The organism is Streptomyces sp. NPDC005722 (genome assembly GCF_040630935.1).
Classification (GTDB): Bacteria; Actinomycetota; Actinomycetes; order Streptomycetales; family Streptomycetaceae; genus Actinacidiphila.
This window is the reverse complement of sequence record NZ_JBEXYN010000028.1, coordinates 55,666-111,839: the sequence shown is the minus strand read 5'-3', so window position 1 is coordinate 111,839 and position 56,174 is coordinate 55,666. Positions and strand designations below refer to the sequence as shown.

The window sequence follows — 56,174 nt, the reverse complement described above, 5'->3', positions numbered from 1 at the left end:
GACGCCGCGCATGCGGCGCACTTCGAGAGCTGGGCGGAGAAGGGGCCCCCTGACGACGAGCTGGCCCCCTTCCCGCGGAAGTGGTGCGACGCGCTGGCCGCGGGCCGCAGCGTCGCCGACATCCTCAACCCGAGGGTCCTGTACCCCTTCGGACCGCAGTGGGGCACGAAGGACGAGGACGCGAAGGAGTTGCTGGTACTGGGGGTGGACGTCTACTGCCCGGACGCCAAGGCGCGGGTGGTCGAGGAGCTGCGGCAGGGCGGCGCGTCCTGACCCGACGGGCGGCGGCGCGGTTGCCTCTCCCCCGTCCACGACCAGGGTGCCCGTACGGGAACGCGCCCCCGTCCTTCCGCGCGGGAAGGACGGGGGCGCGTTCCCGGGCCCGCTCCGGGGCGTCTCATTCGCCGGCTGGGTCCTCGGTCTCCCAGCGCAGCAGGTCGCCGGGCTGGCACTCCAGGACCTCGCAGAGCGCGGCCAGCGTCGCGAAGCGCACCGCCTTGGCGCGGCCGTTCTTGAGCACCGCCAGGTTGGCGGGCGTGATCCCGACGCGGTCCGCGAGTTCGCCGACGGACATCTTCCGCCTGGCCAGCATCACGTCGATGTCGACGGAGATCGGCATCAGATCACCTCGTCCAGCTCGGCCTGCATCTGCTTCGCTTCGACGTCGCGCGCGACGGCCTGCGCGAGCAGCATCCGCAGGACGAGCACGAGCAGCGCGACCCCGAGGATGGCCACGCCGATCCCGCCCATGATGACGGTGACGCCCGGGTCCTCCCGCTGACCCGGCGCGTTGATGGCCGTGACGGTGAACCAGACGAGGGCCGCCGCCACGATCGAGCCGATCACGACGTCCACGTACCGGAAGGCCGCGTGGGAGAAGACGGTTCCGCGGCGCACCATCGTCACCAGCCGCCATACACAGACCCCGGCGACCTGGACGGACACCATGCCCAGGATCGTGACCAGGCGCAGCGGGGTCAGCGGGAGCGTCCCGTCCTCCGGATCGGTGGCCAGCGCGAACACCATCCCCACCTGTATGAACACGGTGCCGGCGAGCACCACCACGAGCACGGCGCGCAGCGCCCCCACTGTCAGCTTTCCCACAACCCATCCTTCCATCGACTTCCGATGGAAATCTATCGAGTTTCGATAGATGAGGCAAGGTGCGGGACGGACGGGCGACGGCTTCGGCGCGCAAGCACGGAGAGGTGGTCCGGGCGACGCGGACCGTGCCGGCGGGCGGGTGCTCCACGGCACGAAGGACTCCCGGCCCACCGGCAGGCCCGCAGTCGCAGGGCTTCCGCCCGGCCTGCCCCGGCCGCACACTGTGGCGGTGAACTCGTACGAAGCCACCCCCGCAGGGCACGGGCCTCTTCCGCGCAGGCCGGTCCTCCCCGACCTCGCCGCGGCGCGGGAGCGGGGTCCGGACGACCTGCTGGAAGCGAGGTGGCAGGGGCTGATCCTGAGCCGGCGGTGGATGCGCGAACGTCACGAGTCGCTCAGGCCGGGACGTCCCTACCCGGGCATCGTCCCCCTCCTGCACGCCGCGTACGCGGAACCGGGACTGCGGCGGCTCTTCCCCTTCACGAGCCACTTCGTCCTGTGCCTCAGCAGTTCCACCACGCACCCGTACGACGTGCGGGTGCCGTCCGTGGAACCGTTGCGCGACGGCCGGTTCCGCGTCCGTCAGCCCCGCAGTTCCACGGTGATCGGCCACACCGGCACCCCCGAGGAGGCCGTCGCCCTCGTCGCCGCCCGCCTTCCGCCCGGGCCCGGCCCCCGGCCGTAGCCCGGGCAGGGACGGACCCCTCCCGGGCCCTTCCCGGACCCGGGCGCCCGGGTGGCCGGATGGCCGGATGGCCGGATGGCCGGCCCGGCCTCAGGGAACGAGCACGATCCGGCCCGGCAGGTTGCCCTCGACCAGCCGTGCGTGGGCCTCCACCGCCGCGTGCAGGGGGTAGGTCCGTGCCACACGGGTCCGCAGCACCCCCTCGTCGGCGAGCCGGGACAGCTCGGCGAGCAGGGCACCGTCGGCCCGCACGCCCATGGCGTCGACGCGTATGCCGCGCTCGGGCCGGGGTTCCTGGCCGGGCCACAGACCGGCGTAGGCGCCTCCGTCGCGAACGGCGGCGAGCGCGTCCGGTCCCAGCCGGGCGGCGTCGAGCACGCCGTCGAAACCGGCTGCCCGGGCGGCTTGTCCCCGGGCCAGGAAGTGGTCGGCGCCGCGGGAGAGGAGGAACTCCTCGTGCACGGCGGAGTCGAGTCCGGTGACCTCCAGCCCCTGCCGGTGGGCGAGTTCCACCGTGTGGGCGCCGACGCCGCCTGCCGCCCCGGTGACCAGCAGACTCCCGCCCGGCACCAGGGAGAGCAGGTGCAGCGCCTGGGCGGCGGTCGTCGCGTTCAGGGGAAGGGTCGCGGCGTGGACGTCGTCGAGGGTCGCGGGGGCCGGTGCGAGGGTGCCGGCGTCCAGGACGACGTAGTCGGCGTGGGTGCCGAGCGGCTTGTGATGCCCCGTGGCCAGGGCGATGACACGGTCGCCGGCCGACCAGGACGTCCCGGGCCCGACGGCGTCCACGGTTCCGGCGACGTCGAAGCCGAGGCCGATGCGCTCCCGGCCGCCGAAGACGCCCGACCGCATGGCCGCGTCCACGGGATTGAGCGCCGCCGCCCCGACCTTGATCCGGACCTGGCCCGGCCCCGGGACGGGCACCGGGTGTTCGGTGATCTCCACCGCGTCGGGGCCGCCGAAGCGGGTGACGGTCGCGGCACGCATGAGCATGGTGTTCTCCTGCCTGAGGGGGTGTGGTGACACGTCGAGCGCCGCCGGACGATGCACGGCGGGCGGGTCTCCGGGCGTGCGCACGCCTGTGACCCGGCTTCTTACGTTTGGTGCGCAACCACATGATGAGTCAGCATGAACGGCGTCACAAAAGGCACAGGCGTGTGCGCAACCGGAAGGACATGGGCGTCATGGACGACGGCACGACGGACGAGCGGCATGCCGTACTGGCGGGTCCCTGCGCCCGCTGGCCCATGGAGAAGGGCGAGGGCATCCGGCACATCGTGGACCGGGCCGGCGACAAGTGGACCGTGCTGGTGATCGGCACACTGGAGCACGGGCCCATGCGCTACACCGACCTGCAGCGCTCCGTCCCGGGCATCTCCCAGCGCATGCTCACGCACACCCTGCGCCAGTTGCAGCGCGACGGCCTCGTCACCCGCACCGCCTACCCCGAGGTGCCGCCGCGGGTGGAGTACGCGCTGACCGACCTCGGCACCACCCTGCTCGACGCCGTCACCGTGCTGATCGACTGGGCCGGCACCCACCACGACGAGATCCGCGCCCACCGTTCCCGCTTCGACGAGGCGGCCACGGCCACGCCCTGACTCCCCCCGCACGACCGCGCGTTGACGGACCCGCACGTCGACGATCACCCGACGGCCGCGCGCGGCCACCGGGTCCGAGCTCTTCGCGAACCCGGACACCGGGGACATGCACGCCGTGCCGGCTCTGCCCTAGGGTTGCGCCCGTGCCAAGAACCACCTCCCCCTCCCCCGCGACCGCGCCCTCGGACGCCCGGAGGACCGGGGCATGAGCCACGAAGTGCCGGCGGACCTGCTGGAGATCGCCGACGCGCTGCTGCCCGGCGCCCCGCTGGACCGGGCGCTGTTGGCCGCCGACGGCAACATCCATCACGTCGTGCTCCTCCCCGGGGTCGCGGCTGTGCGGATCGCCAGGCGCCCGTCGGCGGCGGAGGCCCTGCCACGCCGGACGGAACTGCTGCGCGCGGTCGCGGCGGCCGGACTGCCGTTCGCCGTACCCGAACCGCTCACGCCGGTCAGCGACTTCGACGGCCGTACCGCGGTCGCCGTGTCCTGGCTCGACGGCGCCGCACTGCCCGAAGGCGAAGGGGACCCGGAACAGATCGGCGAACTCCTGCGCGCCCTGCGGGAGACACCCCTCACTCCGGCGCTCCGGCAGGCCCTGGCTGGCTTCCCGGAACAGCCCCCCGCACGCGGCTGGGCCCACGTCCTGGCCGACGACGTCCTCCCCCGGCTGCCGGCACGCTTGCGCGACGAGGGCCGGCGCCGCCTGGACGCCGCGCTCGCCCTGGGTCCCGTCCCTGACGCGCTCGTCCACGGCGACCTCGGCGGTTCCAACGTCCTCTGGGGACCGGACGGCAAGCTGACCGGCGTCCTGGACTGGGACCTCGCGCTGCCCTTCGACCCGGCCGTCGACGCCGCCTGCATGGCCTGGCACGGCTGGGACACCGTCCGCGAAGCCGTCGACCACGAGACCTACCGGCGCGCACGCGTCTGGGACCGGACCTTCGGCATCGGGCACCTGATCGCTGTCCTGCCCGGGAGAACCCTCTCGAACGTGGACGGTTACCTCGACCACATCGTGCCCTGGCTCGAACACGACGCCCGTGAGGACGGGAGCGGGGCGGCGGGCGCCGCAGGCCTAACGCGGCCAGGGCCGTGAGGACCGAGGGCCGCGGGTGTCAGCCGGCCCTGTCCGGGCCGGAGCCGTAGCGGCGTTCACGGACGGCGCCCACGACCCGGGCGACCCGGGCGTCGAAGGCGTCGAGTTCCTCCGCCTCCGCCGCGTCGGGGACGAACACCCGACGGTCGCACGGGACGCCTGCCCGCCAGATCCGTTCGACGGCCCGGGTCCCGGTGACGTCGGTCAACGGGTCGCCGGACACGAGGAGGAGGTCCGCGCGCCGGCCGGGCGCGACGAGCCCGCGGTCGGCGAGGGCGAACACCCGCGCCGGAGCGGCGGTCGCGGCGTCCAGCGCCTGGGCGGGCGTGAGGCCGCAGCGCGTGAGCAGTTCCAGCTCCCTGTGCAGGCTCGCCCCGAACACGGTTCCCGGGTTCGGGGCGTCGGTGCCGGCCAGGATCGTCACGCCCGCGCCGGCCAGCCGGCCGACGTTCTCCTCCGCCCGGCCGTAGGGCGGCGACCGCCGTCCGCGCCGCCCCGATGGGCCGGAGGTCAGCCGCCGCAGCTGCGCGTCACCGAGTTTCGCGGCCAGTCGCGGGTCCGCGGCGACGGCGGCCCCGCCCGGTTCGCCGAGGACGTTCTCGAGGGTCGCCAGCGTCGGGCCGACCGCGATCCCGGCCTCGGCGATCCGCCCGGCCAGGGCAGCGTCCAGTTCCCCGTCCACGGGCACATGGGCGATGACGTCGACGCCCGCCGACACGACGTCCCGCACCCCGGCCACCGAATGGGCGTGCGCGACGACCACGAGTCCCCGGCGATGTGCCGCTGCGGTCAGCGCGGTGATCGTGTCCAGGTCCAAGGACGGCGTCGCCCACGGGCCCGCCGCACCCGGGGGGGCGAAGACCTTCAGGTGGTCCGAGCCCTCGGCGACCCGGTCCGCGACGAACCGCTCGGCCTGCCCCGGGCCGGTCACGGTCGGGAACGGGTCGTACATCATCGAGGGATGGCCGCCCGGCGCGGTGGCACCGACGCCCGCGGAACGCACGTCGGCCACGTCCGGCCGGGCGGCGGCCCGCCGCTTGGCCGCCGCCATCACCTCGGCCTGGCTGAACATGTCCAGTGCGGTGGTCACACCGAAGGTGAGCCCCTGCGCCAGAGCGCCGGGCACCAGGTGGATGTGCGCGTCGATCAGCCCCGGCAGGAGGGTGCCGCCCTCGGCGTCGACCACCTCGTCGCCGTCCTGTGCGGTGGGAGCGGTGGCGCAGTCCGTGAGGACGCCGTCGGCGAACCGGACCGACGTCCAGTCCCGCAGCCGGGTGCCGTCGAAGACCCTCGCGTTGACGATCGCCGTTGCTCTGGGCACGTGGCCCCTCCCGGACGGATGTGCTCGATGCTGACCGGGCGGGACGGTAGAGCGTCACGCGAGGCGAGGTCAACCGGCCGCGGCGGCCGGCGCGGGGCGATCGTGGGTTCGCCGCCTGCGGACGGAATCAATCGCGGGCCCCGGGCGCTGGGGAGTGGGTGAAGAAGATCGGATTCCTCTCCTTCGGCCACTGGTCGGACAGCGAGCATTCCCGGGCCAGGTCGGCCGCGGACGTCCTGCGGCAGTCGATCGACCTCGCGGTCGCCGCCGAGGAGATCGGCGTGGACGGCGCGTACTTCCGGGTGCACCACTTCGCCCGGCAGGCGGCCAGCCCGTTCCCGCTGCTCGCGGCGATAGGCGCGCGGACCTCGAAGATCGAGATCGGCACCGGCGTGATCGACATGCGCTACGAGAACCCGCTGTACATGGCCGAGGACGCGGGTGCCGCCGACCTCATATCGGGCGGACGGCTGCAACTGGGCGTCAGCCGCGGTTCACCGGAGCAAGTGATCGACGGCTGGCGCCTGTTCGGCTACGAACCCGCTCCCGGCGAGTCGGCCGCCGACATGGCCCGCCGGCACACCGAGGCGTTCCTCACGGTCCTCGGAGGCGAGGGATTCGCCGAGCCGAACCCGCGGCCCATGTTCCCCAACCCGCCGGGGCTCCTGCGGGTCGAACCGCACTCCGAGGGGCTGCGCGACCGGATCTGGTGGGGCTCCGCGTCGAACGCGACCGCCATCTGGGCCGCCGAGCTGGGGATGAACCTGCAGAGTTCGACGCTCAAGGACGACGAGACGGGCGAGCCGCTCCACGTCCAGCAGCGCAAGCAGATCGAGGCGTACCGCGAGGCCTACAGGAAGGCGGGCCACGCCCGGGAACCCCGGGTGTCGGTCAGCCGCAGCATCTTCGCCCTGACCGACGACCTCGACCGGGCCTACTTCGGCCGCGACCGCAACTCCCGGGACCAGATCGGCATGATCGACGACACGACCCGGGCCGTCTTCGGGCGCTCCTACGCCGCGGAGCCGGAGGAACTGGTGAGGCTGCTGCGGGACGACGAGGCGATCCAGGCCGCGGACACCCTCCTGCTGACGATCCCGAACCAGCTCGGGGTGGACTACAACACGCATGTGCTGGAGAGCATCCTCACGCATGTGGCGCCGGAACTCGGCTGGCGCTGACCACCGGCCGACGGGCGGGGGGCCGACGGGCCTCCCGCCCGGGCCTCCACGGTCCTGCCTGGGCGCCGGTTGGACGGGCCGTCACTCACGCACGGCCGCCTCCCGGGGCAAGCCGTGCCTGACGGCGGGAGGCGCGTCCGGCCTGCGCGGGGCACGGATGACCAGGACGGCGAGCAGGACGGCGACGGCGGTCACGGCGGCCGCCACGGTCATGGCCGCGTTGTAGCCGGAGGTCAGGGCCTGGGGCAGGGCCTCGTGGCTGAGCGAGGAGGTCACGGTCGCAGCGGCGCCGGAGATGACGGCCAGCCCGAGCGCACCCCCCGCCTGCTGGGAGGTGGTGATCAGACCCGAGGTGACGCCCGCCCAGCGCGCCGGGACCCCGGCGGTGGCGGCGGCGTACATCGGGGCGAAGCTCATGCCGTAGCCGAGCGGCATGACCAGCAGCCCCGGCAGCACGTGCACGAGGTAGCCGCCGTGCACGGGAAGCCGGCTGACCCACAGCATCCCGGTGGCGACCAGGGCCGGGCCGAGGATCAGGAACGGCCGGAAGCCGAAGCGGCGGACCAGGCCGGCCATCCTGGTGGAGGTCAGGCCCAGGACGACGGGGAAGGGCAGGAAGGCGAGCCCGGTGCGGACCGCGCTGTAGTGCTCGACGTCCTGGAGGTAGAGGGTGAGCAGGAAGAACATGCCGAGGTTGCCGGCGAAGACCGCGGCCATCATGCCGTTCGCGCCCGAGACGTTGCGGATCTTGAATATCCCGAGGTCCACCAGCGGCTCCCCGGCGCGCCCCTCGTTGACGGCGAAGGCGGCGAGCAGGATCGCGCAGGCGGCGAACCCGGTCAGGGTGCGCCCGTCGGTCCAGCCCCATGCGGGCGCCTGGCTGAAGGCGAGGACCCCCGCCATCAGGCCGGCGGTGGCCAGCACCGCGCCGGGCGCGTCCGGCAGGCCGCGCCGCCCGGCGCGTTCGGGCCGGTGCTCGGGGACGAGACGGGGCACGAGCGCGAGGACGGTCAGGCCGACGGGGACGTTGATGAAGAAGTTCCAGCGCCATCCGGCGTACTGGGTCAGCACGCCGCCCAGGAGCAGTCCGACCGCGGCCCCACCGGTGGCGACCATGGACCAGTAGCCCAGGGCGCGGGCGCGCCGGTGCCCGTCCGGGAAGAGCACCAGGACGGTGGACAGGGCCGCCGGGGACATGACGGCGGCGGCCAGGCCCTGCAGGCCGCGCAGCACGATGAGCAGCGGCACCGAGGAGTTCACCCCGATCAGGAACGAGACCAGGGTGAAGGCCGCCATGCCGGCGATCAGGGTGCGGCGGCGGCCGAGCAGGTCGGCGATCCGGCCGCCCAGCAGCAGGAAGCCGCCGAACGCGAGGACGTAGGCGGTGACCACCCACTGGATGGTGCTGTCGCCGAAGTCCAGTTCGCGTTTGATCACGGGCAGCGCGACGTTGATGATCGCGGTGTCGAGCACCACCATGAACTGCGCCGTCGCCACCAGGGCGAACACCGGCCAGGGACCGACAGCCCCGGGCATTCTTGCCGTGCGCATGACAGATTCCTCACGGTAGGGCTTCCGGCGGGGGCGCGCGGAAGCGAAGAGGGAGGTGGGGAGAGCAAGTCGGACGGTCCGCGTCTTCGCGCCGTCCGTCCGCCGGCGGTTCCGGGTGGCCGTACCCGCGTGAGGGGCGGCCCTGCCGTCAGCTCAAGCGGTGACCGAGGAGTTCACCCTCGGACTCCAGGCGACCGGCCGCGGCGTCGTCGCCGGCCTGCACGGCGCGCCAATAGGCGACCCGGTTGTCGATGTAGCGCTTGCGGGCCGCGAGGCGCCGCATCTCCGCCTCCAGCGCCTCGCCGTGCCCGGCCAGCATCTCGATCTTCATGGCGACCGTCTCGGAGGAGTGTCCGCGCGCCGCCATCAGCGCGCGCATCTCCTCGATCCCCAGACCCGCGGCCCGGAGGTGGGCCAGCGACTCGATGCGCGTCAGGTCGCCGCGGGTGTAGGCGCGGTGGCCGCTGGAGGCGTCACGCGCGACGGGATCGATCAGCCCGATCTTCTCGTAGTACCGCAGCGTCCAGCCGCTCAGCCCGGTGATCCGGGAGACCTCCTGGACGCTCAGGACCGCCTCCGCCGCCTGCTCCGCGGTGCGCTCGCCCCGGACCGCCCGTGCTTCGTTCATGCATCGAGTATCGAGAACTTGGAGCGCTCCAAGTCAAGCGCCGGCTGCCGCCGGCCGCCGAACGCCTGCGGGGCACCGCGGAGCGTACGGACCCACTGGCGGCACGGCGGCCGCGTGCCCGTCCTCGGAACGCCGGGCAGGCGTCTGCCCCGCCCGCGGGAATCGCCGGCGGGGCAGGTGGCGCCTGGGGCGCGCCCGGTGGGGTCACTCCGTACGCAGGCCGTCCGGCCGCATCATCCGCCACAGCGGCGGCAGACTCGCCACGGTCACCAGGAGCACGACGGTCGCACCGATGCCGGTCATCGCACCCACCGCCGCCCAGTCGACGTCCACCGGGCGCCTCACCATCCGCAACAGGACCGCGCCCAGCGCCAGGCCCGTGCCGCAGGCCAGAGCGAGGCCGAGGACGACCGGGACCGCGGTCTGCCACAGGATCGACACGCTCAGGGTGCGGCGACGCGCGCCGAAGGCGACCAGGGCCGCCAGGAGCTTCCTGCGTTCCCTGAGTTGTTCCAGCTGGGAGACGAAGAGGCTGGCGCCGATGAGCAGCAGGACCGCGCCGGAGCCGACCAGCAGGCCCTTCTTCACGGCGGCGAAGCGGTCGTCCACGTGGACGGCCACCAGGGTCATCGGCACGAGCAGCGCGTGCGCCTGGGCGGCGGCGTTGCGGACGTGCTCGAAGGCGTCGGGATCGGCCGGGTCCACGGTGACGAAGGTCTGGTAGCGCAGGGCGCCCGCCGCCAGGTGCGGGAGCGCGGAGGGGGTGGCGAGGACGCCGCCTCTCGGGGAGCCGCTGGGATCCGGGCGGGGATCCACGAGGGCCGCGTCCGCCGGCACGGTCCAGCGGACGGGGTCGGTCCTGTCGGCCTCGTCGTAGGACGGGGCGACGAAGAACCGCTGTCCCGGCTTGCCCGTGGGACCGGCGTAGTCCATCCCCTTCCGTGGTCTGATCAGGAACACGTCGCCGTCCTCACAGGTGCGGAGCCGGGCGACCTCCTGCAGGGAAGCGCAGTCCGCGACGGTGAGCGAGGCGGTCGTACCCGGTTGGTGGGCCTTGTCGCCGAGCTCCGTCGAGGCGAGGGTGAGGGCACGCCGTACCCCGTCCGCGGCGGCGATCCTCTCGGTGATCCCGGGAATCCGGGAGGCCTCCACCTGGGAGGGGACCAGCACCAGTATCTGGGCGCGGTCGAGGTCGGCGCCCGTGGACCTGCGGTAGTCGCCCTGTACGCCGGTGAACAGGGACTGCAGGGCGATCGCCCCCGCCACCGCGACGGCGATGCCGTTGACCGGGCGGACCGCGATGCCGCTGGTGAGCTGGAGCCGCCGGACGGCGAGCTGCCAGGCGACGGAGCCGCCGCCGAGCCGGCTCACGGTGGATTCGACCAGCCAGGGCAGCAGGGCGGTGACGCCGATCAGGAGCAGTACGACACCCCCGATGACCTGCTGCTGGTTGAAGGGCTCGTCCTCGGAGTGGCCCATCAGGGGGGTGAGGAGGGCGAGACCGGCCAGTGAGGGCAGGACTCGCCACCACAGCCGACGCTGCGGAGGTCCGGCGGTGCGGACCACACCGAGCGGTTCGATGACCACGCCGCGCATGGCGAGGAGGGTCACCGCGACCGAGGCGGCCGGCACGGCCAGGACGACCAGCAGTCCCAGGGACGGGCTCAGGTGGACGTCCGACGGGAACAGCCCGGTGTCGAACACGCCGACGCGATCGGCGAACCGGCGTCCGGCGAAGAAGAGGGCGAGCCCGACGGCGAGCCCGAGCACGGTGCCGCCGAGCGCCTCACCGGCCGCGATCCTGCGGGTCGTCGCCGCGTCGGCGCCCACCAGGCGCAGTGCGGCCAGCCGCCGGTCGCGGCGTTCACCGCCGAAGCGGACCGCGGCGGCGATGAAGACGGCCACCGGCACCAGCAGCACGACGAGGATGATCATCGTCAACAGCAGGAGTACGGGGTCCCAGGGCTGTTCCTGCGGGGCGTTGCCGAAGCCCTTGATCTGCTGGACGAAGTCGTCGCCCGGCTTCATGGTGTCGTCACCCGCGTAGTAGACGAGGTCACGCGGGCCGAGCAGGCCCTCGTCCCCGACGGTGCCGACCCGTTCGTAGGGAAGCCGGGGTGCCAGAAGCTCGCCGTCGGCGGAGTCGAGCAGCGCGGCCAGCGCAGGGGAGAGCACCATCTCGCCGGGGCCGGGGAGGTGGCTCACTCCGGGCGGCAGCGGGGCGTGGGCGCCTTGGGGGCGCACCAGCCTGCCCCAGACGCCCTTGTCCCGGAAGACGCTCTCGGCCTCCCCGATGAGCAGGGTGTCGTCGCCGGCCTTCTCGGCCGTGACGTAGGTGCTGCGCGCGTCCCCCCGGTGCTCGCGGGCGTCGAGGGCGTTCGGGACGGCGGTGGCGAACAGCAGCAGGGCGACGCCGAGGCCGACGCCCACGGAGGTCAGCAGGGTGCGCATCCACCCCTCCCGGCCGCCGGTGACGGAGAACCTCGCGCCCGTCAGGAGGTCCTGCGTCCAGGTGGTGCCACGGCTCATGCGGCACGCTCCGCGGTGCGGGACCGGCCGTCGCGTACGACGACCTCACGGTCGGCGTAGGCGGCGACGCGTGCGTCGTGGGTGACCAGGACGACGGCGGCGCGGGTGGAGCGGGCGGCGTCGGTGAGGAGTTCCATGACGCGTTCGCCGTTGACGGAGTCGAGGGCCCCGGTGGGTTCGTCGGCGAAGAGCACCTTCGGCCCGGTGACGAGCGACCGGGCGACGGCAACCCGTTGCCCCTGGCCTCCGGACACCTCCCCAGGCCGCTTGTGGCCGAGGTCGGCGACCTCGAGGCGTTCCATCCACGAGCGCGCGGTGTCCTCGGCGTCCTTGCGCCTGACCCCGTTGAGGCGCAGGGGCAGGGCGACGTTCTCGACGCAGGTCAGTTCGGGCACGAGCTGCCCGAACTGGAAGACGAAGCCGAAGTCGCCGCGGCGCAGGGCGCTTCGCGCGGCGTCGCTCATCGCGGACAACTCGCGTCCGGCGTAGGTGATGGTTCCCGAGTCCGGAGTGACGATGCCGGCGAGGCAGTGCAGAAGGGTCGACTTGCCGGACCCGGAGGGGCCCATGAGCGCGACGATCTCGCCGGAACGTATGGCGAACCCCGCGCCGTCCAGCGCGGTTGTGGCGCCGTACGACTTGCGCAGGGCGACGGCGGCGAGCAGGGAATCCGCGGCGGTCATCCGCGTACCTCCTTGAGGAGGTTCCCGAGCGCGAGCCGGCACAGACCGGCCTCGCACGGGAACAGGGCGTGTCCGCAGAGGAATCGGCCGGCGAGGACGCCGTACGGCATGCGGTGGGTCAGGGCCCGCATCAGGCTCGGGTGCCGGGCCGTGGGCAGGTCCCCAGGGCCCCGGGCGCTGTGTGGGGCGAGGACATGCGAGCACTATACACATCACGTATACACGCGATGCATACGTCAGCGGACGCCTCACGCACCACCACCGCCACCCCGCCCCTCGCGACGTTCCGCCCACCGAGCCGGGAGGACGGACCGCGACCCGGCCGGACGTCACACCGATTGACCCTTTCGAGATCCGGCCGCACCCATCACGGGAGCGAAATGCATTCACCGGAAGGCCTATTCAGGATATGCGCGACGGCGAATTGAATATGAGCGCCAATTTGACTTCCTGTCGAGAATGTTTATTGTTAAACAAGTGCTTCCGGAACCCGCCGGGAGCCTGTTCGAGCAATCCGAGGAATGACACCGTGAAGAACATCATGGGTATGTTCACCGCCGCGCTCGCCGTGGCTGCGACCGGCGCGACCCTCTCCGCGTCCCCCGCGGCCGCGGCCGACAACTGCCGGGCGGGATACCTCTGCCTGTACAGCCAGACGAATTTCCCGTACGGGGCCGGCGCCGGCTACATCGTCGGCAACGGCGTCTCGAACAGCGACCTGCGCTACGCGCATTACCCCGAGAACAACGACGTCGTCAACGACAGCATCTCGTCGGTCATCAACAACACGGGTCACACGATTCGGCTGTACGAGAACACGGGCTACCAGGGGCGCTACATCAATGTGGCGCCGGGCGGCCGGATCGCGGACATGAAAAAGAAGGCCCTCGTCGTCTTCCACGGCGACGGTTCGATTTTCGCCAATCCCGGCGAATTCAACGACGTCACGTCTTCCTTCAAGGCCCTGTAGGCGCCATCGACGGCTGACGGCCCGGCCCTGCCGCCCCCACCGGGCGGCAGGACCCGCGGTTCGCTCGGCGAGCGTCCGGCGGCGCCTGGCGTCGAAGGCGCGCGGTCCGTACGTCGACCGCGAGCTCAGGGAGCGGCTCGCGGCCTGGCTCGCGGGACGCTGAGGCCGGGGCCCCGGTCGTCCCGGCGACGCCCCGGCCCCGACCCGGCCGCTACTTGGCCGTGCCCAGCGCGGTGTCCGTGGGCTTCGGGAGCAGGAACCCGTCGACGTAGAGGTCGACGTGCTCGTTGTAGAACGCGACCAGGCCCGCGATGCGGTTGGCGTGGATGGTCGGGAAGTCGTACCCCCAGGCGATGTCCTCGTGCGAGCCCGTGTCGCCGTCGAACGACCAGTAGCCGCTCGTCGTCCCCTTGTACGGGCAGCGCGTCACGGTGTCCGAGCGCCGCAGCCGCGCCCAGTCGACGTACATGCGCTCGATGTAGTAGCGGGTCGGGAGGCCGGTCTCGAACAGCTTCACGCAGTTGGGCGCCTCCGCCAGCACGACCCCGTCCACCTCGACCCGGACGCCGCTCGACGAACGCAGCGCGTCCACCCGCGAGTAGGGGCTCCTGGGGTGCACGAAGACCGGCTCGTCCTCCTCGAACCAGAAGTCCACCGCGTCCCATTCGAAGCGCACGGTGCGGTGGAGGGCTTCCGGGGCGTCCTCCTCCCACACCCACGCCGCGCCCTCGCGGACCTCCGGTCCGATCCGCAGGGCGTGCCGCCGCGCGGAGCCCGCGCCGTGGTGCTCGCTGTGGTGCTCGTCGACGAGCACGCCGTCGACCAGGTCCCCGACCGGGATGCTGAACTGCGGGTAGGCCCGCCACTCCCAGACGTACAGGGCACGGCGGGTGTCGAAGACGACACGTCCCCCGACCAGCCCCCGGACCCTGCGCGGCACCGGCTCGACGTGCCCGACCGGGACGATCAGGCTCGGGTGCAGGACGCTCTCGTTCGCCATGGTGGTGACCTCGGTCCACTCGTTCCTCTTGCGGCCGCCGCGCACGGCGTGTTCCGTACGGCGAACGGCCGCGGGCATCTCCCGAGGGGAGACCGACCGCAGGGGGCAACCGTGACACGCCCCGGGCCTCGGGGGCTGACGGCGACGCGTGCGGGCCGGAGGCGGACGCCGGTGCCGGGCGGCCCCCGGCGTCCACGGCACCACCCCGGGCGAGGCGCGCGGGGGCACGCGTCCCCCGCGGCGGCCGGCCGCGTCAGCCGCCCCAGGCCTCGGTGAACCTCAGGGGGTCGTGGAAGTACTCCCTGGACCACACGATCCTGCCGTCCTCGACGCGGAGCATCGCCATCAGGTCGAGCGCCTCCAGCACCTGGCCCTGAGCGTCGAGGATGTTGTCGGTCCTGTGCATCAGGACGACGTCCCCGTCGGCACGGACGCGGTGGACGTCGATGCCGAAGCCCTCGGCGCCGAGGACGTCCCGGGCGCGGCGCAGGTCGTCCAGCAGCGCGTCCAGGCTGTCCACCGGGTGGTCGTTGGAGGTGACCGACCGCCAGCTGACGTCGGGGTGGACGAACCGCTCGCAGGCGGCGACGGCATCCTCGTAGGTGGGGCCGAAGGCGGCGCAGAAGTCACGCGCCACGTCCATCGGCGATGCGGTGCTCAATGCCTTACATCCTGTTCGTATCGGGCCGGGCGGCTGCCCAGGGCCCTCACTCCCATCCGGCGGAATCGGCTGCCCCCGGAACGGCGGTCGGCGCCCACGGCACATCGCGCCGGGCAAGCGCGTGCCGAAGGTGCTCCCAACTCGGCCTCACAGCCCGGAACCTGATGCTTCCCCTGGCTCGGTAGGGCGGGCGCGAAGTTGACGCAAGGACCATACGCCATAATCGACCGGTCACCTATTCCGGTCGGCGCTCTGCTCGCATGATGAGACGCCACCCCGCCCACGGCGGACGAGGGGTTCCGGCCGCACCCCTCCGCATCTGCTTGACGAATCAAGCACACCCTGGGCTCGATCGTACCGGGTCCGGGCACCGGGCCGTCCCGGTCGCCGGAATCGCGGAGGGGGCGCGCGCCGCCGCGTCGCTGTGACCGCCTGACGATCGAACATCTCCCTAGGAAACGGGACATGGCAGACGAATCAAGAGTCGCACAACGCCCGGTGGCCATCACGGGCGCCGGGACGGGCCTCGGCCGGCAGGATCACGCCGACCCTCTGCGACATCACGGACGGGGCGGCGGTGGCGCGTTGGGCGAGCCGGGGCACCTCAGCCGTGGGCACCGCGGGTCTGGACGTGCTCGTGCCTGAGGAGCATGGAAGCCGGTGGGAAGACCATCGAGCAGGCGCTGGCGGAGCTGACGGAGCTGATCGACACGGCGCCGCCCCCGGCCCCGGATCCCGGTGGGCGAGGAGGCCAGGGAGATCCTCCGCATGGTGCGGGACTCCCCCGCGGCGGAACTCGACGCCCTGCGCCGGGAGCTGATCGGCCTGACCGAGGGCTGAACCGCGCCCCGCAGCGGAGCGCGGCTCGCCCAGGTGCGGGCGGCACCGGAACAGGCCCGGCGCGCCCCTGGGGGTGCGCCGGGCCTGCCGCGTGCCCGTTACGGGTGTTCGTCGGCGTTCCCGCCGTCCTCCTCCTGCTACGCGCCTACCACCAGATGACGGCGTATCCGTCGCCGCCGTCGAGGGCCGGCTGCAGGGCGACCAGGGCACCGTTGCCACCCGTGCCCGCACCTGCCGGACTGGGTTCGACGATGCCGTTCACCGCGGGCCGGCCACCCTGGCCCACCACGCCGCTGCTCACGGGAGGCTGGCCCGCCGCGCCCGGACGGGTCGTGCCGCTCGCCGAACAGGTACCCGTTCCACCGGGACTGGGAGTGGCCGTGAGCGAGCCGGCGTGTCCGCCGGTGCCACCGGTGGCGGTCGCGAGGGGCCCGCCGGGGCCGGACAGCGTGGTGGTCGTACCGCCGACGCCGTCCGTGGCGATCGTCGAGGAACCGGGACCTCCTTGGCCGATCGTCACGGTGTACGGCGTGCCGGGCGTCACCGGAACGGCGCACCAGGCGAAGCCGCCGGCACCCCCGCCTCCGCCGAGGACGAGGGGGACGCCGATTCCACCGCCGCCGCCCCCGGCGCCCCACACCTGGACGAAGACCTTGGTGACGTCGGCGGGCGGGGTGAACGTCCCGTTGGCGGTGAAGTCCACCAGGTCGTGGGGTGCGGCGCCGGCCCCGGGCGGACCCTGCGGTCCGGGGTCACCCTGCGGTCCCTGCGGTCCGGGGTCACCCTGCGGGCCCGTACCACCGGGGTCACCCTGCGGACCCTGCGGCCCGGGAGGACCCTGCGGACCCGTACCACCGGGGTCACCCTGCGGACCCTGCGGCCCGGGAGGACCCTGCGGACCCGTACCACCGGCAGGGCCTGCAGGACCGGCGGGACCCTGCGGCCCGGGGGGCCCGGGAGGACCGGGGCGGCCGGGATAGCCGGGATAACCGGGCCAGCCGTGGTGACCGTTGTGTCCGTAGCCGGGGCGGCTCGGGCAGTACCCGGGGAAGTAGGGGAAGAGGAAGCACGGGTCGGCGAGACCGCTCCGGGCATCGGGCTTCACGGCGCCCGCCTGACCGGCGTCGGCACCTTCCGCATGGGCGGCACCTGTCACAGCACTGGACGCAAGGGCCACGCCGGCGGCCATCGTCCACATCCGCAGAAGACCTCGGCGCCGCCGTTCGGACGCCTCAGAAACGGCTATTCGGGACAACACGTCACCTCCAGGAAGGGGCTCGCGGGCGCGCGGCCGAAGCCGTCACCAGGAGAGGGAACCGTCAGGGACAGCGGCGAGCCCACAGCAAGAATCGCCCTGGGTAATCAGGTGTGCACATTCAGTAGCCAAGTGGGTGACGGGGCGTCGCATTCCCCGCGCGGAGCGCCCGCCGGGCAGCCGGCGGCAACGGGCGGCCCCCGACCCGCGCCAGGGGTCCTGGCCCACAACGAGGCCCTGAGAGGCCGCCGTTGCCGCACCCCCTCCCCCGCACCACATATTCGTTCACAGAACCTAGGGCCCCTAGGTTAGAGTGAAGCCTCCTAGGAAACAGGAGGGCGCATGGCACGAGCCGGACTGACGGCGGAACGGGTGACGGTCGCGGGCGCCGAACTGGCGGACGAGGTCGGCCTCGACCACGTGACCATGTCCCAGGTCGCCCGGCGGCTCGGCGTCAAGGACGCCAGCCTCTACACCCACGTCCGCAACCTCGAGGACCTGCGGGGCCGCATCGCGCTCCTGGCCGCCGACGAGAAGACCATCCTCATCGCCGAGGCCACCGCGGGCCGCGCCGGCAAGGAGGCGCTCGTCGCGTACGCGAACGCCTGGCGCACGTACGCCCACCGGCACCCCGGCCGCTACACCGCGACGCAGACCCCCCTGCGGATCGACCCCGAACTGGCCGCCGCGGCCCCCGGACCACGACGCGCCGTCGAGCTGACCTACGGCATGCTCCACGCCTACGGACTCGCCGAACCCGACCTCACCGACGCCGTACGGCTCCTGCGCAGCACCTTCCACGGCTTCGTCGCCCTGGAAGCCGCGGGCGGCTTCGCCCACCGGCGCTCGCCGGAACACTCCTGGCTCCGCGCGCTCGACGCCCTGCACACCCTCCTGGAGCACTGGCCCCGGGACCGAGACGGAGAAGCAGCCCCATGACGACGACCGACCCCACCACCGGCACCCTGCGGGTGGACGGCGCCACCCTGCACTACGAGGTACGCGGCCGGGGCCCCCTCCTGCTCCTGGTCCCGGGAGGCACCGGCGGTGCCGCGACCTTCGAGGACGTCGCCGACGACCTGGCCGCCGAGCACACCGTCGCCACCTACGACCCCCGCGGCATGTCCCGCAGCACCCTCGACGACCCGGACGCCGAGCAGCACGTGGCCGAGCACGCCGACGACGCGCTCCGCCTCCTCGACCTGCTCTCGCCCCGCGAGCCCGCCCGCGTCTTCGGCGCCAGCTCCGGCGCGATCACCGCGCTCCACCTGCTCGCCGCCCACCCCGAACGCGTCGCAGGCCTCGTGGCGCACGAACCGCCGGTCGTGGAACTCCTCCCGGACGCCGACGAACACCGGGCGCTCGTCGCCCGCGTCCGCGACACCTACCGCGAGCAGGGCCTGATGCCGGCGATGGCGGCGTTCGCCGCGGGCATGAGGAAGGACGACGACGGCAGCGGCCCGGCGCCCGCGATCGAACTCCCCCCGCGCGCGGCGGCGCGGGTCCAGCGGACCGCGGTCAACCTGCCCCTCTTCGTCGGACGCGTCGTCCCGGCCTTCATGGCGTACGTCCCCGACACCGACCGCCTCAAGGCGCTGTCGGACCGGATCGTCCTGGCCGCGGGCGAGGACTCGCGCGGCGAACTCCCGCACCGCGCCGTCGCCTCCCTGGCCGAGCGCCTCGGCACCGGGCTGCGCCTCTTCCCGGGCGGTCACGTCGGCCTGACCACGCATCCCGCCGAGTTCACCGCGCGCCTCCGGGACGTGCTCGGCGGCCGGTAGGCGCGGTCCCGACCCGATCGGGTGCGGTGGGGCTGCGGGGCGGCCGGGGCGCCTGTTCGATGGGCGGCAGCAGTTCCCGGCCCGCTCCGGCGCCCCGGCCCCGGCGCCCGGCGGGGCCGTTCGTACGGGCCGACGGCCGGGCAGGTGGTGCACCGTGGCACGCAAGGACGCTCCCGCCGGCCTCGACGCGGTCGCCGACGAGTTGTACCGGCTGCCCCCCGCCCGTTTCACCGCCGCCCGCGACACCCACGCGCAGGCCGCCAGGAAGGCCGGCGACCGGCCCCTCGCCGACCGGATCGCCGCCCTGCGCAGACCCACCGCCTCGGCCTGGGCCGCCAACCTGCTGGCCCGTGAACACCACGAGGAGACCGCCGCCCTCCTCGCGCTCGGCGAAGCCCTGCGCCGGGCCCACCGGAGTCTCGACGGGGAACAACTGCGCCTGCTCAACCGCCGGCAGAGGGAACTCGTACGCGCGCTGTCCCAGCAGGCCGGACGGCTCGCCGCCGATGCCGGGCACCCCCTCACCGCCCAGGCCGTGCAGGAGGTCGAGGAGACCCTGCACGCCGCGCTCGCCGACCCCGGCGCCGGCGAGGCGTTCGCCGGAGGCAGCCTCACCAAGCCGCTGTCGGCGACCTTCGACATCGCGGGCAGCGCCGCTACCGCCCCCGTGGGCGAGCCGGCCCGCCGCCCGCCGGGCAAGGAGCCGGCGAAGAGGCAGGCGAAGAAGGCCGGGAAAGCCGCCGACGACGAGGAGCACGCCCGCCGCGCGGCGGAGCGCCGGCACCGGCGCGAAGAGGCCGCACAGGCCGGACGGCAGGCCCGCCAGGCCGAACGGGAGGCCCGGCACCGGGAGGCCGACGCCGCGGCCGCCCGGGCGGACCTCGACGCCGCCGAGCGCCGCCGCGCCGAGGCGCAGCACCGCCTCGACGAACTGCTCGGGCAGGTCGAGGACGCGGAGCGGGCCCTCCGCGCGGCACGCGACGACCAGGACCACGCACGTAACCGGCACCGCGACGCCGGCAGGGCCGCCCGTGACGCCCGTCGCCGGGCCGGCGAGGCCACCGCCCACGCCGAGCGGCTGGCCGGAGCGCTCGGGAACGGGTCCTGAGGGAAACACGGGGATCTCAGCCGGTGGGCCCGGGCCGGACCGGGCGACGCGCCCCGGTATCCCGGGCCCGGATCGCGAACGGCCTGATCACCCACGGCCTGATCACGACCGGCCTGATCACGACCGGCCGCCGAACTGCCAGGGGTGGACCTCGATCCCGGCGTACGCGCCGGCCGTCAGGACGGCACGCGCGGTGTCCGGATCCGCAGCCCGGACGAGCGCGGCGGTGCCCAGCCATGTGCTGCCGTCGTCGGACAACAGGGGTCCGTACGCGATGAGTTCGTCCCGACCGTCCGGCACGACGAGGTCGGCGCCGCGCCCCTCACCGAGACCGAGCACCAGGTAGCGGCTGCCGCCGGTGCGGCCGCCGGGGAAGTCCCACATGGTGCGCCCCAGGAGGTTGCGCCACCGCCTCAGCAGCACGTCCCGGTAGACGCCGGCCTGGTGACCGGGCTCGTCGAAGGCGAAGGCGCGGGCCGCCGCCGGGTCCGGCAGGTCGACGATGTGCACGCTGCCGGTGGGCTCCCCGTCCTCGGCGGTGAGGGTCGGGCCGCGGGCGATCATCTCGCGCTCGAAGCCGTCCATGTAGAACCAGTGCGCTTCGAGCAGCTCCTGACGCAACGTCAGAGAGTCGGCCCGGTCGCGGTGGTAGCAGAAGAACTCCATGCGGCCACCCTCCACCACGGCGCGGGGCCGCGGCGCGGCATTTACCTCCGCTACCTCCGCCCGCGGGGCGGACACCGGCTCATCCGCGGCCGGTGCCGCCGTGGCCGGGCGCCGGGGACAGCGCGGCGTCCAGGAGGATCTCGGCGGCCGCCCTCGCCACGTCCGCCGCTTCGGGGTCGGCGTCCATGCGCGCCGAGACGGCGCATCCGTCGTAGAGGAGGTGCAGACGGCGCGCCAGGGTCTCCGGATCCGGGACGCCGGCCTGGCGGGCGAGGTCGGTGAACAGGGCGCGCACCCATGCCCGGTAGTCGCGGGAGGCCCGTTCCGTGCCGCTGCCGACCTCGGCCTCGGCACTCGCCGCGATGAAGGCGCAGCCGCGGTGGCCCGGGCCCCTGAACGACTCCGACTGCGCGTCGAAGACACCGAGGAGCCGGTCGCGCGGGGTCTCGCAGCGTTCGAGGAAGGCGAGGATGCGCGCGGTGGTGGCGGCGTGCCGCGACTGCAAGTAAGCGTGGACGAGTTCGTCCTTGCTGCCGAAGGTGTTGTAGAGGGAGGCCTTGGCCACTCCGGCCCGCTCGATGACGCGGTCGATGCCGACCGTCCGCACGCCCTCCGCGTAGAACAGTTCGTCGGCGGCGGTCAGCAGGCGCTCGCGCGCCGAGGGCCTGGCCCGGATGTGCGCTCGCCGTCCGCTTGCGCTGTCGGCAGCCATCGCGACCTCCTCCTCACCGGTCACCGGTACTCCTCCGTTCCCCGGCATCACCTTAGGCAATGCCGGTTCGTGGCCGGCTGCCGCGCCGTTCGGTGAGCAGTCCGGTCAGGGCCAGCAGGGCCAGGACGATGACGGCCGCGCCGTACTCCCGGGCGGTGGCCAGCAGGCCCCCGGCGTGGACGACGAGGTAGCCCGCGATCACCGACGGGACGCCCATGCCCAGGTAGGACACGACGTACAGCAGCGACAGCACCCCGGAACGCTCGTGGGCGGCGGTCAGCGGCATGACCGTGCGGATGCCGCCCTGGAAGCCGCCGCCGAAGCCGATCCCGGCGAGGGCGGAGCCCGCGAAGAACAGGGCGGACGAGCCGTTCTGCACGGAGACCAGGGTCAGGGCGACACCTGCGACGAGGGCGCCGATGCCGGTGAACATGACGCCGCGCGCGGGTGCCGCACGCAGTACGAGGGTCGCGGCGGCGGCCACTCCGGCCAGGACGAACAGGGCCAGCCCGCCGTACACGGCCGACGTGGAGTGGGTGAGGGTCCGTACGAGCGACGGGCCCAGGGAGGCGTAGAAGCCCGTGAGGGCCCAGACCGCGAAGAGGACCGGGGCGGCGTTGAGGACCGCGCGCCGCACCGTCCTGGGGAGCCTGACGTCCGGGACCAGCGTGGCCAGGGCGCCCGGACCGGGCGTGAGGGTCTCGCGCATCAGGACGACGCCGATTGCCTGCACGGCCATCACGACGAGGAGGGCCAGGTACACCAGGTGCGTCGGCGCGGGCAGGTACTGGACGAGGAAGGCCGACACCAGCGAGCCGGTGGCGGTGCCGAGACCCGGGGCGAGGGAGTTGGCGACGGTCCCGCGGCGGCGGTCGATGTCCATCATCCCGGCACCGATCGCGCCCAGCGCGGCCCCTGTCGAGAGTCCCTGGACGACCCGGCCGACCATGAGTTCCGGCACGCCGTGGGCGGTGGCGAACACGACCATCGCCGCCGCCTGCGCGGTGAGGGCCGCCAGCAGGACGGGCCGGCGTCCGAGGTGGTCGGACAACCGGCCCAGGGTGAGCAGCGAGACCAGGACGGCGATCGCGTACACCCCGAACACCAGGGTCGTCGTCACGGGGCCGAACCCCCACTCCGCCTGGTACACGGCGTACAGCGGGGTGGGGGCGCTGGAGCCCGCGAGGAACGACACCACGATCGAGGCGAGCAGGTAGAACGCCGCCCGCGGCGGCAGCACCCCCTTGCGGGAGCTCCTCGGCGCCGGTACGGCGGGGGCCGCCCCCGGGCCGCCGGGACGGCCACCGGCCCGAAGGGCCCGGACGGTGTCGCGGTCCTGCGCGGTGCATTGCTCGGACATACCGCCGTCCCCTCGATCGAGTAGACAGGTCTGTTCAATCTCGCTGCACAGACCTGTCCAACAACGTCGGGAGGCGTTTCCTTCCCCGGGTATGCCCTGTGACGGGCGGCGCCGCGGCGACCCTGCGCCGCGGCCGTGCCGCAGCCGTGCTCAGGAGCCGGCGGGCCCCTGACCGTTCACGGCGAGCGCCCGCTCCAGGAGAGCGGGGTCGCCCAGGGACATCGGGTGGGCCAGGCCGTAGAAGACGGCGCCGGCCGCCTCCGCGATGGTGGCGTCCGTCAGCGAGGCCTGCGCGAGCTGCATCATGCCCCAGCGCTGCTTCTGCACCTCCTCGGGCACCTCGGCCCCCTCGATCGCGTCACGCAGGGCGGCGTCCGAGCCGGCCGACACGGCCCACACGGCGTCGACCGCCACTTCCTGCAGGGCGAAGAACCCGGTGGCAGGCGCGGCGAGGTCGACCGGCCCGCCCAGGTACTCGGACAGGCAGGAGGCGTGGAAGGCGGCGGACGTCATGCCCTGGGCGTAGGTGGCGTTCAGGGACGCCACCGAGTCGCCGACGCTCACCAGACGGGACGGGTAGCGCGACAGGCCCGTGAAGTCACGGCGCCGGCTGTCCGACTGGTGGAAGTTCAGGACGGCCCGGGTGACGGCACCGCCGGTCACCTCTCCGAACGGGTACGGCAGTTTCTGGCACAGCGCGCGGAACTCCTCTATCGTCCGGGGAGCGCGGCCGTCCGCGTGGGTCGTCAGCCCCACGAGCCACTGGCCGCCCTCGACGGGCTTGACCAGCGCGACGGCCAGGCCGTCGGGCCCGGGCGGCAGGGTGAAGCGCGCGCCCGTGAAGAAGGGCTCCTCCGCGTGCCGGCCGGTCCGCTCGAAGAGCGCGGTCGCGTAGTGGACGCCGGTCTGCATGCGCTGCAGCGGGGGCTTGTCGAAGCCCGCCCGCTCGACCCATTCCGGCGCCTTGCTGGACCGCCCCATCGCGTCCACCACGAACTCGGCGGGCAGCGTGCCGGCGACGCCGTCGACGGTGTGGCGCACGCCGGTCACCCCGCCGTCGTCGTCGAACTCGAGGCCCGTCGCCTGCGCCGTCAGGGTCTCCACGTTGGGCAGGGCCAGGACCCGGCTGCGGATGCGCGACTCCAGGAACGGGCGGGTGCAGAAGAGGAACTCGGTGTCGCCGACGCGCAGTTGCTCCTGGCCGTCGACGTACATGGTCGTGCGGTCGGGCCGGAGGAGGACGCCGCCCAAGTCCCGCGCCTCCTGCGTGAAGCCCGGCAGCCAGCGCTCCACCTGCGCGAGCCCGCCGGGCTGCAGGCCGTGCACCTGGGCGTCGTGGGCGACGCCGGCGCGGGAGCGCCCGTCCACGTTCGTCGTGTCGCGCTCGACGATCACGACGGTCCGGGCGTGGTCCGCGAGGACGCGGGCGGCCAGCAGTCCGGCGACGCTGCCACCGAGCACGCACACCGTGTCGAACAGCACGGGGGGTCGCTCGGGCAGGTCCGTACGGACGATCGTGTCGAACACGCTGATGGGTGAGACAGCCACAAGTTCTCCTTGCCCCCGATGGCGACGTGCGCCATCCCCGGGCTTCTCTCCGTGGCCGGCCACAGGCTCGGCCACTGCGGTGTGCAAGAGCATTGGTGCGGATCGGCTACCGCGGCCGGGCGGGGCCGGCGCCGTTCGGGGAGGATGCGGCCCCCGAGGCGTTCGCCGGTCTCCGCCGTCCCGGCCCGGTACGCCGGTAGGACTCCTCGCCGTACTCCCGGGTGTCCGCGGGCAGGACCGCAACGGGGCCGGTCGGTAACGCCCTCGCGGCGTGGGGAGGGACGGCGTCGGTCGACATGGTTCGAGCTCTCCTTCCCACCCCGGCACGCACGGGGGTCGCCGCGCCCGGACGCGACCGACGCGCGACGGAGCACAGGAGGGATTTACTTGACGCGGCAAGCATAGGCCCAACCCGTCGGCTCTCCCGCCGCGTTGAGGGGGTGCGACACACCCCCTCTCGACGCGGCGGCACACCGCCGGCGTCTGCTATGCCGCACACCCGGCGCCGCCACGGAGGAGGAGCCGGGCCGGCCCGCACCCGCCGGCGAAGTCGTGGGCTGCGCCCCCCGACGCCACGGAGGCCGACGAGGTCCGCCGCGCTCCGCCGGGAACCACCTGGTCACGTGCCGAAGGTCACCACGAACGGCGCCGCGCCACCGCGCCGAGGAGGGGACGGCCCGCGCCCGCCACGGTGGCAGCGTCAGACGACCCATGCGGCCGTCCGCGACCAGGGGCATTTGACGCATGCGGCCGCCGGGGAGCGACTGAGAGAGTGGCCTGGGCCGCCGGAAGCCGCACTGATCTGCGCTTTCCTCCGTCCTGATCACCCTGCGCACTCCGTGTCACCCGGCGGCACCCCGCCCGTGCCACCGAAGGCGGTCCGCACACCGAGGGCCGCCGGCGGGTGCGCGGGGCCTGCCCGATACGGGCCGCCTGGCATCGCGGGGGGATGCCGGGCGGCCATACAAGGAAGAGACAATGGCTCCACTCGTCGATGAACCCATGGCCGATACGCGTGACATGTACATGGCTCACACCGCGATGCGCCGGGAGTTCAGACTGCTTCCCGAGCTCATCCGGTCCGTCACGCCCGGCGACACCCGGCGCGCCGAGGTCGTCGGCGCGCACGCGGAGCTGGTGTGCCGGATCCTGCACACGCACCACGAGGGCGAGGACGAGCTGCTCTGGCCCAAGCTGGTCGAGCGGGCGGGCCTCGACGCGGAGGCCATCGTGCCGATGATGGAGCAGCAGCACCACGCCATCGAGGAACTGCACGCCGAGGTCACCGGACTGCTCAGGGGCTGGGTCCCGACCGCCCAGGGCGGCGAGCAGCTCGCCGAGGCGTTCGAGCGGCTGCTGACGGTGCTCATCCAGCACATGGCGCTGGAGGAGAAGGAGATCCTGCCGCTGGCCGCGAAGCACGTCACCGCGGCGGAGTGGCACCAGCTGGGCGAGCACGGCATGCAGAACACGCCGAAGAAGGACCTGCCCCTCGCCTTCGGGATGGCCATGTACGAGGGTGACCCCGAGGTCGTCAAGGCGGTCCTGGCGACGGCCCCGCTGCCGGTCCGGGTCATCGTCCCCATCCTCGGGCGCCGCCGGTACGCGTCCCACGCCCGGCAGGTCCACGGAACGGTCAGGCCGCCCCGCATCGGCTCCTGAGGCGTCCGGCCGGCACGCGGGCCCGGGCGCGGCCGCGTCCTCGCCGTAGGGAGCGGGAGCCCGGGACCGGCACCCGGCCGCACCGCCCGGCGGGCCGGCGGGCCCCCGGGTTCACCGGGCCTTCCGCCCACGGGGCACGCGGGCCTGCGGAGTTCCCGAAGAGGCGTGCGGCCGCCTGCGGGCTTCCTGCACGTCCCGGGCAGCCGCACGCGTTCGACTTCCCCACCCGCCGGCCGGGCCCGGCGCCCGGAGCCCGCACGGCCGCGCCCCGGCAAGGGGACGTCGGCGCAACCCTTTTCGGGTGGGGGGTCCGACCCGGCCGAGGTGGCACGACCACCGGTCCGCGCACGGCGGCGCGGCACGGCACCCTGTTCATCCCGTCTTGTATGTATTGACCAACAAATGTGAAGAATGTATCAATCACGCCGTTTCGTGTTTGCGGGTGTCCCCCGCAATGTCTGCGGGTGTCCCGTATTCCCGGCCGTCAGGGCCGTCGACGGCCGCTGCCCGGCCTACCGTGGCCGCGATGGGGTTCCCCGTGCGGACCGCGCCTGATGCGGAAGCGCCGCCGGGCCCCGGGGAACCGGGCAACTCCGCACAGTTCGCGAGGACATCGTGATCGAAGCATTCTGCACAGACATCCAACCGCCCGCCGAGCGCGCCGAGTACTGGAGGGACGCCGTCCAGCGGGCGTTCACCCGGCTGGACATCCGCACCGCGGAGACGTCAGGGCTCCACGGGGCGATACGCCGGACCTGCCTCGCCGGCGTCCAGGCCGGCTTCCTCGAGGCGAGCCGCCAGCAGATGGCGCGCACCGCGCCGCTCATCGCCGCCGACGGCGACGGCTCGCTCATGGTGAGCCTGCAGCACAGCGGCGGCAGCGTCGCGGTCCAGGACGGCCGGGAGACGCTGCTGTCCGCCGGCGAACTCGTCATCCTCGACAGCCGGCGGCCCTACGTCCTGGACTTCACCGGCCCGGTCCGGCAGCACCTGGCCACGGTCCCGCGGCAGATGCTGGACCTGCCCGACTCCCTCCTGCGCCTGGCCACCGGCCGGGCCTATTCCCCCGGCCACGGGATCGGCGGGGTCCTCGCCTCCTACGTCGACGGGCTGGTGACCACGACGGAACACTGCATCTGCGCGCAGGACGCGAGCCGCTTCCTGCGTCAGGGCATCGTCGACGTGCTGACCGCCCTGGTCGCGCTGGAGGGGACCACCGGGGAGCAGTCCGCCGCGGAGCGGGCCCTGCTCCAGCACGTCCGCGCGTACATCCGCGCCCACCTGGACGACCCCACCCTCTCCCCGGCGTCGGTGGCGGCCGCGCACCACATCTCCGTCCGCTACCTGTACCAGCTCTTCCAGGACGAGCCCCTGACCGTCGGCCGGTGGATCCGGCGCCTCCGGCTGGAGGCCTGCCGCAGGGACCTCGACCGGCCGGAGTTCGCCGGGCGGACCGTGGCGGCGATCGCGCACCGCTGGGGCTTCGCCAGCCACGCCCACTTCAGCCGCACCTTCCGGGCGGTCTACGGCCTCTCCCCCGCGGAGTGGCGGCAGGCCGGTGGCCTGCAGGCCACGCCCCTGCAGGCCACCGCCCACGTCCCCCGGCAGACCTGACAGGTCATCAATCCTGCGTCAGCTGCCCCGTGTCCTCACGCCGGGCCTCACCGGCGGGCCGGGGCAGCGCGGCCGCGGCCGGCTCCTCCACCCGGGTCAGCGCGACCATCGCGAGGTCGTCGGCCGGAAGCGCGCCGGCGTGCTCGACGAGGTCCCGGAGGATCTCCCCGAGCGCGTCCGGCAGGCGATCGTGGTGGGCCAGGCCGTGCCGCACCCACCGCCACGCGGTCGCGCGGTCCAGCAGCGGGTAGCAGTGCCCGGCGGCGTCGCGGGCCTCGACGAGCCCGTCGGTGTAGAGCAACAGGGTGTCGCCCGCGGCCAGTTCGAAGCACTCCTCGACGGTGCCGCACTCCCGCAGGGCGCGCAGTCCGAGCGGGGGCGAGGGACAGCCCGCCACCAGGGCGACGTTGCCCCCACGGGCCCGTACCGGCGGCGGATGCCCGTGGTTGACCAGGCGGGCGAGCCGCTCGCCGTCGCGGACCTCCAGCAGCAGCGCGGTCACGAAGCGTTCGTCGGTGTCGCGGGCGCCGTCCTCGCTCTCGGCGAGGTGGCGCAGGAAGCTCTCCTCCAGGCGCGCCGACAGCTCCGTCAGGTTTGCGGCGCGCGGCGCCCATTCGCGGAACGCCCCGAGTACGGCGGCGACGTCCTCGAAGGTCGGCAGCCCCTTGCCGCACACGTCGCCGATGATCAGACGCGTCGTCCGGCCGTTCCGTGAAACGGCGTAGAGGTCCCCGCCGACCTGTCCCCGTCCCCCGCAGGCCCGGTAGACGGAGGCGAGCCCCAGTGCGCCGATGCGCTCGGGGAGCGGCCGCAGCAGGGTGCGGCGCACGGTCTCCGCCACGGCACGCGCCCGCGCCGCCCCGTGGCGGTGGCGGTCCTTCACACGGCCCATCACCATCGCCACCACCCCCGCCGTGACCAGGGGGGCGAGTCCGCAGGCGAGACTCGGATGCGAGTACAGCGGCAGCGTCACGCAGACCGCGCACAGCGCGAGGATCCACACCACGCCCCCCACGACGGCCAGGTTGCGCATCGGTCGTCCGTCGTCCGAATCCTCCTCGAACTGTTCGATGTCCGGCATCGGCGTCACTTCCTCGAGGTCCGTGCGCGGGGCCGGGATCCGGCGGATCCACGAGGGTCCCGGACCCGCGCGGTGGCGTCCCACTTGTGAGGGACACCTCCGACCGTAGGAGGACTCGCTCCGGGCACCTTGCCCCGTTGTGCACCGTCCCTTGCCCACCCGTGCAGTGGCCGCGCACCGCGCCTCGGGGGTGGTCCGCCGGCGGCGCCTAGCGCTTGGCCAGGCCCGTCAGGGCGTCGCGGAGCGCCGCGCGCGAGGTGATGCCGAGCTTGGGGAAGACCCGGCCCAGGTGGCCGCCCACGGTCCGGGGCGAGAGGTAGAGCCGCTCGGCGATCTGCTTGTTGGTCAGACCGGAGGCCGCGAGGTGGGCGATCTCGAGCTCCTGCGGGGTGAGGCCGACCGACTCGGGGCCGTCGGCGCGCTTGACCATCCAGCCGGTCGCCTGCAGGCTGCGCTTCGCCCGCTCCGCCCACGGGTGGGCGCCGAGTTGCTCGAAGGCCGCGAGCGCCGCACCCAGCGACGCCCTGGCGTCGGTGGTCGAACGTGCCTTGCGCAGCCGCTCCCCGTAGGCGAGGGTCACGCGTGCCAGGTCGAAGGGCCACTGCTGCACGCCGGGGTGCGACAGGGCCCGTTCGAACAGCTCGATCGCCTCCTCGTCCGCCTCGGCGGCCATCGCGGCGGACGCGTCGACGTGCAGGGCCCTGCGCGGGGAGAGCGCGGCGATCCCCGCGTGCCGGGCGGCGGCCGCGTGGGCGGTGGCCTCCGCCGGGCGCTGGGTGCGTACCGCCGCCTCCACCACGTCCCCGACCACCAGCAGCGCAACGGGGGTGTACGGGGCCAGCTCCCCGGGCGGGCTGATGGCGACCGCGTGCCGGTAGGCACGCTCGAAGTCGCCCTCCGCCTGGGCGACGAGCACCCGGATGTGCTCGGCCAGGGTCACCACGTGGTGCGCGCCACGGGACGTCCCCCAGGCGGCCATCGAGTCGGCCGTCTCCTCGGCGGTGCCGGCTTCGCCGCGCGCCGCCGCGACGACGGCCTTGTAGTAGAGGAAGTACCAGGAGACGGCCTCGAAGGCGTGCTCCCTGCACAACCGCAGCCCCTCGTCGGCGAGTTCGGTCGTGTCGTCCCACCGGCCCGAGAGGAACGCGTCCGTGCACAGCAGCGGGAGGGTGGCGATCTGCCTGCGCCCCTGGGACGGTACGCGCGAGACGGCGTCGCGCACCGCGGAGAGCCGGTCGGCGGCGATGCTCGCGGTGCCGATCCGCGTGATCCGCGACGGGGCGGTCTCCTGCGGCAGGCCCGCGATGAGCTCCTCCAGGCCGGCCAGGGCGGGCAGCGCGGTGCGTGCCGGATCGCCCTGGGTGGCGACGTTCACCGCCAGCAGGCGGGGCGCGTCGGGCCCGAGCCGGTCCAGGATCTTGTGGAGGGGCGTCCACAACTCCTCCCGGCCGCCGAGGCAGCACAGCAGCAGCAACAGGTAGAGGGCCTCCTCCAGGGCCGGGTCGCAGGTCCCGTGGGGATGGTCGCCGTTCTCGATCGCACCGAGGAGCATCTGGTGGGCGGTGTCGATGTCCCCCTCGCCGTCGAGCAGACGGTGGACGGCGACCGCCGCCGAGTACAGGGACGCGCGGTCGTCGGAACCGAAGCGGCGGGCGTCCTCCAGGAGGCGGGAGGCCATGGTCAGTTCGCCGGAGGCGTCCGCGCGCAGGTAGGCGGCCGCGGCCAGGCGGCGGCCCCGGTCGGCGGCGCCGGGGCTCAGGTGCGCGGCCTTGGTGAGCGCCCGTATCGCGGCGATGGCGTCGCCGCGCCGCAGGACGCGGTGGGCGGTGCCCTCCAGCAACGCGGCGACGTCCTCGTCCTGTTCGACACTCGCCTCCCCCAGGTGCCACGCCCGCTGCTCGGGCAGGTCGTGCAGCACCTCGGCGAGTTCGCGGTGCACACGGCGGCGCTCCGCGGAGGTGGACGCGTCCACGACCGCGGCGCGGAACAGCGGGTGCCGGAAGCTCAGGCGGTGGTGCAACTCCTCGATGAGGACGAGTCCGTCGCGCTCGGCCGCCTCCAGGTCGACCAGGTCGGCCCCCGCGCCGAGCCTCCGCGCCGCGCACTGCACGACGGCCAGGTCCCCCGTCCCCTCCAGCGCGGGCACCAGCAGCAGACGCCGGGTCGCGGCCGGCAGGTCCGCCACGCACGAACCGAAGACCTCGCGCAGACGGCGGGTGAGCGGCAGCGCGGCCGGCCGGCACTCCACCCCGGCGCGCTGCGGCCCGCTCAGGGCCGTCGGCAGTTCGACCAGGGCCAGCGGATTGCCCTCGGCGGCGGTGACGACGCACTCCACGACGGGCCCGGCGAGGTCCGGATGGCACGCGCCCGCCAGCAGCCGCGACGCGTCGTCGTCCAGCGGCAGGACCTCGTACTCGGTGCGCACTCCGGCCTCGCCGCACCCGCGGTGTCCCCGGCGGGCGGCGGCCAGGAACCTGACCCTGCTGCCCGCGAGCCGCCGGGCCACGAAGCCCAGCACGGCCGCACTGGCCCGGTCCACGGCCTGCATGTCGTCCACGACCAGCAGGACCGGCGTCGTCGCGGCGGCGCGACGCAGCAGTACCAGGGCCGCGTTGGAGACGAGGTAGCGCTCGGGCGGCGGCCCGTCGCCGAAGCCGAGGGCCACCCGCAGGGCCTCGTGGTGCGCCCGGTCCAGGGCCTGCGGGTCCGCCTCCTCCCACAGCGGGAAGAGGAGCTGGTTGAGCGCCGCGTACTCCACGTCCTTCTCGGACCGCGTGCCCGCCGCACGCAGCACCCGGGCGCCGGCTGCCAGCGCCCGGGTGGAGAGGTGGCCCAGCAGCGCCGACTTGCCCACGCCGGGATCGCCGGACAGCAGCAGCGCACCGCCTGAATCGACCGAGCCGAGCAGTTCCTCGATGCGGTCCACGTCCGCCGCGCGGCCCACCAGCCCCTGGGGCGTGCCGTCGCCGACGTCGGCCGTGTACACCGAGGATTGCATTCGAAGGTTTCTGGCTCTCTGGTTCGGGGCGCGGACGCAAGCATTCTCACACGGCACGGATGGCGCACACGGGCCGGAAAGGGTGACTTCCGCCTCACGACCGCACCGGAATTCACTTTCCGTATTCCCGGTGTACGGACAGCCGATTTTCCTCATTCAAGACGCCGCGGTGCAGGTCAGCTTCGTGGAAGCCAGTGACTGAGGGCATTGATGAGCCGTTCCAGCGCGGGCACCTTGCTGGAGCGGTCCGTCACGATCGTGCGGCCGCCGAATTGCAGGGTGTACTGGAACATGTCCATTGCACCCATGTTCATCGTGAGGTCGGGAACGTCCTCCAGCGCCGGGTCGCCGAGCAGGAGCCGCAATTCCCTGAACCGGGCAGCGTCGGCCCGGCGCAGCACGGGTTCGCCCTTGTCCCTGGTGAGAACGGCACCGTCACCCCTGACCGTCACCTGCTGGTGGACGCCCGCGAAGCCACCGCCGACGGTCATCACCACCAGTTTCTGTCCGGGTCCGTGAACGGGCACCGGCGTCACGGCGCGGGTCGGCGAGGACGGCGATGCCGGCCGGGACGAAGAGGCGGAGGCGGAGGCCGACGCGGATGCCGACGCGGTCGGTGCGCCGGGCGCCGAGGACACGGAGGAAGCGGTCGCGGTGACCGACGGACCGTCCGCGGGCGCCCCCGACGTCTCGCCGATGGTGAGGGTGCAGCCCGTGGAGCCCACCGCCCCGGCGGCCAGGACCACGCCGGCCAGCAACGCCCTGCCCAGTGTCCGCACGGCTCTCTCCCCCGTCGGCCGACCGCCTCGACTCAGGCCTGGATACCACGGAATCACGTCCTCCGACCCCGGGCCGCCGCGGTCGCCTCCCCACTGCACGGGCCCGTCGGCCCGTCACCCGGTCGACTGCTGAGGGTGCGTCAGGTGTCACCCGGGGAGATTCTTGCGGCGGGAGCGGCGGCACGGGTCCGCCGCGGACGGACCGGAACGCCCCCGCCGGACGAGGGCCTCAGACCCCTGCCAGTTCCGCGTTCGCGCGCTCCGTGACCAGGGTCAGCACGCGGCCCGCCACGGCGAGGTCCGCGGCCGGGATGCCGGCGTACAGCCGCGCGGAGATCGCCGCGGTCTCCGTGGTGGTGGTTCCGTACAGCCGCCGTCCGGCGTCCGTCAGCCGTATCCGGGACGCCTCCGACGGATCCTCCTCCAGCAGCTTCCCGTCCGTCAGCTCCTCGATGACGCCGCGCACGACCGACTCGCCGGTCTTCAGCGAGCCGGTGACGTCGCGGACGAGTGCGTCCCGGCCGGTGGCCCCGCCCGCGGCCACGACGGCCCGGAGCGCCACGTTCTGCTGGAACGTGACGCCGTGGCGGGTCAGCACCCCCTCCAGGAGGGCGCGCGCGGCGTAGTGCGCCAGGGCGATGACACGGCCGTCGGCCGTGGGTGCGGTGGTGGTCATGGCTGCTCCTCGTCGTTCTCGGTGTACGGATCAAGAGGTGCGTCGATCAGGGTCGTCAGCTCGTGGATCAACTGCCGGGTGCGCGGGCCGTCCTGGCCTCCGAGCGGCTCCAGCAACCGGTCCAGCAGACCCTGGACCACGTCGACGGCGCGTCGCGTGACGTCCCGCCCCTGTTCGGTGAGCGAGAGCTGCATGGCGCGCGGGTCACGCGGGTCCCGCGTACGGGTGACGAGCCCGGCCGTCTCCAGGGCCCGGGCGAGCTTGGAGACGTAGAGCGGTTCGAGTCCCGTGTGGTCGGCGAGCCGGCGCTGGCTGGGCCGCAGCCCGGAGCGCGACATGCCGTACAGCGAGGCCATCACCGCGTACTGGGCATGGGTCAGGCCCAGCGGCGCGACCGCCCGGTCGACGGCCACCCGCCACTTCATCGACAGGCGCCAGACCAGGAATCCCGGCGTGGCGCTCTCCGTTGCTGAACTCACGCCACATACGGTACATGGCTACTATGTACATAGCTACTAAATTCTCGAGGGCTCCCGCCCGTTGAGGCACGCGGACATCACAAGAGGGCCCCCCGGGCCGGCTCAGCCGCGCCGCGGGACGGTCCCCGGCTCCGGCGTCGTCGTCACCGGTCGCGTGCAGCCGACCTCCGGGACCTTGGCCATGCGCGTGCGGATGTGCAGCACGTCGCCGATGAACAGGTCGTAGACCAGGACCCCGATGACACCGCCGATGAGGGGGCCCACGATGGGGACCCAGAAGTAGTCGCTGAAGGCACCGGGCTGCGAACCCGGCAGGGCGAGTTCACCCCAGCCCATGGCCCAGGCGAACAGCCGCGGGCCGAAGTCGCGGGCGGGGTTGATGGCGTAGCCCGCGTTCGCGCCGTAGGACAGGCCGATCGCGGCGACGGCCAGGCCGATGACGACCGGGCCCAGGTAGACCCGCACGGCGGGGTTGCGCAGGTCGATGACGGCCATGATGAAGATGAGCATGAACGCCGCGCCGACGATCTGGTCCACGAGCGGGCCCCACAGGCTCCCTTGGAAGTACGGGGCCGGGACCGTGCCGAAGATCGAGAAGCTGGCGAGGGTGTGCCCGTCCGTCTTCGGGCCCTTCATCGCCCGGTCGAAGGCGTTGATCGCGTCGTGGTACACCACGTAGACCAGCACCGCCGCGGCGAAGGCGCCGACCAGCTGCGCGACCACGTACGGGACGACCTTGACCCACGGGAAACGGCGGCGCACCGCGAAGGCGAGCGTGACCGCGGGGTTGAGGTGGGCGCCGCTGACGCCGCCCGCGACGTACACGCCGAAGGTCACGGCCAGGCCCCAGCCGAGCACGGGCATCACCCAGTCCCCTGCGCCCACGAAGCTCGTGGTGGCTCCCGCGGTACGGCCGGAACCGGGCAGCGCCGCGACCGCCATGGCCGCCACGCCGCAGCCGAAGGAGACGAGGACGAACATCCCCAGGAACTCCGCGAGGCATTCGCCCAGCAGTCCCCCTCGGCGCCGCAGGCGCGAGGGGCTCACCAGGGGCGGGATCTCGACAGTCATGGGCCTCCCTAGGGACCGGGCGTCGGCGGACGTCTACGCGTCGGCGCCCGCGTGGTACTGGTACCGCGTGACCCAGTGCGGGAGGTCGCGCTCGAGGTCGCTGCGCTGCTGGAGCCCTGCCTCGAACAGGTGGCGTGCGACGTGCTGCTGCGCGGGACGGTTGGCCGCGGCCCAGAAGGCGTCCATCTGGTCCTTGAACTCCCCGTCGGGCCGCAGGGTGGCGACGTTGACGAAGTGCTTGATGTCCTTGATCGTCTGCAGGTCGAAGGAGGAGATCCGCGAGGCCAGTTCGTCGACGAAGCCGTCGAGCTCGGCGTCGGGGAAGGCGCGGTTCAGGTAGCCGTACCTTTCGGCGAGGTCCCCGTCCATGTCGAGCCCGCCGAAGAGGATCTCGAAGGTCCGGCCCCGTCCGACCAGGGCGGGCAGACGGGTGGCGGGACCGCCCCCGGGGATGGCGCTCATGCCGATCTCGAACTGGCCGATGACGGCCTTCTCACGGCTGCCGAAGCGCATGTCGGTGGCGAGCAGGAACTCGCTGCCCGCGCCGCGCGCGATGCCCCTGACGGAGGCGATGGTCGCCATGGGTAGCTTGCTGAGCCTGGTGAGCAGCGCGGTGAAGGGGTGGACCTCCTCCGGGTGCGCCAGGACGTACTCCAGCTCCTCCTTGGCGGAGAGGTCGTAGTGCGCGATGAAGAACTCGGGGTCGGCGCTGTCGAAGACCATCACCGCGACACCCGACTGCTCCGCACGGGTGAAGACGGCGTCGAGTTCCCCCGTCATCGTCGAGTCGACGAGGTTGACGGGCGGGTTGTCGAAGGTCACCCGCCAGTGGGTGGGCGAGTGCTCGGTCAACGTGAACCGCGTCGGTGAGTCCATGGCTCCGACGCTAATCCCCGGCCGACGAGCGGCAACCCGGCCGCGTCCGGCCGGGGTGCGCCGTGCCCCGCGGGCCCCGGCGGCAGCCGGGCCTCCGGGACCCGCGGGCGCCGGGTCACACTCTCGTGCGGACGAGGTCGATCAGCTTCGCCTCGGACTTCTTGTCGGCGTCCCGCTTGAGGGTGACGACCTGCAGGGTGCACTGGCGGCCGTCGACGGTGAACGCGGTCATCATCGACTCGGCGCCGTCGATGCCCGAACCCGCCGTGCCCGGGGAGCCGATGCTCAGGGTGACGGAGTGGTAGGTGTCGGGGTTCTCCCAGTTGCAGACGCTCTCGCCCACGCCGGAATCGGGATGACCGCCGTCGTTCTCCCCGATGACCGGCGTGACCTCCTCGGGCTTGAGCAGGGTGCAGGAGTCGATCTTCTTGCCGTCCGCCGACGAACCTCCGTCCGGGGCCGCTCCCTTCTCCTTCGCGGCGGAAGCGGGGGCCGACGTGCCGGAGGCCGGCTTCGCGCCGGTGTCCGACGAGCCGCAGGCGGTCGCTGTGGCGGCGAGGAGCACCAGGCCGACGATTGCCAGAGGTGAACGCATCACTGTTGGGTCCTCCGATGGTGGTGCGAGGGGCGGAGCGGCACTCCGGCCTCGTGTCTCGGACCCAGAAGACGTCACCTCACGCGTGCCGAGTTGCGGCCCCCTGTCACAGGGGGGCAACCGAATGTCACCGCCCTGCGACAGGGCCCGGACCGTACCCCGGCCACCCCCTGCGCGCCGGTTCCCGGGGCCGCCTCACCTCATGGGACCGGGCGCTCGACCAGCGCCCCGTCGGGCCCGAGCGTGTAGAAGCGCGGTGGCCCCATGGCCTCGACCGCCCGTCTCATCTCCTCCTGCCTCTTCGCGGCACCGGCGCCGTCCGGGTCCCGCTGGAGGAAGCCGAGCAGTTCGACCCCCGTCGCGTCGACGTCGTCGGCCCGGGGCCTGCCCTCCATGACGAATCCGAAGAGAGCGCGCAGCGCGTCCTCGCCGAAGTCCAGGGGGTGGAAGGGCAACGGGTACGGTTCCTCCTCCTCATCCGGCCAGGGGACGACGTCGGCCGGCCGCTCCCCGGCCCAGTACGGACGCTCGAAGGGCAGCGGCTCACCGATGTCCTCGATGATCCCGTCGTCCGGCGACAGGCTCAGCGAGCGGACGAGGTTCCCGTCCTCCCACACCGCGAAGGCGCACCAGTCGACGGCGCTGTGCATGGCGTGCAGGACAACGCGCCTCCCCGCACCGGCCGCGACGAGGTGCTCCGGGAGCAGGGAGGGGCGGTCGACCATCAACTCCCGGTCGCAGAAGACCTCCACTCCCGGCCAGGAGCCCGCGTGGACCGTGCCCTCCGGGGGGTACACGGCCTCGCCCAGGTCCAGGCCCTCGGTCTCCTCCATCACCCGGCCCGGACAAAGGCGCTCCACCATCGCGGACGTGCGCCGCGAATCCGCGGTCCCCGCCTGCCGCAGCAGGTCCGGCACATCACCGTCCGCGTACACCAGCAGACCCGTCTTGGCTCCCACAGCCCCTCCCGAACGAACGTTCCCCGTTCCCCGCCATCCGTCCGCACACTAGCCTCCGCCACCGACAGCGGGGCGGTCGTCCACGTGCACGGCGCGACAGGCGGCCGTGTTCGCCGTGCCGGTAGCACGGCGAACACGGCGGTGCCGCGTCACACGGCCTCGGGCGCCTCCGCGGGGTGCGCCGGCGGGGCGATGAGGGAGGCCACGGGGTTCGCCACCGTGCGGCAGCGGGTCCAGCGGGCGGCCTCGGCGTCGCCCGGCGACGCGATCTCCGTCGGCTCCGTGGCCGGGGCCGCGCCGAGCAGCCCGCGGTCGCGGCAGTAGTCGTCGTCGTAGACCGTGGACAGGTAACGGTGCGGGCCGTCGGGGAAGACCGCCACGATGCGTGCCCCCGAGGAGTGGGTGCGGGCGGCCCAGCCGGCGACGAGGGCGACGGCACCGACGCTCCAGCCCCCCGACGCGTAGTGGGAGCGGGCCAGGGCGCGGCAGGTGTGGACGGCTTCGGCCGGGGCGACCCAGTGCACCTCCGTGAACTGCTCGTACGCCACGTTGCGGGAGTGGATGCTGCTGCCGATGCCCCGGACGAGCCGGGGCCTGACGGGCTGGCCGAAGGTGATCGAGCCGACGGTGTCCACCCCGATGACGTGCAGGTCCGGGTTGACGGCGCGCAGCGTGCGGCTGACGCCCGCCGAGTGGCCGCCGGTGCCGACGCTGGTGACCAGGACGTCCACCCGGCCCAGTTGCTCGATCAGTTCCCCGGCCAGGGGCGCGTAGGCGTCCGCGTTGTCGGGGTTGTCGTACGGGTCCGCGCACCACGACCCCGGTTCGGCGGCGAGCAGTTCGGCCACGCGCCTGCGGCAGGCCTCCTGCCAGCCCCGGTAGGGGTGGGCGTCGCGGACGATGTCGAGCCGGGCGCCGCGCGAGCGCAGCAGGCGCTTCATGTCCGGCTCCAGGTCCGGGTCGGTCACCAGTGTGACGGGGTGGCCGAAGACCCGTCCGGCGAGCACCAGTCCGAGGCCGAAGGCGCCGCTGGTGGAGGCGACGACGGTCCCGCCGGGGAGGAGGTCGCCGCGCTCACGGGCACGGCCGACCATGTGAACGGCGGAGCGGTCCTCGATGCCGCCGGGGTTGGCGCCCTCGAGTTTCGCCCAGAAGCCGCGTCCGGGGGTGGTGAGGGGGTGGGAGATCCACAGCAGGGGCGTGTTGCCGACCGCGGAGGCGAGGTCGCGGCCGGTGGTGGGCTCGTTCATGGTGTCCGCCTTCTGGTGTCGTGGAGAGTGCCGTGCACGGCTCACCCGCCGCCCGTGTCCGCACGGGCGGGGTGAGGGACCGTCAGCCGGTCCGGGCGGGCGTCTCCTAGATGCGCCAGAGGCAGAGGACGGACGGTGCCGCCGTCGCTATGCGGGCGTCGGGGGCCGGGGCGCTGCCCGGCGTGTTGCGCGAGGCGGGCAGCCGTGCCGGCGCCCTTTCGGCGGCCCCGGTCTGCGCGGGGCCGGTGCCGTGCTCGCGCGGTCCGGTGCGCGACCCGGGCAGTTCCGAGGTGCCGGGTGAGCAGTCCTCGCCCGGGTGGTGCGGAGCGACGGGGTGGGGCCGCTCCTCGGCGTTCGCCGGATGGACGTGCGCGTGGGGTCCGTAGTGGACGTGCGCGGGCGAACCGGCCACGGTGAAGCAGAATGCGGCCAGCAGCGCGACGAGGAACGTCGGGCACGTTCCGCGGTGGCGGCCTCGCACAGGGCGCACATTACGCCATGAAGCAGCCCGGAACGGTCTCAGGCGTGCGGTGGTTCGCCCCTCAGATGGTGATCGGCGAGGTTGAGCACCTCGTCGACGAGCCTGCGCAGGTGGCCGTCGGCGAGTTCGTAGACGACCCGGCGGCCCTCCTTGCGGGAGGAGACCAGGCCCGCGAGGCGGAGTTTGGCCAGGTGCTGGCTGACGGCGGGGCGCGCGGCGCCGGCCCGCTCGGTCAGCGTGGAGACGTCCGCCTCACCTTGGGTCAGCGTGTGCAGCACCGCGAGACGGGTGCGGTCGGCGAGCAGGCTCAGGATCTCGGCCCCGCGGGCGTAGTGCCCGGCGCCCGGCTCTCGCGGATGCGCACCATGCGCAGGTGACAGGTGCATGCGTGCGTTCATGTGCACATAATGAGGGGAAGGCTCAGCCCGTGTCCACCGCGACCCCCCGGAAGGCGGTCCCATGAACGGCCGGCACACGCACAGCCGCGACCACGACCTCGGCAGCGGTCACGGGAACGCGCACGCGCACGGCGAGGGCCACAACCACGGTCACGGTCACGTCGAGGGCCACGCCCACGACCGCCCGGGCACGGCCCGCCTGCGGCACCGGCTGGGACACCTGCTGCGCCCGCACTCCCACGAGTCCGCCGACAAGGTGGACCGGGCCCTGGAGTCCTCCACCGAGGGCATGCGGTGCCTGTGGGTCTCGCTCGCCGTCCTCGGCGTCACCGCGATCGCCCAGGCCGTGGTCGTCGTCCTGTCCGGCTCGGTCGCCCTCCTCGGCGACACCGTGCACAACGCCGCCGACGCCCTCACCGCGCTGCCGCTCGCCGTCGCCTTCATCCTCGGACGGCGGGCCGCGACGCGGCGCTTCACCTACGGCTACGGCCGCGCCGAGGACCTCGCCGGGATCGTCATCGTCCTCACCATCACCGCCTCGGCCGGTTTCGCCGCCTGGACCGCCGTTGACCGGCTGCTGCACCCGCGGGACGTCGCCTACCTGCCCGCCGTCGCCGTCGCGGCGGTGATCGGCTTCCTCGGCAACGAATGGGTGGCCCGCTACCGCATCCGCGTCGGGCGCGGGATCGGCTCGGCCGCGCTCGTCGCCGACGGCCTCCACGCCCGTACCGACGGCTTCACCTCGCTGGCCGTGTTGTTCGGCGCCGCGGGCTCGGCGCTGGGGTGGCGCCCGGCCGACCCGGTCGTCGGCCTCGCCATCACCGCGGCCATCCTGCTGGTGCTCCGGGACGCCGCGCGCGAGGTCTTCCGTCGCGTCATGGACGCCGTCGACCCGGCGCTGGTCGACGAGGCCGAGCGCGCCCTGTGCGCGGTGCCAGGCGTCCGGGAGGTGGCCGAGCTGCGCCTGCGCTGGATCGGGCACCGGCTGCGCGCCGAGGTGGCCGTGGTCGTCGACGGCGACCTCACCGTGCGCCGGGCGCACCAGGTCGCCGTCGCGGCCGAACACGCCCTGCTGCACGCGGTGCCCCGGCTGACCGCCGCCCTGGTGCACGCCGACCCCGCGCCCGTCCCGGGCATGGCCGACCCTCACGCCGAACTGGCCCACCACGCCGCGTGAACCCCGGGGGGACACCCCGTCCCCGCGAGGGTCCGCGGCGCGGCGAGCCGCGCCGCCCGCCACGACCGGCACCGCCCCGCCACCGGACACCACGTCAGCCCCCTGACCGGGCACATCGGGGAGGTCCGGAACTGCCGCCAGTGCGCGCGCATCCGCCGGGACTTGACTGGGCATATCTTCCGATATGCACCGGATTCGACACCTTCGACTCGTTCCACCGCCCCGTGCGCCCGAGCACCCCGGCGGCTGTCACTGGGTGAGGTGGGCACGTGGGCACAGCGGGGATGACCCTGACCGTCCTGGTCCTCGTGCTCGCTGGAGCAGGGCGGCGGCTCCACCGCTACCCCGGCGGCTGGAGATTCGCGCTCTGCGGCCGTCATGACACCGAACGGAACACCCTGGACCGCGCCCGGCGGACCGTCCGCAGCCTGCGGCGCGGGGCGCGGCGCGAACTGGCCGGGGCACGGGCGCGGGTGGCCCGGGCCGACCGCGCCCACCGGCGTCGCGTCGACGACGCCGAGCGGCACCTCGCGCGGCTGCGCCGCCCGGGCAGGGGCACATACGTCGCGACGCTCGGCAAGGTCCGCCTGCACGAGCACATGATGGTCGTTGCCGGACCGGAGACCAAGGTGCTGCCCCTGGACGGTCTCGACGTGCGGTTCGAGCACAGCTCGATCGGCAGCCACCTCTACCTCAGGCGGCCGGACGGGGTGCACCTGGAGTCGTACCCGCCCGGCGAGCAGGACGAGGACGGCGTGCGCCGCTTCAGCGTCCGCATAGAGAACGCGGTGGCCAAGGAGAGGGCGTTCCTCACGGCACTGGCCACGAAGGTCAGGAAGGCCGAGGACGACCTGAAGGCGGCGCGCGCGGACACGGGCCCCGTCCGGGACGCCCGCAGGCACCTGGACCTGGTGGCCGACCGCCGGCGCCGCGACCCGGCACTCGCCGAGGCGCTCGCGGACCTCGAAGCCGCCCGGAACCGCTGGCAGGCCCTCACCGGCCGGCGCCCCCCGTGTTAGACGGCGCCGGCCGCCGCCCTCACCGGGGCGGGGGGTTCGGCCGGTCCGTCCGGGCGGACGACGTGAAGGCGTCCCAGTCGGCGCGGCCGCCGGCCCCCATGACGCCGGTGGCGGAGCCGAGTTCGGTGCCGGAATGCGCGTGCAGCTCGCGCCGGGCCATCCAGGAGACCACCGGGGGGAACAGCGGTCGCAGCGGCTGGCACCAGCGCAGCCACGACGGGGCGTAGACGTGGTGGGCGCGGCGGGCGATGCCGGTGGCGAGCCGGTCGGCCACCTGGGCGGGCGCGTGGACGCGGCGGGCGAACGACGGCTGGTTGCGCCGCAGGGCGTGCAGCACGGGGTGGTCGTCCAGGCCGGTGATCATGTCGGTGCCGGTCCAGTGGAGGTAGGCGATGCCGACGGTCACGCCGTCGGGCTCGACCTCGCCGCGCAGGGCCTGGGCGAAGGACTCGGCGCCGGCCTTGGAGGCGCAGTACGCGCTCATCAGCGGGGCGGAGGAGAAGGCGGCGGTCGACGCGATCTGCAGGAAGTAGCCGCGGGTCCGCGTCAGCTGCGGGAGGAAGGCCCTGGCCGTGTTCGCGGCCCCCACCAGGTTGACCTCGACGACGCGCTGCCAGAGGTCGGCGTCGGTCCGGGCGAAGGGCCCGCCGGCGGCGATCCCCGCGTTGGCCACCACCACGCTGGCGGGCCCGAGTTCGGCGTCCACCCGGCGGGCGGCGGCGTCGAGCGCGGCACGGTCGGTGACGTCCGCCTCGACGAAGATGTTCGGGTGGGTCAGCGAGGCCGCCGCCTGACGCAGGGTCGCCTCCTCGCGGCCCAGCAGCGCCACCCGCATACCGAGGTCCGACAGGTGCCGGGCGAGTGCCTCGCCCACTCCGCGGGCCGCGCCGGTGACGACGGCCACGCGCCCCTCCAGCGGGGCCGTGACCCCGCGGCCGCGTGCGCTGGTACCGGTCATCGTCACTGGCACACCGTTCGTTCGGGTACGGGAGCGTGGGCACCACCGAGTGAAGCCGAGATCCGGCCGCCGGGCCGCGTGCCGCGTCGGCGGCCGCCGGGCCGCCACTCGAACGGGGGCCCGGCACCGGGGGGTCAGTCGCGCGCGGCCGGGGACCGGTCGCGGGTGGCGTCCGCGCCCCAGCTCGCCAGCAGGCGCAGCGCCTCCTCCGAGGCCGAACCGGGCTCGGCGTGGTAGGTCGACAGCGACTGCTCCGGGTCGCCGGGGAGCGCGAGGGTCTCGTAGCGCAGGGTGAGCGCGCCCACCAGTGGGTGCTGCAACCGCACGGTGCCGTGCGACTTCCGCTTGACGTCGTGGGCCGCCCACAGCGTCCGGAACTCCTCGCTCTTCAGGGAGAGCTCACCGATCAGCGCCGCGAGCAGCGGGTCGTCGACGTGCCGGCCGGCGTCCATCCTCAACTGGCCCACCACGTCGGTGGCCTTGGACTCCCAGTCGGCGAAGAGCCGCCGTGCGGCGGGGTCGAGGAAGGTGATCCGGGCCCAGTTGCGTTCCTCCGGCGTGCGCTCGGCCCAGTCGCCGAACAGCGCGGACGCCGTGCGGTTCCAGGCGAGCACGTCGCTGCGGCGGCCCCACACGTACGCGGGCACGCCCTCCAGCGCCGACAGCAGTTCGCACACCGCGGGCCGCACCCGACGGCTCCGGTCGGCCGCGGGCCGGCGCCTGCGCGGCCTGGACCCGGCCAGGTGCAGCAGGTGGGCGTGCTCCGCCTCCGAGAGCCGCAGCGCCCGGGATATCGCGTCCAGCACCTCCACGGACACGTTGGGGCCGTTGCCCTGCTCCAGGCGCGTGTAGTACGCCACGGACACCCCGGCGAGCTGCGCCAGCTCCTCGCGCCTGAGGCCCGGCACCCGGCGCCGGCCGTACTCGGGGAGCCCCACGTCCGCGGGCTTCAGCCGGGCCCTGCGGGTGCGCAGGAACTCGTTGAGCTCCGAGCGCGCGTCGAGGCCACGTTCGGTGCCGGGGAGCCGACCGGGTCCCGCCCCGGGGCCAGGACCGGGATCCGGCACGGCTGCCGGGCCGGTGCGGCGGTCGGGGTGGCTGGCCATGCGCCCCAGTATCGCGCCGGATCCCTGGCGGAGCCTGTCCCTGCCGGTGGTAGGCACGGCGGACGTCGGCTCGGCGGGGGCCTGGGTAACGCCGTACGGCCGGAGCAGCCTGGACGAGCCCCCGGAGGACGACCGCCCGGGGCCACGCCGCCCGTGCCGCTCCGGGTCGCGTGCCGCCGACCCGTCCGCCCTTCGCCGCCGGGTCACCCACACCTCATGGACCAGGAAGAATGACGGAAACGACCACCACAGCTCCGTCCACCCCAGCACACGGGCGGAACCGCCTCCCCGGGAAGGCGCTCTTCGGCCTCTTCCTCAGCGGGTTCGTCGGCATCCTCACCGAGTGCCTGCCCGCCGGCCTGCTGCCGGAGATCAGCGCCACGCTCCGCACGAGCGTGTCGCTCACCGGCCAGACCGTGACGATCTACGCCCTCGCCACCGCGATCGGCGCGATCCCGCTGACCAGGGCCACGGCCAAGTGGCCCCGCAAGAACGTGCTGCAGCTGGCGCTCGGCACCGTCGCCGTCACCAACGCGCTCACCGCGCTGTCCGGCGACTACGCGCTGACCCTCGTGATCCGCTTCGTCGCCGGCCTGGGCACCGGGCTCATCTGGCCGATCCTCGGCGGCTACGCCGCCCGGCTCGCCCCCGAGGGACGCCAGGGCCGGGCCATCGCCATCGCCCTGGCCGGGACCCCGGTCTCCCTCGCCCTCGGTGTCCCGCTGGGCACCTGGCTGGGCGCGCTGGGCGGTTGGGAGCTCGCCTTCCACGCCTCCGCCGTACTGACCGCGCTGACCATGGTGTGGATCCTGGCGACACTGCCGAACCTGCCCGGCCGGACGGAGGGCGAGCACTTCACCGTGCCCCGGGTCCTGCGCCTGCCGGGGCTGCGCACCATCCTCTTCGCGCTCGCCACGTACATGGTCGCCCACAACATCCTCTACACCTACGTCACCGACCTGCTCGGGTACCTGGGCATGGGCGGGCAGACGGGCTGGGTGCTGTTCGCCTTCGGCGCCACCTCCATCCTGAGCGTCCTCGTCGTCGGCACCCACATCGACCGCCACCTGCGGAAGCTCGTCGTGGGCAGCACCGCGCTGTTCGCGGTCAGCGTCCTCGTGCTCGCCGTGGCCTCGGGGGTGCCCGCGCTGGTCTACGTCGCGGTCGCGGCCTGGGGCTTCGCCTTCGGCAGTTCCCCCAGCCTGTTCATCGGCGCCGCGATCAACGCGACGGGGGCGGCCGCCGACGTCGCGCAGTCCGTCACCATCACGGTCTTCTCCTCGTCCATCGCCCTGGGCGGCCTCATCGGCGGCCTCCTGGTCGCGGACCTGGGGACGGCGTCGATCACCTGGGCGGCACTGGTCCTCCTGGTCGCCGCCGCGGCGGCCGTGACCGGCGGCAGGAAGCACGCGTTCCCCGCGGGCGCGTGACGGCGGCCGGGCCCGTCACCTGGTGACGGGCCCGGCGCCCCCCGCGCGGCGTGCCGTCGGCCGTTCGCCGGGGCCGGGGCGGCCGGCCGGGGGAACCCGGTGGCGTCGGCCACGCCGGGGTCCGGCGGCGCGGGCCGCGGCCGGCACCGCCGCGAGCGGCCGGCCGGTCTCCGCGACCGATGGCGTTCGTGCAGCTCAGAGGCGTGTTATTGGTGTTGACAACGGTCACCGGTACAGCCTTTGCAGATCCGCGCCCCGGTGTGTTTCCCTTCCGTTCCGGCACCCGGAAAAAGGGGGAGGACGTCTCTCATGAGCGCTCACGGCCACGATCACGGTCACCGGCACGGCACCGGCGGCCACGAGGGCCACTCGCACGGGGTGTCCGCCGACGCCGACCGCCGCTGGCTCGGCATCGCGCTCGCCCTCATCGCCGGGTTCATGACCGTCGAGGTCGTCATCGGCCTGATCGCCCAGTCCCTCGCGCTGCTCTCCGACGCCGCGCACATGCTCACCGACGCCGCGTCCATCGTGCTCGCCCTGATCGCCATGCGCCTGGCCGCCCGCCCGGCCCGGGGCGGCTTCACCTACGGCCTGAAGCGCGCCGAGATCCTCTCCGCCCAGGCCAACGGCATCACCCTCCTCCTGCTGGCCGCGTGGCTGGCCTACGAGGCGGTACGGCGGCTCGTCTCGCCCCCGGACGTGGAGGGCGGCCTGGTCCTGGTCACCGCCCTGGCCGGCATCGTCGTCAACGTCGCCGCGGCCTGGTGCCTGTCCAGGGCCAACCGCACGTCCCTCAACGTCGAGGGGGCCTTCCAGCACGTCCTGAACGACCTGTACGCCTTCATCGGCACCGCCGTCGCCGGTCTCGTCGTCCTGCTCACCGGGTTCGCCCGGATCGACGCCATCGCGACGCTCGTCGTGGTCGGCCTCATGGTCAAGGCGGGGTACGGACTGGTCAGGGAGTCGGGCCGCATCTTCCTGGAGGCCGCGCCCCCCGGCCTCGACCCCGACGAGGTCGGCGACAAGCTGGCCGCGCACGACGCCGTCACCGAGGTCCACGACCTGCACATCTGGACGATCACCTCCGGACAGCCCGCGCTGTCCGCGCACGTCCTCGTCCGGCGGGGCGGGGACTGCCACGCCGTCCGGGACGACCTCGAGGGCCTGCTCGCGGCCGACTACGGCCTCACCCACACCACCCTGCAGCTGGACCACGCGGCCGCTGAGCTCCTCACCGTGGGCGAGGGCCGTGGCGGCGGCGCGAGGTCGCACTGCGGCGACCCCCACGGCCCGGTCCACCACGAGGGCCCCCACGCGCATTGACGGGCGGTCCGGCGGGCGGTGACGCCCGCGACCCGGGCATGCCCGGAACGCCGACCGGACGGTGACCACGGCATCGCGGTGAGCAGCGGACGGGGCAGCGGGGCCGCAGGGGCCGGGGGGGCCTCCGCGCCTCGAATGGTGGGCCAACCCGTCCACGTGCCTGAGCTCGTTCGACGTGCACGTCGAGGCCGGGGTCACCGGTCCGGCCTGGATCCGCCGCGCGACGTTCGCGGACCCGCACACCTGGGATCACCACGACGGGTTGGGCTTCCTGATGGCCCTCGCCCCCGCTTCTCGCTGCGCTTCGGGCGCCTGCGCCTCTGACGCACGACGCGATCCGAGCCGGTCCGCGGAGTGATCCGCCGCCGCGGAAATCGCCCCGCCGGGAACACGGCCACTTCGGACGAAGTTGCACAAACCAATACACAAGCCCGGCCACACCGAGAAGATGCTCATGGCAGCGGAACACCACCTCCTGACACCGGACGCGGACATCGCCTTCTGGGACGAGGGGGACGGCGAGGCCGTGCTCCTCGTCCACGCGTCCTTCGGCGCCGACTGGTTCGCACCGCTCGCCGGGCTGCTGCCCGGCTTCCGCGTCGTACGCACCCACCGCGCCGGGTACGGCAGGAGCCGGGACCTCAGCGGCCGGCTGAGCGTCGACGACCACGCCCGGCACCTCGCGGAGGTGCTCGGCGCGCGGGCGACCGGGCCGGTCCACGTGGTCGGCCACTCCACCGGGGGCACCCTCGCCCTGCAACTGGCCGCCGCGTGCCCGGGCCTCGTCCGGTCGATGGTGCTGCTGGAACCGGCCCTCCCGTACGCCCCGGGCGAAGCGGAGAGCGAGGCCATGCGCCGGGCCGTCGCCGCCGCCGAGGACGGCGACCTGGCGCGCGCCTACGGCCACTTCCCGGGGAGCGTGTGCGCGCCGGGCTACCTGGACGTCATGACGCGCACGCTCGGCACGGACGGCTTCCGGAGGTCGGTCCTCAGCGGCAGGTACTACTTCGACCACGAGCGGGCGGCGTTCGCCGCGTGGGACGCCGACGCCGCGGGCCTCGGCTCACTGCGCCAGCCCGCGCTGCTGGTGGCGGGCGGCGAGGGGGAGCGCCTCGGCACCCCGTACCGGGCGCGCAACCGCGCACTGGCGGCGCGCCTGGCCCGCGCCGAGCAGGTGACGCTGCCTGGCGTCAGCCACGCGATGCCCCTGGAGGACCCCGCCCTCGTCGCGTGGACCGTGCTCGACTTCGTACGACGCCACCCCGTCGACGCCGTCTGACGCCCCGGGGCCGCGTCCGCCGTCAGGGTGACGCTCCGCCCGCGCGACGCGTCGCGGTGGCCGCACCGCGAGGGCGGGCGCTTGCATCAGCACATGGCGACCGTACCCATCCCCCTGCGCACCCGGTTCACCGACCTCGTCGGCTGCGACGTGCCGATCCAGCTGGCCGGGATGGGCTGGGTGAGCGGGCTCGACCTCGCCGACGCGGTGTCCGCCGCGGGGGCCCTCGGGATGGTCGGCTACCCGATGGCGCCGGCGTCCGTGCTCTCCGAACTGCTCGACGCGGTGCGGCGGCGCACCTCCCGCCCGGTGGGGGTCAACTTCATCCTTCCGCTGCTGGAGGACGAGGCGTGCGTCGACGTCGCCGCGGAGCGGATGCCGGTCGTCGAGTTCTTCTACGCGGATCCCGTCCCGCGCCTGGTCACCCGGGCCAAGCGCGGCGGGGCGCTGGCCGCGTGGCAGGTGGGTTCGGTCGAGGAGGCGCGGGCGGCGGCCGACGCGGGGTGCGACTTCGTCGTCGTCCAGGGCAGGGAGGCGGGCGGTCACGTGCGCGGCGTACGGCCGCTGCTGCCGCTCCTCGACGACGTGCTCGACAGCGTGGACGTCCCCGTCGTCGCCGCGGGCGGGATCGCCACCGCCCGGTCGCTCGCCGCGGTGCTGGCCGCCGGGGCGCACGCGGCCCGCGTCGGGACGCGGTTCGTGGCGACGCACGAGTCCGACGCGCACCCGGCGTACAAGGAGGCCCTGATCAGGGCCGGCGCCGGCGACACCGAGCTGACGACGCAGTTCTCGACCGGATGGCCGGACGCACCGCACCGCGTCCTGACCGGCTGCGTCGAACGCGCCCGCGCCCTGGACACCGACGTCGCCGGCGAGGCGGTACTGGGCGGCGTGTCCGTGTCCATCCCCGCGTCCAGCCCGGTCTGCCCTCTGCGGACGACGACCGGCCGGCTGGACGCGATGGCCCTCTACGCGGGAGAGGCGGTCGGCGCGGTGTCCCGGCTGGAGTCGGCCCTGGACGTCGTCCGCGAACTCGCCGACGGGGCCGCCCGGTTGCTGTGCAAGGCCTCCGGCGGGATCGGCAAGGAGCCCGCCTGAGACGTCCACGACGACGTGGGCGGGCGCCGGGGTTTTCCACAGGCCGGTTGCCGCTCACGGCCGCGCTGTGGTCCTCGGGGCCGGTTCACTGTCAGACCCGTGCACCAGGATGCAGCGCATGACGACAGTGATCGCTGCCCCGTTGATGTCCCGTGAGGACTACCGCTCCGCCGTGGACACGGCCCTGCAGGCGTGCGCCGCCTACTACGGCGACGGGACGAGCCCGCTCGACGACGCCGCCTACGACCTGCTGGCCTCGCGCATCCGCGACTACGAGGCCGAGCACCCCGGGGACGTCCGCGAGGACTCCCCCACGGGCAAGGTGGGCGGCGGGGCCGCTCCGACGGGGGACGTGGCGCACACCGTTCCCATGCTGTCCCTCGACAACGTCTTCAGCGCCGAGGAACTGGTCAAGTGGGACGCGTCGGTCGCCCGGCGGCTCGGGGCACCCGTGCAGGGCGGCTACGTCACCGAACCCAAGCTGGACGGGGCCGCCATCGCCGCCCGGTACGTGGACGGGCGCCTGACGCGGCTCGTCACGCGCGGCGACGGCAACTCCGGCGAGGACGTCTCCCACGCGATCGGGTCGATCGTGGGCCTGCCCGCGGTGCTGAACACCTCCGCCACCTTCGAGGTGCGCGGCGAAGTCCTGCTCACCCGGGAGCAGTTCGCGGCGGCCAACGCCACACGGACCGCCCACGGGGCGAAGGTCTTCTCCAACCCGCGCAACGGCACGGCCGGCACGCTGCGCGCCAAGGACCGCCCCTACGTGATCGAGACGACCTTCTACGCCTACGGGGTGGTCGGCCTGCCCGGCGACACCCACACGCAGATGATGGACGCCGTCGCCGCCGCGGGGGTGCAGACCACGGCCGCCACACCTGTGGGACCGCGGGTCTGCGCCACCGTGGAGGACGTCCAGCGCCGCGTCGACGAGATCGCGGCACTGCGCGCGGAGCTGCCGTTCGGCATCGACGGCGTCGTCATCAAGGCGGACGCCGTCGCCGAGCAGGAGAAGGCCGGGTTCGCCACCCGGCACCCGCACTGGGCGACGGCGTACAAACTCGCCGCCGCCGAACGGCAGTCGAAGCTGCTCGCGGTGGAGTGGAACGTCGGACGCACCGGCGTCATCGCGCCCCGGGCCGTGCTGGAGCCGGTCGAGGTCGACGGCAGCATCGTGCGGTACGCGACGCTGCACAACCCGAAGTTCATCCGCGACAGCGGCCTGATGATCGGTGACACCGTCATGGTGTGGAAGGCCGGCGACATCATCCCCCGCATCGAGGCACCCGTGGTGGAGCTGCGCACGGGTGACGAGACGCCCGTGGTCTTCCCCGAGTCGTGCCCGACATGCGGCGGCGAGATCGACACCTCGGGCGAACGCTGGGAGTGCGCCGGCGGCGCCGGCGGCGGATGCGGCCTGCTCGCCGCACTGCGGTACGCCGTGGGCCGCGACCAGCTCGACATCGACGGCCTCGGTGTCACCTACCTCGAGGCCCTGGTCGACAGCGGCGCCGTCGCCGACGTGGCCGACCTGTTCGGCCTCACGCGGGAGCGGCTGGTCGAGGCCACCCGCAGCGAGAAGCGCGCCGACACCGTGGTGGCCCAGATCGAGGCGGCCAAGGCCAAGCCCCTCAACCGGGTGTTCTGCGCGCTGGGCATCGTCCGCACCGGCCGTACGCTCTCCCGTGAGATCGCCCGCCACTTCGGCACGATGGACGCGATACGCGCGGCCGACGCCGACGCCCTGGCCGCGGTGCACAAGCTTCCGGCGGCGAACGCCCCCAAGATCGCGGCGCACATCGCGGCCATGGGTGCCGTCATCGACAAGCTCGTCGCCTCGGGCGTCACCATGACCGAGCCCGCGGCGGCCTCCACCGGCACGCCCGGCGGGGCGAGGCCGCTCGACGGTCAGGTCGTCGTCATCACCGGCGGCATGAACGGGCTCCTCGCCGGCCGGAACCGCAACGAGTTGAACGAGCTGGTCGGCAACGCCGGCGGCACTTCGTCCGGCAGCGTGTCGAAGAAGACCACCCTCCTCGTCGCGGGCGAGGGAGCGGGTTCCAAGCTCGCCAAGGCGCAGGAACTGGGCACGAAGGTGCTCACCGAGCAGGAGTTCGCGGACCTCGTCGCCGACCACCTCGTCTGAGGGAAGCGGCGAGCGGCCCGCGATCCGCTTCAGCCGGGTCAGCCGAGTTCAGCCGAGGCGGGTGAGCTTCGAGCCGAGCGACGGCGAGGACAGACGGCCGCCGAGGGCGACCGGCACCTTCACGGCGCTGTCGTCGTCGCCGACGGTGAGGGTGCCGATCGGGGCGCCGGCCGGTGCCGCGTGCGGGATGCCGTTCCTGGGGGCGTCCAGGGAGAGGCCCACCCTGAGGCCGCTCCAGCCGATCGCGCGGACGTCCTCGGTCGCCACGACCTCGGTCCGTCCGCCGAGACCGTCGTCGACGTAGCCGACGGCCTCGCCCTTCCCGACGACCACCCGCGAGTCGAGCGCCCGGAGCGCGGCCTGGAGCAGCGTGTCGCTGCGGCCCAGCACCGTGTCGAGGATGTCGGCCTTGTGCTGCCCGAGCACCGCGCCGACGACGAGCTGTTCGGTGCCGTCGAGGTCGCGGACCGCCGCGAACAGGAGGTTGCCGCCCGCCTTGGTGCTGCTGCCGGTCTTGATGCCGACGACGTCGCCGGAGCCGAGCAGCCGGTTGACGTTCCGCTGGACGTCTCCGTTGAGGTCCGTGTAGCGGGTCTTGGCGGCGAGTTCGGCGAAGACCGGGTCCTTCATCGCCGCGTGCCCCAGCCTGACCTGGTCGCTCGCGGTGCTGACGGTGGTCGCCTCCAGGCCGCTGGGGTCGGTGTACGTCGTGTCGTCCATGCCGAGTTCCCTGGCGGTGGCGTTCATCTTCCTCACGAACGCCGCCTCCGAACCCGCGTCCCAACGGGCCAGCAGACGGGCGATGTTGTTGGCCGACGGCAGCATGACGGCCTCCAGCGCCTCGTACTCGCTGAGCTTCTGGCCCGCCCTCACCTTGACGACGGACTCCCCCTCCGTCTGCCCGCTGCCGAACTGGTCCTCGGCCTTGCGGTCGACCGGGACGGTCTTGCCCGTCTCGCCCTGCTCGATCGGGTGGTCGCGCAGGATGACGTAGGCGGTCATCACCTTGGCGACGCTCGCGATCGGCACCGGCCGCTGTTCGCCGAACGCGCCGATCCGGCCCAGGCCCTCGGCCTCCAGCACCGCCTGGCCCTCGGCGGGCCACGGCAGTGACGGCCGGTCGCCGCCGAAGGTGTACGAGGGCGCCGCGGTCAGCCTCAGCGTGGGCGCCGGGAGCGGCCGCAGCGCCTGGACCACGCAGAAGATCAGCACCAGCAGCAGGACCACCGGGAGCCAGGTCCTCAGCGGGTGCACGGGGGTGCGCTCCGCCGGTTCCGGGGGCAGCGGCGGAGGTGGCGGAGGCGGGTTCGTCAGCTCGTCCAGCAGCGTCCGGCGCCCGCCCGCGGGCGCGGAGGGCTCCGTCGCGCCGCTCGGTTCGTTCGCGCCGCTCGATTCGTTCGCGCCGCTCGGTTCGGTCGCGCCGCTCGGTTCGGTCGTCTCCCCCGACGACTCCCGCTGATCCGCCCCGCCGGGGGTCTCGCCCGTCACGCCGGCCTCCTCGACGACCTTTCGCTGCCGAACACCAGTTTCCGGACCGTGGCGGCCGCGGCATCGTGAGCGCCGCCAAAGGAGTGCCTCCGCCACCCGCACGGCTCCTCGCCGGTCCTCCGGTGGCCCTCCGGTGGTGGGGGCACCAGGGGCGATATACGTTCGAGGAGGGAGGACGACCACGGGCCGCCGTGGCGCGCCGTGACCGCGCGCCGGAGCCCCGCCGCCGCACGCCGGGAGGGTGTCCCCATGAAGGTCCAAGGGTCCGTCGCCTTCGTCACCGGAGCCAACCGCGGGCTCGGTGAGCAGTTCGTGAAGGCACTCTTCGAGGCCGGGGCGGCCAAGGTCTACGCGGGAGCCCGCGACCCCGCGAAGGTCTCCGTCCCCGATGCCGTCCCCATTGCGGTGGACATCACCGACCACGCGTCGGTGCGCGCCGCGGCAGAGCAGGCCAGGGACGTGACGTTCCTGGTCAACAACGCGGGATCCACGACCCGGGCGAACGTCCTCACCGCCGACCTGGATGCGTTCCGCTCGGAGTTCGAGACGCACGTCATCGGCACCCTCGCGATGAGCAGGGCCTTCGCCCCCGTGCTCGGCCGCAACGGGGGCGGCGCGATCGTCAACGTGCTCTCGATCCTGTCCTGGGTGTCCGTCCCGCGCACCGCCGGGTACGCCGCCGCCAAGTCCGGCGAGTGGTCGATCACCAATGCCCTGCGGCTGGCGCTGGCCGAGCAGGGGACGCAGGTCACGGCGCTCCACGTCAGCTACCTGGCGACGGAGATGGCCGCGGCCGTGACCGGCCCGAAGGAGGATCCCGCGACCGTGGCGCGTGCCACCCTCGACGGCGTGGAGGCCGGGGCGGACGAGGTGGTCGCCGACGACATCACCCGGCGGGTCCTGGCGGCGCTGTCCGGTGGCACGGGCGCGCTGTACCCACAACTGCACGGCGGCGAGGCACTGTTCTGACCCCCGGCCCCCTGACCCCTGAGCCCTGGCCCTCGGCCCCCCTCTCCCCCGGCCTCCACGACGGGACCGGCGATCGGAGGTACCCATGACGGGCGGCACCGCGCACCAGGAGCCCGCCGACCTCGGCGGCCAGACCGTCGTGGTGATCGGGGCCAGCTCGGGCATCGGCCTGGAGACCGCGCGCCGGGTACGGGACGGCGGCGGGGAGGTCGTCCTGACCGGGCGCGACCCCGAGCGGCTGCGGAAGGCCGCGGACGAGCTCCGGCCGCTGAGCACGGCGGCCTTCGACGCCACCGACACCGACCGCCTCGGGGAGTTCTTCCGGGGCCTGCCCGGCACCGTCGACCACGTGCTGCTCACGGCCGGCAGCCCGTTCTACATGCCGCTGGCGGAGATGGACCTCGCCGCGGCCCGCCGTCACTTCGGCTACCGCCTCGCCATGACCCTGGGGGTGGCGCTGCACAGTGCCGGCAAGGTCCGCCCCGGCGGGACCCTGCTGTTCATCGGCGGCACGGGCGGCCGGCGCCCCGGCGTCGGCATGGCCGTGGCGTCCGCCCTCACCGCGGCACTGCCCGCCCTCACCGCGAACCTGGCGCTGGAACTGGCGCCGATCCGCGTCAACCTCATCGCCGCAGGCTTCGTCGACACCGCCCTGTCGGCGTCACTGCTGGGCGACCGGCTCGAGGCCCGGCGCGAGGAACTGCGCGCCACGCTGCCCATCCGGCGGGTCGTCGGCCCGGCGGACGTCGCCGCGCTCGCCACCCACATCATGTGCAACGGAGCGCTCACCGGCGGGACGTACGACATCGACGGCGGCCAGGACCTCATCGCGCACTGACCCCGGAGACCCGGAGTGTGGCTGTCATGATCACTTGGTTCATCACCGGCGCGGCCCGCGGGTTCGGACTGGAGCTCGCCCGACAGGCACTGGAGCGCGGCGACCGCGTCGTGGCGACGGCCCGCGACCCCCGGGACGTGGAGAAGGCGCTCTCCGCGTACGGCGAGCGGGTGCTCGCGGTCGCCCTGGACGTCACCGACGAGGCACAGGCCCGCGCGGCGGCCGACGCGGCCGTGTACGCCTTCGGCAGGATCGACGTCCTGGTCAACAACGCGGGCCGCGGGGTGCTGGGAGCGGTCGAGGAGGTCTCCGACGCGGCGTTCCGGGCGGTCTACGAGACGAACGTCTTCGGCCTCGCCAACGTCACCCGTGCCGTCCTGCCGGTCATGCGCCGGCAGCGGTCGGGCCGCATCCTCAACCTGAGCTCCATCGGGGGTTTCCGCGGCGCGCCCGGCTTCGGCGTCTACTGCTCGACCAAGTTCGCGGTCGAGGGGCTCTCCGAGGCCCTGCACGACGAGCTGTCCCCGCTGGGCATCCACGTCGTGATCGTCGAACCGGGCTACTTCCGCACCGACTTCCTCGACGCGTCCAGCCTGCACACCGAGGGCCGGGTGATCCCGGACTACGCCGCCACCGCCGGTGCGGTGCGCGACGCCGTCCCCGGCCTCAACCACGGCCAGCCCGGTGACCCCGTCAAGGGCGCCCGGGCCATGATCGAGCTCGCCGACGCCGACCACCCGCCGATGCGCGCGCAGCTCGGCAGCGACTGCGCCGCCGCGATGGACGGCAAGATCGCCGAGCTCCGCAAGGAGACCGCCGCCTGGCGGCCCCTCGCGCTCTCCACCGACCACGACGCCACCGGCTCCGCGGCCTGACGGAACGGCTGTCCGCCCGCGGCACACGCCGCTGTACGCTGCGCCGATGGCGAGCGACGGACCCGGTGGGCGGCAGGAGACCGAGCGGACCGGCCAGGCATTCGGGCCGCCGATCCGGCGCATGTTCCGGGACGTGATCGCCGACCGTCTGCCCGACCGGGACCGGCCGCCCCAGGCCCACATGCTGTTCACGCCCTCTGCGGGTCCGTACTGGGCGGACGACTCCGATTTCCTCGCCGACTTCTACAGCGAGATCCTCCACCAGGACACATGCCAGGCCTCCACGGCCGAAGGCCTCGTGCTGCTCGCGGTGCTGGCCGGCGACGACCGGGTGCCCGCGCGGGAGCGCTTCGGTTTGGTGGACGTCCTCTTCAGCGCCGCCACGGTCGCGGAACGCCAACAGGCCTCCTGCTGGCCCGACACCCCGCCCCACGCGGACCCGGAGAGTGAAGCCCGGGCCCGCGCCGTGGTCGAGTTCCGCACACCGGAGCTCCTGGCGCGGTGGCAGGCCGAGTGCCCGGCCGTGCGGCTCGCCCTCGCCGCTCTGGCCGTCGTCTTCCCCACCGCACGCACGCTGCCGGCCCTCACCGCCCGCCTGCGCCCCTTCCTCGCACGGCACCCGCCCGGCACCGACGTCGGGGACTACGTGCGGTTCGTGCTGGTGCTGGCCGCCCGGAACGCGGACGAGACCCTGGTCGCCGTCGAGGGATACACCGACATCCACTGGTACGGCACGTTCCGCCAGGCACCCACGCGGGCACGAGCCTTCCACCTGCTCGGACAGATGCTGTCCCGGGTGGCCGTCGACCTGAGGTCGTTCCCCGGGCCGTAGCGTCGACGGCCGGCGGGTCCTCCCTCACGCGTGGGGCCCTACTTCTGCAGGAAGGACCGCAGCAGGGCCGTCACTTCCTGCGGCTTCTCCTCGGTCACCCAGTGCCCCGAACCCTGGACGACCCGGCTTTCGACGTCCTCGGCGTACTGGCGCCACTGCTCGGCGATGCTGCCGCCGAACGACTCCTGGCCGCCGATGGCCAGGACGGGCATCTTCAGCTTGCCCCGGTCCGCGAACTGCCCGTTCCGGGCCACGTCCGCGCGCAGTTGGCGCCAGATGTCCATCCAGGCCTTCGTACGGCCGGGCTCCTTCAGGTAGTGGGCGTAGAAGTCGTAGTCGTCCGCGCTGAAGGAGGACGTGACCACCAGGTGCTGCGCGATGAAGTCCTGGATGAAGGGGCGCTCGTGCCCGGCGATGAGCTGCTCGGCCAGAGG

Annotated in this window: 54 protein-coding genes (2 of these 54 only partly in view); 22 read left to right on the top strand and 32 right to left on the bottom strand. The window is 73.7% G+C overall.

The genetic code is table 11. The features are described from left to right. On the top strand, window positions 1–273 hold the 3' portion of the coding sequence (locus ABZ479_RS28030; RefSeq protein ID WP_500464143.1) for a hypothetical protein. Its footprint begins 111 nt before the window's first position; only the last 273 of its 384 coding nucleotides appear in the window; its start codon lies beyond the left edge, outside the window; the stop codon is at window positions 271–273. Between the two features lie 124 nt (window positions 274–397). On the opposite strand, the gene ABZ479_RS28025 is transcribed toward ABZ479_RS28030, so the two are convergent. Together ABZ479_RS28025 and ABZ479_RS28020 are read right to left on the bottom strand one after the other, a co-directional pair. Further along, window positions 398–619: a helix-turn-helix domain-containing protein gene (locus ABZ479_RS28025; protein WP_499600494.1), complete on the bottom strand. Its 222-nt coding sequence runs from the start codon at window positions 617–619 to the stop codon at window positions 398–400. Beyond that, window positions 619–1,104: a DUF2975 domain-containing protein gene (locus ABZ479_RS28020; protein ID WP_500464142.1), complete on the bottom strand. Its 486-nt coding sequence runs from the start codon at window positions 1,102–1,104 to the stop codon at window positions 619–621. Before ABZ479_RS28020 ends, ABZ479_RS28025 begins: the two co-directional genes overlap by 1 nt. 229 nt (window positions 1,105–1,333) lie before the next feature. Here ABZ479_RS28020 and ABZ479_RS28015 point away from each other — a divergent pair, with 229 nt between their 5' ends. Further along, window positions 1,334–1,789: a DUF6193 family natural product biosynthesis protein gene (locus ABZ479_RS28015; protein WP_500464141.1), complete on the top strand. Its 456-nt coding sequence runs from the start codon at window positions 1,334–1,336 to the stop codon at window positions 1,787–1,789. 90 nt (window positions 1,790–1,879) lie between these two features. Here ABZ479_RS28015 and ABZ479_RS28010 read toward each other — a convergent pair whose 3' ends face one another. Continuing rightward, window positions 1,880–2,773, bottom strand: a complete 894-nt coding sequence (locus ABZ479_RS28010) for an NADP-dependent oxidoreductase (RefSeq protein ID WP_500464148.1) — start codon at window positions 2,771–2,773, stop codon at window positions 1,880–1,882. A 197-nt stretch (window positions 2,774–2,970) separates the two neighbouring features. Between ABZ479_RS28010 and ABZ479_RS28005 the strand changes: the two genes are divergently transcribed. Together ABZ479_RS28005 and ABZ479_RS28000 are read left to right on the top strand one after the other, a co-directional pair. Continuing rightward, entirely contained in the window at window positions 2,971–3,387 is a 417-nt protein-coding gene (locus tag ABZ479_RS28005) for a winged helix-turn-helix transcriptional regulator (protein ID WP_500464147.1), read from the top strand. A gap of 205 nt (window positions 3,388–3,592) precedes the next feature. Continuing rightward, window positions 3,593–4,486, top strand: coding sequence for a phosphotransferase family protein (locus ABZ479_RS28000; RefSeq protein WP_500464140.1), 894 nt, complete (start codon window positions 3,593–3,595; stop codon window positions 4,484–4,486). Between the two features lie 19 nt (window positions 4,487–4,505). On the opposite strand, the gene ABZ479_RS27995 is transcribed toward ABZ479_RS28000, so the two are convergent. Further along, window positions 4,506–5,807 (bottom strand): amidohydrolase family protein, encoded by a 1,302-nt coding sequence (locus tag ABZ479_RS27995; protein WP_500464139.1) that lies wholly within the window; start codon window positions 5,805–5,807, stop codon window positions 4,506–4,508. A 158-nt stretch (window positions 5,808–5,965) separates the two neighbouring features. On the opposite strand from ABZ479_RS27995, the gene ABZ479_RS27990 reads away from it, so the two are divergent. Continuing rightward, the gene (locus tag ABZ479_RS27990) at window positions 5,966–6,988 is read left to right on the top strand and encodes an LLM class flavin-dependent oxidoreductase (protein WP_500464138.1); all 1,023 of its coding nucleotides are present in this window, start codon (window positions 5,966–5,968) and stop codon (window positions 6,986–6,988) included. Between the two features lie 81 nt (window positions 6,989–7,069). On the opposite strand, the gene ABZ479_RS27985 is transcribed toward ABZ479_RS27990, so the two are convergent. From ABZ479_RS27985 to ABZ479_RS27965, 5 genes are all read right to left on the bottom strand, one after another. After that, window positions 7,070–8,539, bottom strand: a complete 1,470-nt coding sequence (locus tag ABZ479_RS27985) for an MFS transporter (protein WP_500464137.1) — start codon at window positions 8,537–8,539, stop codon at window positions 7,070–7,072. A gap of 148 nt (window positions 8,540–8,687) precedes the next feature. Next, a complete protein-coding gene (locus ABZ479_RS27980) occupies window positions 8,688–9,167 on the bottom strand; it encodes a MerR family transcriptional regulator (protein WP_500464136.1) in 480 nt (159 codons plus the stop codon). Between the two features lie 204 nt (window positions 9,168–9,371). Continuing rightward, window positions 9,372–11,696, bottom strand: coding sequence for an ABC transporter permease (locus tag ABZ479_RS27975; protein ID WP_500464135.1), 2,325 nt, complete (start codon window positions 11,694–11,696; stop codon window positions 9,372–9,374). Then, window positions 11,693–12,379, bottom strand: a complete 687-nt coding sequence (locus tag ABZ479_RS27970) for an ABC transporter ATP-binding protein (RefSeq protein ID WP_500464134.1) — start codon at window positions 12,377–12,379, stop codon at window positions 11,693–11,695. The genes ABZ479_RS27975 and ABZ479_RS27970 overlap by 4 nt, the downstream gene beginning before the upstream one ends. Next, entirely contained in the window at window positions 12,376–12,510 is a 135-nt protein-coding gene (locus ABZ479_RS27965; protein ID WP_500464133.1) for a hypothetical protein, read from the bottom strand. The genes ABZ479_RS27970 and ABZ479_RS27965 overlap by 4 nt, the downstream gene beginning before the upstream one ends. 398 nt (window positions 12,511–12,908) lie before the next feature. Between ABZ479_RS27965 and ABZ479_RS27960 the strand changes: the two genes are divergently transcribed. Continuing rightward, window positions 12,909–13,349: a peptidase inhibitor family I36 protein gene (locus tag ABZ479_RS27960; protein ID WP_500464132.1), complete on the top strand. Its 441-nt coding sequence runs from the start codon at window positions 12,909–12,911 to the stop codon at window positions 13,347–13,349. A gap of 211 nt (window positions 13,350–13,560) precedes the next feature. Here the strand turns inward: ABZ479_RS27960 and ABZ479_RS27955 are convergent, their stop codons facing one another. The 3 genes from ABZ479_RS27955 to ABZ479_RS27945 all read right to left on the bottom strand — a co-directional run bounded on the left by ABZ479_RS27955 (window position 13,561) and on the right by ABZ479_RS27945 (window position 16,553). Then, on the bottom strand, window positions 13,561–14,349 hold the full coding sequence (locus ABZ479_RS27955; RefSeq protein WP_500464146.1) for a DUF427 domain-containing protein: 789 nt from the start codon (window positions 14,347–14,349) through the stop codon (window positions 13,561–13,563). Window positions 14,350–14,602: 253 nt separating this feature from the next. Further along, complete coding sequence (locus tag ABZ479_RS27950; protein ID WP_500464131.1) at window positions 14,603–15,010, bottom strand: nuclear transport factor 2 family protein; 408 nt, start codon at window positions 15,008–15,010, stop codon at window positions 14,603–14,605. 985 nt (window positions 15,011–15,995) lie between these two features. Then, entirely contained in the window at window positions 15,996–16,553 is a 558-nt protein-coding gene (locus ABZ479_RS27945; RefSeq protein WP_500464130.1) for a glycine-rich domain-containing protein, read from the bottom strand. A gap of 894 nt (window positions 16,554–17,447) precedes the next feature. Here ABZ479_RS27945 and ABZ479_RS27940 point away from each other — a divergent pair. The 3 genes from ABZ479_RS27940 (at window position 17,448) to ABZ479_RS27930 (ending at window position 19,994) form a co-directional block, all read left to right on the top strand. Next, window positions 17,448–18,044 carry a TetR/AcrR family transcriptional regulator gene (locus tag ABZ479_RS27940; protein ID WP_500464129.1) on the top strand — a complete coding sequence of 199 codons (597 nt, stop codon included), beginning with the start codon at window positions 17,448–17,450 and terminating at the stop codon, window positions 18,042–18,044. After that, entirely contained in the window at window positions 18,041–18,886 is an 846-nt protein-coding gene (locus ABZ479_RS27935; protein ID WP_500464128.1) for an alpha/beta fold hydrolase, read from the top strand. The genes ABZ479_RS27940 and ABZ479_RS27935 overlap by 4 nt, the downstream gene beginning before the upstream one ends. A gap of 154 nt (window positions 18,887–19,040) precedes the next feature. Continuing rightward, a complete protein-coding gene (locus tag ABZ479_RS27930; protein ID WP_500464127.1) occupies window positions 19,041–19,994 on the top strand; it encodes a hypothetical protein in 954 nt (317 codons plus the stop codon). Window positions 19,995–20,111: 117 nt separating this feature from the next. Here ABZ479_RS27930 and ABZ479_RS27925 read toward each other — a convergent pair whose 3' ends face one another. The 4 genes from ABZ479_RS27925 to ABZ479_RS27910 all read right to left on the bottom strand — a co-directional run bounded on the left by ABZ479_RS27925 (window position 20,112) and on the right by ABZ479_RS27910 (window position 24,280). Then, window positions 20,112–20,660, bottom strand: coding sequence for a YciI family protein (locus ABZ479_RS27925; protein ID WP_500464126.1), 549 nt, complete (start codon window positions 20,658–20,660; stop codon window positions 20,112–20,114). 79 nt (window positions 20,661–20,739) lie between these two features. Further along, window positions 20,740–21,396 carry a TetR/AcrR family transcriptional regulator gene (locus ABZ479_RS27920; RefSeq protein WP_500464125.1) on the bottom strand — a complete coding sequence of 219 codons (657 nt, stop codon included), beginning with the start codon at window positions 21,394–21,396 and terminating at the stop codon, window positions 20,740–20,742. Window positions 21,397–21,424: 28 nt separating this feature from the next. Continuing rightward, window positions 21,425–22,732, bottom strand: coding sequence for an MFS transporter (locus tag ABZ479_RS27915; protein WP_500464124.1), 1,308 nt, complete (start codon window positions 22,730–22,732; stop codon window positions 21,425–21,427). Between the two features lie 150 nt (window positions 22,733–22,882). Continuing rightward, window positions 22,883–24,280, bottom strand: a complete 1,398-nt coding sequence (locus ABZ479_RS27910) for an FAD-dependent oxidoreductase (RefSeq protein WP_500464123.1) — start codon at window positions 24,278–24,280, stop codon at window positions 22,883–22,885. A gap of 1,002 nt (window positions 24,281–25,282) precedes the next feature. Between ABZ479_RS27910 and ABZ479_RS27905 the strand changes: the two genes are divergently transcribed. Together ABZ479_RS27905 and ABZ479_RS27900 are read left to right on the top strand one after the other, a co-directional pair. After that, on the top strand, window positions 25,283–25,942 hold the full coding sequence (locus ABZ479_RS27905) for a hemerythrin domain-containing protein (RefSeq protein WP_500464122.1): 660 nt from the start codon (window positions 25,283–25,285) through the stop codon (window positions 25,940–25,942). A 615-nt stretch (window positions 25,943–26,557) separates the two neighbouring features. Then, window positions 26,558–27,556 carry a helix-turn-helix domain-containing protein gene (locus ABZ479_RS27900; RefSeq protein ID WP_500464121.1) on the top strand — a complete coding sequence of 333 codons (999 nt, stop codon included), beginning with the start codon at window positions 26,558–26,560 and terminating at the stop codon, window positions 27,554–27,556. Between the two features lie 7 nt (window positions 27,557–27,563). On the opposite strand, the gene ABZ479_RS27895 is transcribed toward ABZ479_RS27900, so the two are convergent. The 12 genes from ABZ479_RS27895 to ABZ479_RS27840 form a co-directional block, all read right to left on the bottom strand. Beyond that, window positions 27,564–28,637, bottom strand: coding sequence for a PP2C family protein-serine/threonine phosphatase (locus ABZ479_RS27895; RefSeq protein WP_500464120.1), 1,074 nt, complete (start codon window positions 28,635–28,637; stop codon window positions 27,564–27,566). Between the two features lie 208 nt (window positions 28,638–28,845). Continuing rightward, window positions 28,846–31,635, bottom strand: a complete 2,790-nt coding sequence (locus ABZ479_RS27890; protein WP_500464119.1) for an AAA family ATPase — start codon at window positions 31,633–31,635, stop codon at window positions 28,846–28,848. Between the two features lie 176 nt (window positions 31,636–31,811). Next, a complete protein-coding gene (locus tag ABZ479_RS27885; RefSeq protein WP_500464118.1) occupies window positions 31,812–32,126 on the bottom strand; it encodes a hypothetical protein in 315 nt (104 codons plus the stop codon). Window positions 32,127–32,643: 517 nt separating this feature from the next. Continuing rightward, a complete protein-coding gene (locus tag ABZ479_RS27880; RefSeq protein ID WP_500464117.1) occupies window positions 32,644–33,090 on the bottom strand; it encodes a winged helix DNA-binding protein in 447 nt (148 codons plus the stop codon). Further along, on the bottom strand, window positions 33,087–33,569 hold the full coding sequence (locus ABZ479_RS27875; RefSeq protein ID WP_500464116.1) for a MarR family winged helix-turn-helix transcriptional regulator: 483 nt from the start codon (window positions 33,567–33,569) through the stop codon (window positions 33,087–33,089). The genes ABZ479_RS27880 and ABZ479_RS27875 overlap by 4 nt, the downstream gene beginning before the upstream one ends. A gap of 102 nt (window positions 33,570–33,671) precedes the next feature. After that, complete coding sequence (locus ABZ479_RS27870) at window positions 33,672–34,640, bottom strand: MIP/aquaporin family protein (protein ID WP_500464115.1); 969 nt, start codon at window positions 34,638–34,640, stop codon at window positions 33,672–33,674. A gap of 33 nt (window positions 34,641–34,673) precedes the next feature. Further along, window positions 34,674–35,516: an enoyl-CoA hydratase/isomerase family protein gene (locus tag ABZ479_RS27865; protein WP_500464114.1), complete on the bottom strand. Its 843-nt coding sequence runs from the start codon at window positions 35,514–35,516 to the stop codon at window positions 34,674–34,676. 115 nt (window positions 35,517–35,631) lie between these two features. Next, window positions 35,632–36,111, bottom strand: coding sequence for a DUF3558 family protein (locus ABZ479_RS27860; protein ID WP_500464113.1), 480 nt, complete (start codon window positions 36,109–36,111; stop codon window positions 35,632–35,634). A 200-nt stretch (window positions 36,112–36,311) separates the two neighbouring features. Continuing rightward, the gene (locus ABZ479_RS27855) at window positions 36,312–37,070 is read right to left on the bottom strand and encodes a DUF6928 family protein (protein ID WP_500464112.1); all 759 of its coding nucleotides are present in this window, start codon (window positions 37,068–37,070) and stop codon (window positions 36,312–36,314) included. Window positions 37,071–37,219: 149 nt separating this feature from the next. Beyond that, on the bottom strand, window positions 37,220–38,320 hold the full coding sequence (locus tag ABZ479_RS27850; RefSeq protein WP_500464111.1) for a PLP-dependent cysteine synthase family protein: 1,101 nt from the start codon (window positions 38,318–38,320) through the stop codon (window positions 37,220–37,222). A gap of 106 nt (window positions 38,321–38,426) precedes the next feature. Next, window positions 38,427–38,801, bottom strand: a complete 375-nt coding sequence (locus ABZ479_RS27845) for a hypothetical protein (RefSeq protein ID WP_500464110.1) — start codon at window positions 38,799–38,801, stop codon at window positions 38,427–38,429. A 38-nt stretch (window positions 38,802–38,839) separates the two neighbouring features. Further along, complete coding sequence (locus tag ABZ479_RS27840) at window positions 38,840–39,199, bottom strand: ArsR/SmtB family transcription factor (protein ID WP_500464109.1); 360 nt, start codon at window positions 39,197–39,199, stop codon at window positions 38,840–38,842. Window positions 39,200–39,260: 61 nt separating this feature from the next. On the opposite strand from ABZ479_RS27840, the gene ABZ479_RS27835 reads away from it, so the two are divergent. Both ABZ479_RS27835 and ABZ479_RS27830 read left to right on the top strand, forming a co-directional pair. Beyond that, window positions 39,261–40,376, top strand: coding sequence for a cation diffusion facilitator family transporter (locus tag ABZ479_RS27835; protein ID WP_500464108.1), 1,116 nt, complete (start codon window positions 39,261–39,263; stop codon window positions 40,374–40,376). Window positions 40,377–40,645: 269 nt separating this feature from the next. Continuing rightward, window positions 40,646–41,395: a hypothetical protein gene (locus tag ABZ479_RS27830; protein ID WP_500464107.1), complete on the top strand. Its 750-nt coding sequence runs from the start codon at window positions 40,646–40,648 to the stop codon at window positions 41,393–41,395. Window positions 41,396–41,414: 19 nt separating this feature from the next. Here ABZ479_RS27830 and ABZ479_RS27825 read toward each other — a convergent pair whose 3' ends face one another. After that, window positions 41,415–42,353, bottom strand: coding sequence for an SDR family oxidoreductase (locus ABZ479_RS27825; RefSeq protein WP_500464106.1), 939 nt, complete (start codon window positions 42,351–42,353; stop codon window positions 41,415–41,417). Window positions 42,354–42,487: 134 nt separating this feature from the next. After that, window positions 42,488–43,459, bottom strand: a complete 972-nt coding sequence (locus tag ABZ479_RS27820; protein ID WP_500464105.1) for a helix-turn-helix domain-containing protein — start codon at window positions 43,457–43,459, stop codon at window positions 42,488–42,490. A gap of 230 nt (window positions 43,460–43,689) precedes the next feature. On the opposite strand from ABZ479_RS27820, the gene ABZ479_RS27815 reads away from it, so the two are divergent. The 5 genes from ABZ479_RS27815 (at window position 43,690) to ligA (ending at window position 50,738) form a co-directional block, all read left to right on the top strand. Further along, on the top strand, window positions 43,690–44,889 hold the full coding sequence (locus ABZ479_RS27815; protein WP_500464104.1) for an MFS transporter: 1,200 nt from the start codon (window positions 43,690–43,692) through the stop codon (window positions 44,887–44,889). A 309-nt stretch (window positions 44,890–45,198) separates the two neighbouring features. Beyond that, window positions 45,199–46,212, top strand: coding sequence for a cation diffusion facilitator family transporter (locus ABZ479_RS27810; protein WP_500464103.1), 1,014 nt, complete (start codon window positions 45,199–45,201; stop codon window positions 46,210–46,212). A 454-nt stretch (window positions 46,213–46,666) separates the two neighbouring features. Continuing rightward, complete coding sequence (locus ABZ479_RS27805) at window positions 46,667–47,491, top strand: alpha/beta fold hydrolase (protein ID WP_499600536.1); 825 nt, start codon at window positions 46,667–46,669, stop codon at window positions 47,489–47,491. 93 nt (window positions 47,492–47,584) lie between these two features. Continuing rightward, window positions 47,585–48,589, top strand: coding sequence for an NAD(P)H-dependent flavin oxidoreductase (locus tag ABZ479_RS27800; RefSeq protein ID WP_500464102.1), 1,005 nt, complete (start codon window positions 47,585–47,587; stop codon window positions 48,587–48,589). 118 nt (window positions 48,590–48,707) lie between these two features. After that, a complete protein-coding gene (ligA, locus tag ABZ479_RS27795) occupies window positions 48,708–50,738 on the top strand; it encodes an NAD-dependent DNA ligase LigA (RefSeq protein WP_500464101.1) in 2,031 nt (676 codons plus the stop codon). Between the two features lie 48 nt (window positions 50,739–50,786). Here the strand turns inward: ligA and ABZ479_RS27790 are convergent, their stop codons facing one another. Continuing rightward, a complete protein-coding gene (locus ABZ479_RS27790) occupies window positions 50,787–52,226 on the bottom strand; it encodes a D-alanyl-D-alanine carboxypeptidase family protein (RefSeq protein ID WP_500464100.1) in 1,440 nt (479 codons plus the stop codon). A 249-nt stretch (window positions 52,227–52,475) separates the two neighbouring features. Between ABZ479_RS27790 and ABZ479_RS27785 the strand changes: the two genes are divergently transcribed. From ABZ479_RS27785 to ABZ479_RS27770, 4 genes are all read left to right on the top strand, one after another. Beyond that, a complete protein-coding gene (locus ABZ479_RS27785) occupies window positions 52,476–53,195 on the top strand; it encodes an SDR family oxidoreductase (protein WP_500464099.1) in 720 nt (239 codons plus the stop codon). Window positions 53,196–53,280: 85 nt separating this feature from the next. Further along, on the top strand, window positions 53,281–54,033 hold the full coding sequence (locus tag ABZ479_RS27780; protein ID WP_500464098.1) for an SDR family oxidoreductase: 753 nt from the start codon (window positions 53,281–53,283) through the stop codon (window positions 54,031–54,033). 26 nt (window positions 54,034–54,059) lie between these two features. Next, entirely contained in the window at window positions 54,060–54,908 is an 849-nt protein-coding gene (locus ABZ479_RS27775) for an oxidoreductase (protein WP_500464097.1), read from the top strand. A 46-nt stretch (window positions 54,909–54,954) separates the two neighbouring features. After that, entirely contained in the window at window positions 54,955–55,740 is a 786-nt protein-coding gene (locus tag ABZ479_RS27770; RefSeq protein ID WP_500464096.1) for a hypothetical protein, read from the top strand. 38 nt (window positions 55,741–55,778) lie between these two features. On the opposite strand, the gene ABZ479_RS27765 is transcribed toward ABZ479_RS27770, so the two are convergent. Next, on the bottom strand, window positions 55,779–56,174 hold the 3' end of the coding sequence (locus ABZ479_RS27765; RefSeq protein ID WP_500464095.1) for an alpha/beta fold hydrolase. It continues 606 nt past the right edge of the window; 396 of the gene's 1,002 nt are visible here — the last part of the coding sequence; the start codon falls outside the window, past its right edge — the gene reads right to left on this strand; it ends in the stop codon at window positions 55,779–55,781.

Excerpts from the sequence above, each read along its gene's own strand:
- ABZ479_RS27870 (WP_500464115.1), bottom strand. The coding sequence starts at position 34,640 with ATGACTGTCGAGATCCCGCCCCTGGTGAGCCCCTCGCGCCTGCGGCGC.
- ABZ479_RS27770 (WP_500464096.1), top strand. The coding sequence starts at position 54,955 with ATGGCGAGCGACGGACCCGGTGGGCGGCAGGAGACCGAGCGGACCGGC.
- ABZ479_RS27825 (WP_500464106.1), bottom strand. The coding sequence starts at position 42,353 with ATGACCGGTACCAGCGCACGCGGCCGCGGGGTCACGGCCCCGCTGGAG.
- ABZ479_RS28000 (WP_500464140.1), top strand. The coding sequence starts at position 3,593 with ATGAGCCACGAAGTGCCGGCGGACCTGCTGGAGATCGCCGACGCGCTG.
- ABZ479_RS27955 (WP_500464146.1), bottom strand. The coding sequence starts at position 14,349 with ATGGCGAACGAGAGCGTCCTGCACCCGAGCCTGATCGTCCCGGTCGGG.
- ABZ479_RS27915 (WP_500464124.1), bottom strand. The coding sequence starts at position 22,732 with ATGTCCGAGCAATGCACCGCGCAGGACCGCGACACCGTCCGGGCCCTT.
- ABZ479_RS27885 (WP_500464118.1), bottom strand. The coding sequence starts at position 32,126 with ATGACCGTCGGCGGTGGCTTCGCGGGCGTCCACCAGCAGGTGACGGTC.
- ABZ479_RS27980 (WP_500464136.1), bottom strand. The coding sequence starts at position 9,167 with ATGAACGAAGCACGGGCGGTCCGGGGCGAGCGCACCGCGGAGCAGGCG.
- ABZ479_RS27815 (WP_500464104.1), top strand. The coding sequence starts at position 43,690 with ATGACGGAAACGACCACCACAGCTCCGTCCACCCCAGCACACGGGCGG.
- ABZ479_RS27780 (WP_500464098.1), top strand. The coding sequence starts at position 53,281 with ATGACGGGCGGCACCGCGCACCAGGAGCCCGCCGACCTCGGCGGCCAG.
- ABZ479_RS27800 (WP_500464102.1), top strand. The coding sequence starts at position 47,585 with ATGGCGACCGTACCCATCCCCCTGCGCACCCGGTTCACCGACCTCGTC.
- ABZ479_RS27850 (WP_500464111.1), bottom strand. The coding sequence starts at position 38,320 with ATGAACGAGCCCACCACCGGCCGCGACCTCGCCTCCGCGGTCGGCAAC.
- ABZ479_RS27965 (WP_500464133.1), bottom strand. The coding sequence starts at position 12,510 with ATGCGGGCCCTGACCCACCGCATGCCGTACGGCGTCCTCGCCGGCCGA.
- ABZ479_RS27895 (WP_500464120.1), bottom strand. The coding sequence starts at position 28,637 with ATGCCGGACATCGAACAGTTCGAGGAGGATTCGGACGACGGACGACCG.
- ABZ479_RS27940 (WP_500464129.1), top strand. The coding sequence starts at position 17,448 with ATGGCACGAGCCGGACTGACGGCGGAACGGGTGACGGTCGCGGGCGCC.
- ABZ479_RS27975 (WP_500464135.1), bottom strand. The coding sequence starts at position 11,696 with ATGAGCCGTGGCACCACCTGGACGCAGGACCTCCTGACGGGCGCGAGG.
- ABZ479_RS27925 (WP_500464126.1), bottom strand. The coding sequence starts at position 20,660 with ATGGAGTTCTTCTGCTACCACCGCGACCGGGCCGACTCTCTGACGTTG.
- ABZ479_RS27935 (WP_500464128.1), top strand. The coding sequence starts at position 18,041 with ATGACGACGACCGACCCCACCACCGGCACCCTGCGGGTGGACGGCGCC.
- ABZ479_RS27905 (WP_500464122.1), top strand. The coding sequence starts at position 25,283 with ATGGCCGATACGCGTGACATGTACATGGCTCACACCGCGATGCGCCGG.
- ABZ479_RS27860 (WP_500464113.1), bottom strand. The coding sequence starts at position 36,111 with ATGCGTTCACCTCTGGCAATCGTCGGCCTGGTGCTCCTCGCCGCCACA.
- ABZ479_RS27835 (WP_500464108.1), top strand. The coding sequence starts at position 39,261 with ATGAACGGCCGGCACACGCACAGCCGCGACCACGACCTCGGCAGCGGT.
- ABZ479_RS27970 (WP_500464134.1), bottom strand. The coding sequence starts at position 12,379 with ATGACCGCCGCGGATTCCCTGCTCGCCGCCGTCGCCCTGCGCAAGTCG.
- ABZ479_RS27805 (WP_499600536.1), top strand. The coding sequence starts at position 46,667 with ATGGCAGCGGAACACCACCTCCTGACACCGGACGCGGACATCGCCTTC.
- ABZ479_RS27890 (WP_500464119.1), bottom strand. The coding sequence starts at position 31,635 with ATGCAATCCTCGGTGTACACGGCCGACGTCGGCGACGGCACGCCCCAG.
- ABZ479_RS28005 (WP_500464147.1), top strand. The coding sequence starts at position 2,971 with ATGGACGACGGCACGACGGACGAGCGGCATGCCGTACTGGCGGGTCCC.
- ABZ479_RS27880 (WP_500464117.1), bottom strand. The coding sequence starts at position 33,090 with ATGACCACCACCGCACCCACGGCCGACGGCCGTGTCATCGCCCTGGCG.
- ligA (WP_500464101.1), top strand. The coding sequence starts at position 48,708 with ATGACGACAGTGATCGCTGCCCCGTTGATGTCCCGTGAGGACTACCGC.
- ABZ479_RS27785 (WP_500464099.1), top strand. The coding sequence starts at position 52,476 with ATGAAGGTCCAAGGGTCCGTCGCCTTCGTCACCGGAGCCAACCGCGGG.
- ABZ479_RS27820 (WP_500464105.1), bottom strand. The coding sequence starts at position 43,459 with ATGGCCAGCCACCCCGACCGCCGCACCGGCCCGGCAGCCGTGCCGGAT.
- ABZ479_RS27775 (WP_500464097.1), top strand. The coding sequence starts at position 54,060 with ATGATCACTTGGTTCATCACCGGCGCGGCCCGCGGGTTCGGACTGGAG.
- ABZ479_RS28025 (WP_499600494.1), bottom strand. The coding sequence starts at position 619 with ATGCCGATCTCCGTCGACATCGACGTGATGCTGGCCAGGCGGAAGATG.
- ABZ479_RS27865 (WP_500464114.1), bottom strand. The coding sequence starts at position 35,516 with ATGGACTCACCGACGCGGTTCACGTTGACCGAGCACTCGCCCACCCAC.
- ABZ479_RS27810 (WP_500464103.1), top strand. The coding sequence starts at position 45,199 with ATGAGCGCTCACGGCCACGATCACGGTCACCGGCACGGCACCGGCGGC.
- ABZ479_RS28010 (WP_500464148.1), bottom strand. The coding sequence starts at position 2,773 with ATGCGTGCCGCGACCGTCACCCGCTTCGGCGGCCCCGACGCGGTGGAG.
- ABZ479_RS27985 (WP_500464137.1), bottom strand. The coding sequence starts at position 8,539 with ATGCGCACGGCAAGAATGCCCGGGGCTGTCGGTCCCTGGCCGGTGTTC.
- ABZ479_RS27840 (WP_500464109.1), bottom strand. The coding sequence starts at position 39,199 with ATGAACGCACGCATGCACCTGTCACCTGCGCATGGTGCGCATCCGCGA.